The 57671-nt window shown below is 53.9% G+C and carries 47 protein-coding genes and 2 rRNA genes (1 of these 49 running past the window's edge); 29 read left to right on the top strand and 20 right to left on the bottom strand.

Annotated elements, in window-relative coordinates; all coding sequences use genetic code 11:
• The 3 genes from ELY38_RS12515 to ELY38_RS12505 all read right to left on the bottom strand — a co-directional run.
• Positions 1-149 carry the 5' end (the start) of a MetQ/NlpA family ABC transporter substrate-binding protein gene (locus tag ELY38_RS12515; protein WP_127062619.1) on the bottom strand. It extends 643 nt beyond the left edge of the window, so 149 of the gene's 792 nt are visible here — the first part of the coding sequence; its start codon is at positions 147-149; the stop codon falls past the left edge of the window.
• A gap of 104 nt (positions 150-253) precedes the next feature.
• Positions 254-907: a methionine ABC transporter permease gene (locus ELY38_RS12510; protein ID WP_127062618.1), complete on the bottom strand. Its 654-nt coding sequence runs from the start codon at positions 905-907 to the stop codon at positions 254-256.
• The gene (locus tag ELY38_RS12505) at positions 888-1931 is read right to left on the bottom strand and encodes a methionine ABC transporter ATP-binding protein (protein ID WP_127062617.1); all 1044 of its coding nucleotides are present in this window, start codon (positions 1929-1931) and stop codon (positions 888-890) included. Before ELY38_RS12505 ends, ELY38_RS12510 begins: the two co-directional genes overlap by 20 nt.
• 483 nt (positions 1932-2414) lie before the next feature.
• Here ELY38_RS12505 and ELY38_RS12500 point away from each other — a divergent pair, with 483 nt between their 5' ends.
• The 10 genes from ELY38_RS12500 (at position 2415) to moaE (ending at position 10233) form a co-directional block, all read left to right on the top strand.
• On the top strand, positions 2415-3041 hold the full coding sequence (locus ELY38_RS12500) for a riboflavin synthase subunit alpha (protein ID WP_127062616.1): 627 nt from the start codon (positions 2415-2417) through the stop codon (positions 3039-3041).
• 197 nt (positions 3042-3238) lie between these two features.
• Complete coding sequence (locus ELY38_RS12495) at positions 3239-4537, top strand: NCS2 family permease (RefSeq protein ID WP_127062615.1); 1299 nt, start codon at positions 3239-3241, stop codon at positions 4535-4537.
• A 38-nt stretch (positions 4538-4575) separates the two neighbouring features.
• Positions 4576-5121, top strand: a complete 546-nt coding sequence (locus ELY38_RS12490; RefSeq protein WP_127062614.1) for an adenine phosphoribosyltransferase — start codon at positions 4576-4578, stop codon at positions 5119-5121.
• 8 nt (positions 5122-5129) lie between these two features.
• Positions 5130-5618: a xanthine phosphoribosyltransferase gene (gene gpt, locus ELY38_RS12485; protein ID WP_126949868.1), complete on the top strand. Its 489-nt coding sequence runs from the start codon at positions 5130-5132 to the stop codon at positions 5616-5618.
• Entirely contained in the window at positions 5611-6294 is a 684-nt protein-coding gene (gene ung / locus ELY38_RS12480) for a uracil-DNA glycosylase (RefSeq protein WP_185858981.1), read from the top strand. The genes gpt and ung overlap by 8 nt, the downstream gene beginning before the upstream one ends.
• Before the next feature lie 99 nt (positions 6295-6393).
• A complete protein-coding gene (gene upp, locus ELY38_RS12475; protein ID WP_127062613.1) occupies positions 6394-7023 on the top strand; it encodes a uracil phosphoribosyltransferase in 630 nt (209 codons plus the stop codon).
• A 91-nt stretch (positions 7024-7114) separates the two neighbouring features.
• On the top strand, positions 7115-8347 hold the full coding sequence (locus tag ELY38_RS12470) for a uracil-xanthine permease family protein (RefSeq protein WP_127062858.1): 1233 nt from the start codon (positions 7115-7117) through the stop codon (positions 8345-8347).
• Between the two features lie 29 nt (positions 8348-8376).
• Positions 8377-8958: a molybdopterin-guanine dinucleotide biosynthesis protein B gene (mobB, locus tag ELY38_RS12465; protein WP_127062612.1), complete on the top strand. Its 582-nt coding sequence runs from the start codon at positions 8377-8379 to the stop codon at positions 8956-8958.
• 15 nt (positions 8959-8973) lie between these two features.
• Entirely contained in the window at positions 8974-9774 is an 801-nt protein-coding gene (gene moaC, locus ELY38_RS12460) for a cyclic pyranopterin monophosphate synthase MoaC (RefSeq protein ID WP_127062611.1), read from the top strand.
• Positions 9775-9777: 3 nt separating this feature from the next.
• Entirely contained in the window at positions 9778-10233 is a 456-nt protein-coding gene (gene moaE, locus ELY38_RS12455; RefSeq protein WP_127062610.1) for a molybdopterin synthase catalytic subunit MoaE, read from the top strand.
• A 49-nt stretch (positions 10234-10282) separates the two neighbouring features.
• Here moaE and ELY38_RS12450 read toward each other — a convergent pair whose 3' ends face one another.
• The gene (locus ELY38_RS12450) at positions 10283-11863 is read right to left on the bottom strand and encodes a ribonuclease J (RefSeq protein ID WP_127062857.1); all 1581 of its coding nucleotides are present in this window, start codon (positions 11861-11863) and stop codon (positions 10283-10285) included.
• 269 nt (positions 11864-12132) lie between these two features.
• On the opposite strand from ELY38_RS12450, the gene purU reads away from it, so the two are divergent.
• Positions 12133-12987, top strand: a complete 855-nt coding sequence (gene purU, locus ELY38_RS12445; RefSeq protein WP_127062609.1) for a formyltetrahydrofolate deformylase — start codon at positions 12133-12135, stop codon at positions 12985-12987.
• Positions 12988-13127: 140 nt separating this feature from the next.
• Here the strand turns inward: purU and lexA are convergent, their stop codons facing one another.
• A complete protein-coding gene (lexA, locus tag ELY38_RS12440) occupies positions 13128-13805 on the bottom strand; it encodes a transcriptional repressor LexA (protein ID WP_127062608.1) in 678 nt (225 codons plus the stop codon).
• 265 nt (positions 13806-14070) lie between these two features.
• Between lexA and ELY38_RS12435 the strand changes: the two genes are divergently transcribed.
• The 4 genes from ELY38_RS12435 to ELY38_RS12420 all read left to right on the top strand — a co-directional run bounded on the left by ELY38_RS12435 (position 14071) and on the right by ELY38_RS12420 (position 16981).
• Positions 14071-14748: a TetR/AcrR family transcriptional regulator gene (locus tag ELY38_RS12435; protein ID WP_127062607.1), complete on the top strand. Its 678-nt coding sequence runs from the start codon at positions 14071-14073 to the stop codon at positions 14746-14748.
• On the top strand, positions 14726-15253 hold the full coding sequence (locus ELY38_RS12430; RefSeq protein ID WP_127062606.1) for a L,D-transpeptidase: 528 nt from the start codon (positions 14726-14728) through the stop codon (positions 15251-15253). The genes ELY38_RS12435 and ELY38_RS12430 overlap by 23 nt, the downstream gene beginning before the upstream one ends.
• Positions 15254-15328: 75 nt before the next feature.
• On the top strand, positions 15329-16345 hold the full coding sequence (nagZ, locus tag ELY38_RS12425) for a beta-N-acetylhexosaminidase (RefSeq protein WP_127062605.1): 1017 nt from the start codon (positions 15329-15331) through the stop codon (positions 16343-16345).
• A gap of 57 nt (positions 16346-16402) precedes the next feature.
• Positions 16403-16981 carry a hypoxanthine-guanine phosphoribosyltransferase gene (locus ELY38_RS12420; protein WP_127062604.1) on the top strand — a complete coding sequence of 193 codons (579 nt, stop codon included), beginning with the start codon at positions 16403-16405 and terminating at the stop codon, positions 16979-16981.
• Between the two features lie 11 nt (positions 16982-16992).
• On the opposite strand, the gene ppsR is transcribed toward ELY38_RS12420, so the two are convergent.
• On the bottom strand, positions 16993-17826 hold the full coding sequence (gene ppsR / locus ELY38_RS12415) for a posphoenolpyruvate synthetase regulatory kinase/phosphorylase PpsR (protein ID WP_127062603.1): 834 nt from the start codon (positions 17824-17826) through the stop codon (positions 16993-16995).
• A 242-nt stretch (positions 17827-18068) separates the two neighbouring features.
• Here ppsR and ppsA point away from each other — a divergent pair, with 242 nt between their 5' ends.
• Positions 18069-20444 (top strand): phosphoenolpyruvate synthase, encoded by a 2376-nt coding sequence (gene ppsA / locus ELY38_RS12410; protein WP_127062602.1) that lies wholly within the window; start codon positions 18069-18071, stop codon positions 20442-20444.
• Between the two features lie 116 nt (positions 20445-20560).
• Positions 20561-22351 carry a gamma-glutamyltransferase gene (gene ggt, locus ELY38_RS12405; RefSeq protein WP_127062601.1) on the top strand — a complete coding sequence of 597 codons (1791 nt, stop codon included), beginning with the start codon at positions 20561-20563 and terminating at the stop codon, positions 22349-22351.
• Positions 22352-22442: 91 nt separating this feature from the next.
• On the opposite strand, the gene ELY38_RS12400 is transcribed toward ggt, so the two are convergent.
• Positions 22443-24329 carry a glycerophosphodiester phosphodiesterase family protein gene (locus ELY38_RS12400; RefSeq protein WP_127062600.1) on the bottom strand — a complete coding sequence of 629 codons (1887 nt, stop codon included), beginning with the start codon at positions 24327-24329 and terminating at the stop codon, positions 22443-22445.
• A 184-nt stretch (positions 24330-24513) separates the two neighbouring features.
• Positions 24514-27117, bottom strand: coding sequence for a bifunctional aconitate hydratase 2/2-methylisocitrate dehydratase (acnB, locus tag ELY38_RS12395; RefSeq protein ID WP_127062599.1), 2604 nt, complete (start codon positions 27115-27117; stop codon positions 24514-24516).
• Positions 27118-27658: 541 nt separating this feature from the next.
• On the opposite strand from acnB, the gene ELY38_RS12390 reads away from it, so the two are divergent.
• Together ELY38_RS12390 and ELY38_RS12385 are read left to right on the top strand one after the other, a co-directional pair.
• Complete coding sequence (locus tag ELY38_RS12390; RefSeq protein ID WP_127062598.1) at positions 27659-28315, top strand: MiaE family protein; 657 nt, start codon at positions 27659-27661, stop codon at positions 28313-28315.
• Positions 28316-28345: 30 nt separating this feature from the next.
• Positions 28346-32245 carry an ATP-binding protein gene (locus ELY38_RS12385; protein ID WP_127062597.1) on the top strand — a complete coding sequence of 1300 codons (3900 nt, stop codon included), beginning with the start codon at positions 28346-28348 and terminating at the stop codon, positions 32243-32245.
• A 13-nt stretch (positions 32246-32258) separates the two neighbouring features.
• Here the strand turns inward: ELY38_RS12385 and ELY38_RS12380 are convergent, their stop codons facing one another.
• Genes ELY38_RS12380 through queC form a run of 4 tightly spaced genes read right to left on the bottom strand, consistent with a single transcriptional unit; the run spans position 32259 to position 34727 of the window.
• Positions 32259-32543, bottom strand: coding sequence for a YkgJ family cysteine cluster protein (locus tag ELY38_RS12380; protein WP_127062596.1), 285 nt, complete (start codon positions 32541-32543; stop codon positions 32259-32261).
• Positions 32540-33373, bottom strand: coding sequence for a 6-pyruvoyl trahydropterin synthase family protein (locus ELY38_RS12375; RefSeq protein WP_127062595.1), 834 nt, complete (start codon positions 33371-33373; stop codon positions 32540-32542). Before ELY38_RS12375 ends, ELY38_RS12380 begins: the two co-directional genes overlap by 4 nt.
• Positions 33373-34017 carry a 7-carboxy-7-deazaguanine synthase gene (queE, locus tag ELY38_RS12370; protein ID WP_127062594.1) on the bottom strand — a complete coding sequence of 215 codons (645 nt, stop codon included), beginning with the start codon at positions 34015-34017 and terminating at the stop codon, positions 33373-33375. The genes ELY38_RS12375 and queE overlap by 1 nt, the downstream gene beginning before the upstream one ends.
• On the bottom strand, positions 34017-34727 hold the full coding sequence (gene queC, locus ELY38_RS12365) for a 7-cyano-7-deazaguanine synthase QueC (RefSeq protein ID WP_127062593.1): 711 nt from the start codon (positions 34725-34727) through the stop codon (positions 34017-34019). Before queC ends, queE begins: the two co-directional genes overlap by 1 nt.
• 195 nt (positions 34728-34922) lie before the next feature.
• Here queC and ELY38_RS12360 point away from each other — a divergent pair, with 195 nt between their 5' ends.
• Positions 34923-35339 (top strand): SRPBCC family protein, encoded by a 417-nt coding sequence (locus tag ELY38_RS12360; protein ID WP_127062592.1) that lies wholly within the window; start codon positions 34923-34925, stop codon positions 35337-35339.
• Entirely contained in the window at positions 35332-36000 is a 669-nt protein-coding gene (locus tag ELY38_RS12355; protein WP_127062591.1) for a VTT domain-containing protein, read from the top strand. The genes ELY38_RS12360 and ELY38_RS12355 overlap by 8 nt, the downstream gene beginning before the upstream one ends.
• 9 nt (positions 36001-36009) lie before the next feature.
• On the opposite strand, the gene ELY38_RS12350 is transcribed toward ELY38_RS12355, so the two are convergent.
• The 8 genes from ELY38_RS12350 to ELY38_RS12315 all read right to left on the bottom strand — a co-directional run bounded on the left by ELY38_RS12350 (position 36010) and on the right by ELY38_RS12315 (position 44384).
• On the bottom strand, positions 36010-36249 hold the full coding sequence (locus ELY38_RS12350) for a DUF2789 domain-containing protein (protein WP_127062856.1): 240 nt from the start codon (positions 36247-36249) through the stop codon (positions 36010-36012).
• Positions 36250-36317: 68 nt separating this feature from the next.
• The gene (locus ELY38_RS12345; RefSeq protein WP_127062590.1) at positions 36318-37388 is read right to left on the bottom strand and encodes an asparaginase; all 1071 of its coding nucleotides are present in this window, start codon (positions 37386-37388) and stop codon (positions 36318-36320) included.
• A 37-nt stretch (positions 37389-37425) separates the two neighbouring features.
• On the bottom strand, positions 37426-38622 hold the full coding sequence (locus ELY38_RS12340) for an MFS transporter (protein ID WP_127062589.1): 1197 nt from the start codon (positions 38620-38622) through the stop codon (positions 37426-37428).
• A 6-nt stretch (positions 38623-38628) separates the two neighbouring features.
• Positions 38629-39132: a hypothetical protein gene (locus ELY38_RS12335; RefSeq protein ID WP_127062588.1), complete on the bottom strand. Its 504-nt coding sequence runs from the start codon at positions 39130-39132 to the stop codon at positions 38629-38631.
• A 79-nt stretch (positions 39133-39211) separates the two neighbouring features.
• Positions 39212-40459: a DEAD/DEAH box helicase gene (locus ELY38_RS12330; RefSeq protein WP_127062587.1), complete on the bottom strand. Its 1248-nt coding sequence runs from the start codon at positions 40457-40459 to the stop codon at positions 39212-39214.
• Positions 40460-40763: 304 nt separating this feature from the next.
• Entirely contained in the window at positions 40764-41360 is a 597-nt protein-coding gene (locus ELY38_RS12325; RefSeq protein WP_127062586.1) for a PqiC family protein, read from the bottom strand.
• Positions 41361-41373: 13 nt separating this feature from the next.
• Complete coding sequence (gene pqiB, locus ELY38_RS12320; protein WP_127062585.1) at positions 41374-43044, bottom strand: intermembrane transport protein PqiB; 1671 nt, start codon at positions 43042-43044, stop codon at positions 41374-41376.
• Complete coding sequence (locus ELY38_RS12315; protein WP_127062855.1) at positions 43044-44384, bottom strand: paraquat-inducible protein A; 1341 nt, start codon at positions 44382-44384, stop codon at positions 43044-43046. Before ELY38_RS12315 ends, pqiB begins: the two co-directional genes overlap by 1 nt.
• Before the next feature lie 188 nt (positions 44385-44572).
• Here ELY38_RS12315 and ELY38_RS12310 point away from each other — a divergent pair, with 188 nt between their 5' ends.
• The 8 genes from ELY38_RS12310 to ELY38_RS12275 all read left to right on the top strand — a co-directional run bounded on the left by ELY38_RS12310 (position 44573) and on the right by ELY38_RS12275 (position 57642).
• Positions 44573-45550, top strand: coding sequence for a calcium/sodium antiporter (locus tag ELY38_RS12310; RefSeq protein WP_127062584.1), 978 nt, complete (start codon positions 44573-44575; stop codon positions 45548-45550).
• A 204-nt stretch (positions 45551-45754) separates the two neighbouring features.
• On the top strand, positions 45755-47170 hold the full coding sequence (locus tag ELY38_RS12305; protein ID WP_127062583.1) for a cytochrome ubiquinol oxidase subunit I: 1416 nt from the start codon (positions 45755-45757) through the stop codon (positions 47168-47170).
• A gap of 2 nt (positions 47171-47172) precedes the next feature.
• Positions 47173-48174 carry a cytochrome d ubiquinol oxidase subunit II gene (gene cydB / locus ELY38_RS12300; RefSeq protein WP_127062582.1) on the top strand — a complete coding sequence of 334 codons (1002 nt, stop codon included), beginning with the start codon at positions 47173-47175 and terminating at the stop codon, positions 48172-48174.
• Positions 48175-48189: 15 nt separating this feature from the next.
• Complete coding sequence (cydD, locus tag ELY38_RS12295) at positions 48190-49854, top strand: thiol reductant ABC exporter subunit CydD (protein ID WP_127062581.1); 1665 nt, start codon at positions 48190-48192, stop codon at positions 49852-49854.
• Positions 49844-51568, top strand: coding sequence for a thiol reductant ABC exporter subunit CydC (gene cydC, locus ELY38_RS12290; RefSeq protein ID WP_127062580.1), 1725 nt, complete (start codon positions 49844-49846; stop codon positions 51566-51568). Before cydD ends, cydC begins: the two co-directional genes overlap by 11 nt.
• A gap of 30 nt (positions 51569-51598) precedes the next feature.
• Positions 51599-52597, top strand: a complete 999-nt coding sequence (locus ELY38_RS12285; protein WP_127062579.1) for an adenosine deaminase — start codon at positions 51599-51601, stop codon at positions 52595-52597.
• Between the two features lie 329 nt (positions 52598-52926).
• A 16S ribosomal RNA gene (locus ELY38_RS12280) occupies positions 52927-54459 on the top strand.
• A 291-nt stretch (positions 54460-54750) separates the two neighbouring features.
• Positions 54751-57642 (top strand): 23S ribosomal RNA (locus ELY38_RS12275).
• The 16S and 23S rRNA genes sit together here, the layout of an rRNA operon.
• The last annotated feature ends 29 nt before the right edge of the window (positions 57643-57671 follow it).

Genomic DNA, 57671 nt, shown 5'->3' with positions numbered 1-57671 from the left:
TACTCTTCCTTGGCAATGCGTGCAGCTACTTCCATTACCTCGGTTTCAGGACCTGCAACGGTACCCATTTTCAGTGTGCGAGCTTCTGCATTTGCAACGTTAACTGCCAGTGCCAAAGCGGTAAGGCTACCGATAATAAGTTTTTGCATGGAAATCTCCTATTGCGTTATACCACTATGACTTAATAATGATGGAATAAGAAATATAAGTCTAATGCATTTTTGTTATAAAAAAGCATGGGCTCTTGCTATCCCTATTTGCGGTCACTCTTGCGAACCAGGTAGTCGCCGAAGCTTTGAAAGCCTTGCACCATTACTACGAGAATGACGACAGTAATCAGCATAATAGTCGGGTTGAAACGATTATACCCATAGCGGATACCCAGGTCGCCCAGGCCGCCGCCACCCACAGCGCCCGCCATGGCGGAATAGCTAACAAGTGTTACCAGCGTAATGGTCAGGCCTGTAATGATTCCGCCTCTTGCTTCGGGAATAAGGACTTTGCAGATAATTTGCCAGGGCGTCGCACCCATTGACTGGGCGGATTCAATCAGGCCAGGCGATACTTCATTGAGCGCACCCTCTATTAAACGCGCCACAAAGGGAATGGCCGCAATGGTAAGAGGAACAGAGGCGGCGTTGATCCCAATTGAGGTGCCGACCAGCATGCGGGTGAACGGAATGATCGCCACCATCAGGATGATAAAAGGAATCGAGCGACCCACATTGGTAATAACCCCTAGGGCCCGATTAAGCACTGGCTGCGCCAGGATCTGGCGCGGGCGCGTTGCGTATAACATCACGCCAAGCGGAAGTCCCAATAGGGTCGAGATCACACCAGAAATCGCCACCATATAAAGCGTATCCAGCGTAGCCTGTAAAATAAGGTTAAACAGTGCGCTGGACATGGCCAAGTACCTCTACGTTTAGCTGATGTGATTGAAGATAAGCCATGGCTTCCTGGGTCTGGGTCTCAGAGCCCAGCAATTCGGCAATCATTAGCCCCAGGGTGCGATCCTGAATGGATTCCACCTTGGCTTGCAAAATGCTGACGTCTACATTGCACTCTCGCGCCAAACGGGAAATAAGCGGTGTTGAGACGGCATCACCTGAAAACGTCAAGCGCACCACCGGGTGCGTATCCTCGCCCGATGTATCGCTCAACCGCTCGATTAGCTCTTTAGGGGGCGTGAGCTGCAGGAAGTCATTCAGAAATTCACGTCCAAGTGTTGTGGTAGGGGCAGTGAAAAATTCGCCCACTTCGGCATCTTCCACCAGCTTGCCATTGGAAATCAGGCTTACCCGGTGGCAGATGGACTTGACCACTTCCATCTCATGGGTAATCAATAAAATGGTGATGCCCAACTGACGGTTGATATCGCGCAGCAATTCAAGGATCGAGCCCGTAGTTTGTGGATCAAGCGCGGAGGTCGCTTCATCGCATAATAAAACGTTGGGTTTGCTGGCAAGCGCACGGGCGATGGCAACACGCTGCTTTTGTCCCCCTGAAAGCTGGGCGGGATACTGCTTTGCTTTATCGGCCAGGCCAACCATCTCAAGCAGGGGTAAAACGCGGTTTTGAATGGCACTGCGCTTTTCACCCATTAATTCAAGCGGGAGAGCGACGTTGTCAAACACATTACGCGTAGTAAGTAGGTTAAAGTGCTGAAAGATCATGCCAATGCGGTGGCGAGCCTGGTTCAGGGCGCTACGATTCAAGCGCATCATTTCCTGACCATCTACCGTTACGCTGCCCTGGGTGGGGCGCTCAAGCAGGTTTACACAGCGAATCAGTGTTGATTTGCCAGCGCCCGATAGCCCGATAACACCGTGAATAGTGCCTTTGGGCACATGTAAATTAATATCCTTAAGGGCATGAACGGCGCTTTCGCCGCTTCCATAGGTTTTGCTGACGTTACTAAGTTCAATCATGGCGTCTGCCTTAATAGGAGGCCTAAGACGGAGTGCGAGGGAGCAGGCATAAGGGTGAAGAATAAAAAAAGGCCACCCTTACGGGTGGCCATCAACGCTGGACACACCCTTTTAGCTGCACTTCACCAAATCATTGATTTGGTGGACGCCCGCAATCTGGGTACAAATCGGCGTCATTACATGGGCCAAAAGTCTAAAGAGCAGCCTTATTCTTGTCAATTGAAACCGGCGAGTTTACGCCTGCAGTCAATTGAATTAAAGAAGCAGTAAGCGGCTGGTTTGCGCCTCTGGCTTGGGTATTCAGAACGGTCTTATCAGTCGGCTTCCTGTCAGGCGAAGGCGGCTAAGCTGCTGCTAATTTGAACGGCATATAGAAAGACATATCTGAAGGGCGCAACACACAAGGTATAAGCGTAAACTTGCGCCTTTAATAATTCGTGTTTGAATAGGCGCCTTTTAGACCAGCGTATCAGGGGAGGTATTATGTTTACCGGGATCGTGCAGGGTACTGCTAAAGTCGTTGAGGTTCATGAGCTTGAAGAGTTTCGGACCCATGTGGTGGCATTGCCACCTGCCATGCGCGAGGGGCTGGATATAGGAGCTTCTGTCGCTCATAACGGTGTCTGCTTGACCGTGACGACTATTGACGGAGATAACGTCAGCTTCGATTTGATGCGTGAAACGCTGCGGTTAACTAATCTTGGTGCAATTACGCCGGGGGCACGCGTCAATATAGAGCGAGCTGCTCGGTTTGGTGATGAAATTGGTGGGCATTCGATGTCTGGGCACATCATCTGTATGGCCAAGGTGGTTGCTATCGAAGAAGCGCCTAATAATCGCAGGCTGTGGTTTTCCTTACCTGCCACCATTGGTCGCTTTGTTTTTGAAAAAGGGTATATCGGTGTTGATGGTATCAGCCTGACCGTCGGCGATGTGCGCCGCGCTGAAGATGATAGCGACATTGAATTTAGCGTTAACTTGATTCCAGAGACGCTGTCTCGCACCCTTTTAAGCGAGCGTGCACCTGGCGATGACGTCAATATCGAGATTGATCCGCAGACCCAGGTAATTGTTGAAACGGTCGAGCGGGTATTGGCCAAGCGTTTATAAATAGGCGGCTGCCTGTGTGCTGGCCGATGGGTCGGGTCATGGCCTAAAGATTGCTAGCTTAAATACCGGCGGTAGCAATACCGCCTGAACCGGCTGCGCGCTAGGTGCTCGCATCACGCAGTGCCTTTCGGTAATATGTGCGGCTTTTCTCGCTCCAAGGGACGCATTCTGCGTTTGCGCGAAGGATAAAAACATTCATGAAATTTCTGGACAACTATTTCAATCTGACCGAGCTGAACACGAATGTGAAGACGGAGGTCGTCGCCGGGATCACGACATTCCTGACCATGGCCTACATCATTTTCGTGAACCCCAGCATTCTGTCGGAAGCGGGAATGGACTACGGCGCCGTTTTTGTGGCGACGTGCGTCGCGGCTGCGATCGGCTGTTTCGTGATGGGGCTATGGGCGAATTATCCTATCGCGCAGGCGCCGGGGATGGGGCTTAACGCCTTCTTCACCTATGGCGTGGTGCTGGGTATGGGGTACACCTGGGAAGCCGCACTCGGGGCGGTTTTCTTCTCGGGCCTGACGTTTTTCCTGCTGAGTATTTTCAAGATTCGTGAGTGGATCATCAATTCGATTCCGATGTCATTGCGCCTCGGTATCGCTGCGGGTATCGGGCTGTTTCTCGCCATGATTGCCCTCAAGAACTCAGGGATAGTGGTGGCTAACCCGGCCACCTTTGTTTCCATGGGAGATCTTTCCGAGCCTGCGCCTCTTTATGCACTGTTGGGCTTTTTCGTGATTACCGCGCTTGCCTACCTGCGGGTCAAAGGGGCTGTACTGATCGGTATCTTGGGCATCACTGTCATGGCCATGCTGTTGGGTCACAATCAGTACAGCGGTATCATGTCCATGCCACCTTCGGTTGCGCCTACCTTTATGGCCATGGATTTGATGGGCGCACTGGATGTGGCCATGTTAAGCGTCATCTTCGCTTTTCTGTTTGTTGATCTGTTCGATACGTCAGGCACCCTGGTGGGCGTTGCCCATCGCGGCAAGCTGCTTGATAAAGATGGCAAGCTGCCGCGTATCGGGCGCGCCATGATGGCAGACAGTACCGCTTCAATGGCAGGTGCGGCGCTGGGTACCTCAACGACAACTAGCTATATTGAATCAACGGCGGGCATCGCGTCTGGCGGACGTACGGGACTGACAGCCGTTGTCGTCGGCGTTCTGTTTCTGATCAGCCTTTTCTTTGCCCCCCTTGCAGGCTCGATACCTGCTTATGCCACGGCTGGCGCGCTTTTATACGTGGCGGTTCTAATGGCGGGTAGCCTGGCTCATGCCAATTGGGAAGACCCGACCGACGCCGCGCCGGTTTTAATCGCAGCATTGGCCATGCCCCTTACATTCTCAATTGCTGACGGTATTGCCTTAGGGTTTATCAGCTTTGTGGGTATCAAGGCGCTGTCTGGCCGGTTTGGTGATCTAAACCCGGCGGTGGTGATTCTGGCACTGTTGTTTGCAGCAAAGTTCCTATTCCTGGGTTAAGCGCCCAGGCTATTTATTATTAATCTATGAGAGACGCGATGAGCATCTACGGCGACTACATCAAGTCGGTTATTCGCACCGTTCCTGATTGGCCCGAGCAGGGAGTGAACTTTAGAGATATCACTCCGTTATTACAAAATAGTGCCGCCTTTCGAAAGCTGATTGACAGCTTCGTGCACCGCTATCAGGAAATGAACCTGGATGCCATCGCGGCGGTTGATGCTAGAGGCTTTATTATTGGCGCACCGCTTGCCTATGAGCTGGGCTGCAGCTTTGTACCCGTTCGCAAAAAGGGCAAGCTGCCTTTTAAAACCATCAGCGAAACCTATAAGCTTGAGTACGGCCACTCTGAAGTCGAGCTTCATGCTGATGCTTTTCAAGAGGGCGACCGGATTCTGTTGATGGATGACCTGATTGCCACAGGCGGCACCATGCTAGCAGCAGCTAACCTTATCCAGCGCTGTGGTGGGCAGGTGGTAGAAACCGCCACTATCATCGATTTGCCCGAGCTGGGCGGTTCTCAAAAAATTCGCGATGCTGGCTTTAGCGTATTCGCGGTATGTTCTTTTAACGAAGACGAGTAATGCCTCTTATGAGCAGCGAACGCTATCACCAACATTTCACGATTTCCTGGGATCAGCTACATCGTGATGTGCGTCAGCTCTGTCACCAAATGATTGAGCGTGATTTTAAAGGCATTGTAGCGATTACCCGCGGTGGTTTGATTCCGGCAGCTCTGATTGCTCGCGAGCTTAATATCCGCTTGATCGATACCGTGTGCATTAAAAGCTACGATCACATGGATCAAGGCGGCCTGAATATCATGAAGGGTGTTGAGCATGATGGGGAAGGTTGGCTGCTGGTTGATGATCTAGTGGATACTGGCAAGACCGCACGCGCCGTGCGCGAAATGTTGCCAAAAGCCCATTTTGTGACTATTTATGCTAAGCCAGAAGGGCGTCCTCTAGTGGACCAATATCTCACTGAAGTGGCTCAGCAGTGCTGGATCCAATTCCCATGGGATATGGGTATTGCGTATGTTGAGCCACTTGTCGACCAAGTTAAAAGGAATTATGACTAATCCACTGACTAACGACTGGAGCCAATGGCTCGGGAATGAGTTTGACGCCGACTACATGAAGTCGCTAAAACAATTCTTGGCCGAGGAGAAAGCGGCCAAAAAAATCATTTATCCTCATTCTTGCAACTGGTTTCGTGCCTTTGAGCTGACACCGCTGAGGGAAGTGAAAGTCGTTATCTTGGGGCAGGATCCCTACCACGGCTCCAATCAGGCCCATGGGTTAAGCTTTTCCGTTCAGGCGGGGGTGAAAGTTCCCCCGTCGCTTGCCAACATATATAAAGAGTTGGAAAGCGACGTAGGTTTTAAGCCAGTACAGCACGGAAGCCTAGTAAGTTGGGCAGAGCAGGGTGTGCTGTTATTGAATACCGCATTGACCGTCGAGGAAGGCAATGCTGCCTCACATAGGGGGAAAGGCTGGGAGCAGTTCACTGACAAAGCCATCGAAACGGTTAGCCAGCATGCGCCGCCCTGCGTGTTCCTGTTATGGGGGAGCCATGCACGCCAGAAAAAGGCGTTGATTGATCAGCAGCGCCACCTAGTCCTGGAGTCTCCTCATCCTTCGCCGCTGTCAGCGCATCGCGGTTTTTTCGGTAATCATCAGTTTTCCCAGGCGAATCAGTTCCTGAAAGAGCAGGGACGCACGCCTATTGAGTGGCAGCTGCCGGAAAGCGCTTAACCTGATGGTCAGATACAGGTAGAATGGCGCGCAATTTTGTATGCCTGAAAATGGCAGCAAGCATTGCCATCCTGATATCCCCTGCAGTGAGGAAGCCCCATGAGTGTCTACGCCATTAACCATCCGCTTGTTCAACATAAGCTGGGACTAATGCGCGAAGCTGATTTAAGCACCAAGAGCTTTCGCGAACTGGCGGGTGAAGTGGCCAAACTTCTGACCTACGAAGCCACCAAGGGTCTGGAGCTTGAAGATCACGAGATTCAAGGCTGGAATGGCGAGCCGATTGCTACGCGTCGTTTGAAAGGTAAAAAGGTAACGGTCGTGCCTATTCTGCGGGCTGGTTTAGGCATGCTGGAAGGCGTGACGGATTTGATTCCCAGTGCGCGGGTCAGCGTCGTTGGCCTTTACCGCGATGAAGAGACGTTTCAGCCGGTGCCTTATTTTTCGAAATTCGCCAATGATATCGAAGAGCGCATGGCGATCGTGATTGATCCGATGCTGGCCACCGGCGGCTCGATGGTGGCAACGCTTGATATGCTGCGTGAGCGTGGTTGCGAGTCCATGAAAGTGATTGTTCTGGTAGCTGCACCCGAAGGTATTAAACGGGTGCAGGATGCCTATCCGGATGTCGAGATCTATACCGCCTCGATCGATGATCGTCTCGATGAGAATGGGTACATCGTGCCGGGCCTTGGTGACGCCGGTGACAAGATATTCGGGACCCGCTAGGCACCTCATCTGATATTGCCCCTTACGCTTCGGCGTTGGGGGCATTTTTTTGCCTTCTCTATACGAATAACAACCCTTTAGGAGTTATATGATGAATGATGCTGCCAGTCGGTCCGAGTCCTGGTCAAAGGTGCTGCTGACCGGGGCGCAAATGCTGTTTGTGGCGTTTGGTGCGCTAGTGTTAGTGCCGCTGCTCACGGGGCTTGACCCAAGCGTTGCGCTGTTTACGGCCGGTGCAGGTACGCTGGTGTTTCATGCGGTTACCCGAAAGACAGTGCCGGTATTTCTGGCTTCATCTTTTGCCTTTATTGCGCCCATTCAGGGTTCCATTGCAAGCTTTGGCGTGCCGGCCACGATGGGCGGCTTGATGGCTTCGGGCCTTGTCTATGTCGCCATTTCACAGGCGGTGCGCGTGCGTGGTACCGGCTGGCTTAACCGCCTGTTGCCCGCAGTTGTGGTTGGGCCTGTGATCATGGTGATTGGCTTGGCGTTGGCGCCTGTCGCGGTCAGCATGGCAACCGGTGAAACCAGTGATACTATCGGTTATGGCCAGGCGATATTCCTGTCCATGGCCAGCCTTCTGGTGACTTTGGTGTTGGCTGTTTTTGGCCGTGGCTTGCTGCGCCTGATTCCAATTATGGGTGGTATTGTTACCGGATATGCGCTTGCCTTGATCATGGGGGTGGTCGACTTTACCCCGGTGCATGAAGCCGCTTGGCTTGCACTGCCCAGCTTTACCGCGCCAAGTTTTCACTGGGCAGCCATCCTGTTCATGATTCCCGTCGCGATCGCGCCAGCCGTTGAACATATTGGCGATATGGTGGCGATTGGTTCGGTAACGCGTAAGAACTATCTGGAAAAACCTGGCCTACATCGTACGCTGCTAGGCGATGGCCTGGCGACCACAACCGCTGCACTATTTGGTGGGCCACCCAATACCACCTACTCCGAAGTGACCGGCGCGGTAACGCTTACCCGAGCCTTCAATCCCACCTATATGATCGTTGCGGCCGTTATCGCCATCGTGTTGGCGTTTGTAGCCAAGCTCGGTGCGCTGCTGCAAACCATTCCAGGCCCCGTCATGGGCGGCATCATGACGTTGCTGTTTGGCTCCATTGCCGTGGTGGGCATGAATACGTTGGTGCGTGCTGGTCAATCGCTCACAGCACCACGTAACCTGGTCGTGGTATCGCTGATCCTGGTTTTCGGGATCGGTGGGATGCAGTTTGGCGGCGGTCAGTTTACCCTGCAGGGAGTGAGTTTGGCGGCATTGGTAGGTATTGTTTTAAACTGGCTGTTACCGCTTGAAAAAGAGGGCGAGTAAAAATAATTACCCTATTGCCATCGCAATTAATGAATGCGAATGATAGCCAGAAGGAGCGTTTTATTGTGAGCGAGACAGCTACCGCGTTTCCCGTACTGGGTATTGCTGCCTGGAGCGGTACGGGGAAAACAACGCTTTTAACCCAGCTGCTGCCACGCTTGCGCCAGGCGGGGTTGAATGTTGGTGTTATCAAGCACGCCCATCATGAGTTTGATGTGGATCAGCCCGGTAAAGACAGCTATGAGCTGCGCAGTGCAGGTGCTTCCCCTATGTTGGTGGCCTCAGGCAAGCGCTTTGCCCTGATGCAGGAAACACCCGGCCAGTCAGAGCCTGATTTAAACGCGTTACTGGCCATGATGCACTATCATCAGCCCGACCTGGTTATTGTGGAAGGCTTTAAGGCATGGCCTATTCCCAAACTTGCCTTGTATCGTGAAGACGTGGGGGACGCTTCTCTGCTTGAGGATACGATGCTGCAGGCGGCTGCCCTTGAAAGTGATTCCCCCATAGTACTTGCTCCTCATGTGGAAAGGCTCGACCTTAACGATATTGAAGCGATTGCTCGCTGGGTGATTTCGTGGGTAGGCACTCAACCTAATAGCGTGGTTTAAATGAAAAGTGACAACATGCAGCTAACCCACCTCAATACGCGTGGTGAAGCTAATATGGTCGATGTTGGCAATAAACAGGAAACCCGCCGTGAAGCCGTCGCCTCAGGGCGTATTATGATGCAGCCTGAAACGCTCAAGCTGCTAAGCGATGGCAAGCTGCCCAAGGGCGATGTGATTGCCACAGCGCGTATCGCGGGTATTCAGGCTGCCAAGCGCACCCACGAGCTGATCCCACTGTGTCATGCGCTGGCGCTTTCTAAGGTGTCGGTTGAATTTGATATTGATCATGAGGCGGGCTGCGTCAAGGTGACAGCTCTATGTCGTCTAAACGGGCGTACTGGTGTTGAAATGGAAGCACTGACGGCGGTCTCCGTTGCGTGCCTGACACTTTACGATATGTGTAAAGCCGTTGATAAGGATATGCGAATTGAAGCGATTCAGCTTGAGAGTAAGCAGGGCGGCATGCGAGGCGATTATCAACGTGAGCCATCAAGGGCCGTGCCAATTGTGACAGGTGAAGGCGCTACGGGGGAAGTGACGCTGGGTGAGCGCTGCGCGTCACCTTGCGTTCGAGTCAAGTTTCTAGCGGAGTTGCGTGAGCGGGTTGGGACAAGCGACACCGTGCTGGATCTGGAGCAGGTACCCAGCCGGGATATTGCCGGTTTAAAGGCGGCGTTAAGCCAGAAAGACCGGCGTTTTAGCGTACTTTCTGATCAACGAACGCTTTGTGCGATCAATCAGGTAATGGCCAATGATACCGCACGTATTACCGATGAAGACGAAGTGGCCTTTTTCCCGCCCGTGACAGGAGGCTGAACCATGAACATTCAGGTGCGTATTCAGTCAGCGCCGTTTTCTTTGGTGGACGGCTATGAACAGACGTTGGCACAACGAACGGATATTGGTGCGGTTGTAAGCTTTACAGGGCTGGTGCGTGACTTCAATGAAACGCCTGATGTCACGGGCTTGACCCTTGAGCACTACCCGGGCATGACTGAGCGTACCTTAGGGCGTATTGGTGAAGAGGCCTGGCAGCGTTGGTCGTTACAGGCGATTTATATTGTTCATCGGGTAGGATACCTGACACCCGGAGACCCGATTGTTCGTGTACTGGTCGCTAGCGCCCATCGTCGTGAGGCGTTTGAAGCCTGTGACTTCATCATGGATTTTTTAAAAACCCAGGCGCCTTTCTGGAAAAAAGAGCACTCCTCCGATGGCGAGTACTGGGTAAAAGAGCGTGCAACCGATATGCAGGATGCCGCGCGGTGGGCTTAGTGCTTGCCGCTTAACCAGTTGGAGGACCTGACCGGTTGGCTGATTGTGATCAGGCGGTGGGTGCTTCGGCTGCCATGATCTGTAAATGCACCTCGGGCATATGCTGCATATGTTCTGCCAGCCAGTGAATCAAGCGCGGCTGAAGTGCAAGGCGTAAATCCGCTAAGGTTTCGGCCTCGATTTCTTCCAACTGATCATCCAGCCACTCGCTGAAGCTGTCTTCGTCCAATGGACTCGCGCTATTGCTATCCAGCATCAGGCGGCCGATACGCCACCAGCCTGTCTCGCTGGCAGTGACGGGGAGTGCAAGGTATAAGCTGCCCCGGCGCACTGTCGTCTTGGTGTTATCTAGCCCTGGATGTGCCACCACGCTGTTCTGATTGATAATGCAGGGCGGCTGAGGGTAGCGAGCTTCACAGGTTAGCCCCTGACCATCCAGCACCAGCATGTCGCCATTTACGGGAGCCAGCGGGGCATTAATATTCAAAGCCTGGGCAATTTCCTGATGCGCCTGTTGATGACGAGCTTCGCCATGCACGGGGATAAGGTGCTTAGGTCTTACCCACTGGTAAAACTTGTTTAATTCTTCCTGGGCAGGGTGGCCGGTCGCATGCAGTTCTGGGTGATTGGTTTCATCAAAAATGCTCACTCCAAGCTGGGTAAAGCGTTTTTTGAGCTGCTCAATAGGGCGCTCATTGCCGGGGATGGCCTTGGCAGAAAAAATAACGTTGTCGCCGGGCTCCAGTTCGATAAACGGGTGCCTGCCCTGAGCAAGACGTTGAAGTGCCGCGCGAGGCTCTCCTTGGCTGCCGGTGGCAATGATGACAACTTCATCGGGCGGTAAATAGCCAAGATCGTGCGGGGGCACTAGGGCTGGCAAGTCATCCAGATAGCCAAGACCTCGGGCAATACTGACCATGCGTTCCATGGAGCGGCCCATTAGGCTAATGCGCCGGCCGCACTGGTGAGCCGCCTGCCCAATCGCCAGGATTCGCGCCAGATTACTGGCAAAACAGGAAACGACAACGCGTCCCTTGCACTGACTCAGTGTTTTGGAAAGCGCCCGGGCAACATCGCCCTCGCTGCCTGAGTGGCCTGGCAGCGGCGCATTGGTTGAGTCGCCAACCAGCAGGTCAACCGGCGCTAGTGCTTGAAAATGGCTGGCGTTGACAGGGGCGCCAATCATTGGCTCGGGGTCCAGTTTCCAATCGCCTGTATGCAGAACCCGGTATTCGCCAATCAGCATCATGAGTGAGCAGCTTTCAGGAATCGAATGGGTGAGAGGCAGGTAGCGCACAGTAAAAGGGGCGCTTTCTCTGGCTTCACCCGGCTCGACAACCTTGATGGCGGCACTGCTTAATTGATGTTCGGCAAACTTCAGGCGTAATAAGCCAGCGGCTAGTGGCGTGGCATATATGGGGCAATTCCACTTGGGCCAAAGCCAAGCGACTGCACCTATATGGTCTTCATGACCATGAGTGATAAACAGTGCTTGTGGCGTAATGTCGAGCGCATCAGCTGTCTCCAGGTTGGGCACTTGAAGAGGCGAGTTGGGCAGATCCTGGCGAATCATCATGCCGCAGTCGACAGCGATCCAATGATCGTTGTATCCATACAGCGTTAGATTCATACCAATTTCACCGCACCCACCCAGCGGCAGCAGGCGCAAGGGAGGACGGCGACGGGGACGAAGTTGAACGCGTGGTGGATGCATCAGTTATGAAAAGCCTAAAAAGTAATGCCTCAACTATACGGAAGGCAGGAGCTTCGAACAATGATCACAACGTTTGATAACGATGCTTCACGAAAGCGCTTCCGGTACACTAGCCGTTCTATTTTACGACGGCGTCATCAGTCAGTTTTTTGCTGTGCCGTTGCACTATGTCAAGAGTACCTTTCATGTCTCATTATTACCGTTTAGTCGTTTCCTGCCCGGACCAGGTGGGGATTGTGGCGCGTGTTTCCAGTTTTATTGCCCAGCAGGGCGGCTCGATCACTGAAGCCAGCCAGCACTCTGACCTGCAGACGGGCCGCTTTTTCATGCGTTATGAAATCTTGGCGGACTCGCTTGGCATGTCAGCAGAGGCGCTGCGCACTGCCTTTGAACCCATCGCTCAGGAGTTCACCATGCAATGGGCGCTGGTGGATACTCAGCAGCGCCGTCGGGTTGTACTGATGGTGTCTCGTGAATCTCATTGCCTGGTGGATCTGCTTTATCGCTGGCAAGCCGGGGAGCTTGATTGTGATATTGTCAGTGTTATTTCCAACCATGAGGATATGCGCTCAATTGCTGAGTGGTACGGCATCCCATATCACCATGTACCCGTTGACCCGGATAACAAGCAGGCATCGTTTGCTGCGGTTCAGGAGCACATTGATATGGCACGCGCTGATTGCGTCGTGCTGGCCCGCTATATGCAGATCCTGCCCCCGGCGTTATGCCAGCGCTACGCCGGGCAGGTAATCAATATCCATCACAGCTTTTTGCCCTCGTTTGCCGGTGCCAAGCCTTATCATCAGGCGTTTGAGCGTGGCGTGAAGCTGATAGGTGCAACCTGTCATTACGTTACTGAAGAACTAGATGCCGGGCCGATTATTGAGCAGGATATCCATCGGGTGAGCCACTGCCATACGCCAGCCGATCTGGTGCGTTTCGGCCGCGATGTAGAAAAGGCGGTACTGGCGCGTGGATTGCGTTGGCACTTGGAGGATCGCGTGCTGATTCACGGCAACAAGACAGTGGTGTTCAGCTAGTTAGTTAACGTGACCGGTTTGCGAGGTTTAAAACCTTGGCAGACTTAATCCATCAAGCGGGCAGCACTCAAAGTAGCTGCCCGCTTGATGCATTTGACACTGCGCTAGGCTGACTCTTTTGAAAATATGTAGCCTTTCTGCTAGCCAAGCGCTTGGCCGCTGCCCCCGCGAATAACGCCCACGCCCACGCCTTCGATATCCAGCGATTGGGTGCGCAGGTCGATTTCAATTGGTGCAAAATCAGGGTTTTCGGCAATCAGTGTCACATGATGGCCCTGTCGCTTGAAGCGTTTAACGGTCACTTCATCTTCCAGGCGGGCTACCACGATCTGACCATCGCGAACGCGCTCGGTACGGTGCACGGCCAACAGGTCGCCCTCTAGAATACCCACATCCTTCATGGATAATCCGCGCACGCGTAGCAGGTAGTCTGCCTTGGGCGTGAAATACTCCGCAGGCAATGGGCAGTAGCGGTCAATATGTTCAGCTGCAAGAATAGGGTTACCTGCCGCGACTTCACCAATGACCGGTAATCCGACAGGCGGCAGGTCGCTGCTCTGGAGGGTAGTGGGGGCGGGAGCTTCGCTTACTTCATGGGCTTCCTGATTGGGTAAGCGAATCCCTCGGGATGTGTTGCGGATAATGCGAATAACGCCTTTGCGTTCCAGCGCGCGCAAATGCTCTTCAGCAGCATTAGGCGAACGGAATCCAAGAGCCTTGGCAATCTCAGCACGGGTGGGCGGGTAGCCGAGCTCACCCATGGTCTTTACGATAAAATCAAAAACATTCTGTTGACGTGCTGTAAGTGGCCGCGACATACCAAACTCCATAAATGATGAAAAGACAGCCGGTATCTGCCTGCTTGATCAGTATGTGTTTAAGTATACAGTATGTTCCTCTGTCCAGTACATTGATAAAAAAGCAAGCTATTAAGGTAATACCAGTGGGTTACGTGACGTTTACGTTATCCGAACCAGCCTTTGGGGTGTTTTAAAGTCTGTTCCCGTATCGATGATTGAGCCCGATAGTGTTATGGCATACTATTTTGCCTTGTTTTAAACACTCGTTTCTCCGGAGGCCGTAATGGCACAATCTGATACGGTGTCACGCATTCTGGATACCGCCGAAGTGCTGTTTGCAGAGCGTGGTTTTGCCGAAACGTCACTGCGCAACATCACTAGTAAGGCGCGAGTAAATCTGGCCGCTGTGAACTATCATTTCGGTTCGAAGAAGGCGCTTATTCAGGCAGTTTTTTCACGCTATCTGGACCCCTTTACCCAGCGCTTTCACAGCGCCCTGGATGAGCTTGAAAGCCGCTATGCGGACAGCACCATTCCGCTTGAAGAGTTGCTTGAAACCATGGCGACCACGGTGCTGGCCGTGCCAGCTGAACGCAATAGCCTGAAGATATTCATGCGCCTGCTTGGTTTGGCCTATAGCCAAGCTCAGGGGCATTTGCGGCGGCATATTCAGGAACACTATGGTGATGTATTCACCCGCTTTACTGAGCTAGTACGCAAGGCTACACCGGATTTGCCCGATGCCGAACGCTTCTGGCGGCTGCACTTCATGCTGGGTACGGTTATTTTTACCTTATCGGGCTTGGACGCCTTGCGTGATATAGCTTCCAAGGACTATCAGGAGCAGGTGACCGTGCGTGATCTGGTACGGCGCCTGCGGCCAGTCGTCGTTGCCGCCATGAACGCCCCTTTACCGCCTGACATCAATGAGGAGCACCATGCGAACGCCCACGTTAGCTGAGTTACCGCCCTCTCAGGATGGATGGGCCGAGATCGACACTGGGCAGCAAAAGCTGCGCTGGTGGCAGGGGCGAGAAGTGCTTTTTGAGTGTGATATATCATCCGGCGAGGCGGGCGTTGGTCAGCAGGAAGGAAGCGGTCAGACTCCCCATGGCTGGCATTACGTTCGAGCAGCCATCGGCGCTGGCCTGCCTGAAAATGCGGTGTTTCGCGGCCGCCGTTGGACCGGCGAAGTCTTTTCTGAAGCGCTGGGCAGTGCTCATCCGGAACGTGACTGGATACTGACGCGCATTTTATGGCTTTGTGGGCTGGAAAAAGGCGTCAATCGTGGCGGTCAGGTTGATTCCCAGCGACGCTACATCTATTTGCACGGCACGCCACCCGATCAACCCATGGGCAAGCCAGCCTCCCATGGCTGTATTCGTATGCGTAATCAGGATCTTCTGCGTCTTTTTGAGTGCGCCCTGCCGGGAACCCCGGTATGGCTGCATGGCAGTGGCAGTTAGTCTTGGCAAACAAGGTTTTTTGACTCTCTGCGTTGATCGTCTAAAATCGTCGGCCCTTTTGTTGGATTCTGAATAATGACGCAACCTATTGGCCCGGTCATGCTCGACCTGGAAGGACCGCGATTGACCGCCGCTGAAAAGCGCCTCCTGCTTGAACCCGCTGTGGGCGGGGTTATCCTGTTTGCCCGCAATGTGGAAGACGCCTATCAGGTGCGAAAGCTTTGCAGTGATATACGGCGCGTGCGCGGCGATCTGCTGCTGGCGGTCGACCAGGAAGGTGGTCGCGTGCAGCGTATTAAAAAGGGTCTTACCCGATTGCCGGCCCTGGCGCGAATCGGTGAGCGCTTTGCTCAGGATCAGGATGAAGGGCTTACCCTGGCAACCGATGCTGGCTGGCTGCTAGGCATGGAGATGGCCGCGTGTGGGCTGGATATCAGCTTTGCACCGGTACTTGATGTGGAAAGCGGTATTTCCAGTGTGATTGGGGATCGCAGCCTTAGCACTGACCCGCTGCATGTGGCCCGGTTAGGCGCAGCCTTCATTGATGGGTTGCACCAGGCGGGCATGGCTGCCATTGGCAAGCATTTCCCTGGCCACGGCGGTGTTGCCGCTGACTCTCATGTGGCGCTGCCGGTGGATGAGCGCTCCATGGAAGAGATCAAACAGCGCGATCTGGTTCCTTTCAGCCAGCTAGCCCCCCAGCTTGATGGGGTCATGCCCGCGCATGTGATTTATCCGGCGTTTGATACCCGGCCAGCCGGATTTTCGCCTAGCTGGCTTGGCATGCTGCGCGAATCGTTAGGCTTCAAGGGCTGTATTTTTTCTGATGATTTAAGCATGGCAGGCGCGCATGAAGCGGGCGGCCCTAGCGCACGTGCGACAGCGGCCCTAACAGCGGGCTGCGATATGCTCTTGGTGTGCAATGACCGAGCCGCTGCGCTTGAGGTGATCGAGGCTTGTCAGGGAATCACCAACAAGCGTCCCGCGAAACTTCGTTACGGGCGCGCCCGACCTGATCTGGATGCTCTTACCGCGCTGGGCCGCTGGCGGCGTGCCCACGCTAGGCTGGAAGCCCTAACCGACCACGCTTGATCCTGCCTGAACCCTTTCTATTTTTGTAACACCACTACGGTGTTTGGGAGTAACCCCATGTCCAAATTGGATAAAGAAGCCCTTGAGTCATTGGACTCCATGCGTCAGTTGATGGATAACGCTGACTGCCTGATTTCCCAGGAGCAGGTTGAGCGTGCCCTTGACCGAATGGCAGAAGCCATTACCAAAGATCTGGGTGACAAGCTGCCGGTTTTCTACTGCGTTATGAACGGGGGGTTGATCACTACCGGGCATCTTTTGACCCGCTTGGGCTTTCCGTTGGAGGTGGATTACCTGCACGCCACCCGGTATCGCAACGAGCTGCGCGGCGGCGAGCTATTCTGGCGGGTGTCGCCTGAAATCCCTATGGCTGGGCGCCATGTGGTGATTGTGGACGATATTCTGGATGAAGGGTCTACACTGGCCGCGATTCTTGCTTACTGCAAAGAAGCTCAGGCGGCCAGCGTGACGACGGCGGTGCTGGTGGATAAGCAGCATGACCGTAAAGCGGTGCCGGGCCTGAAGGCTGATTACTGCAGCCTGGAAGTGGCGGACCGCTATGTATTCGGGTTCGGCATGGATTACAAAGGCTACTGGCGCAATGCGCCAGGTATCTTTGCGCCAAAAGGCATGTAGCGAAAGTGGACCTAGCGAGGTGAAAAGCGCCTCGCCAGGCCAGTTTCCGCAATCATTCGGGTCGATATTTCTTCGATAGAGAAGCGCGTCGTATCGATAAACGGAATATGCAGGATGCGGTACAGTGCCTCAGCCTGCTCTACTTCCTGCAGGCACTGGTCCATTGAGCTATAGCGGCTGTTAGGGCGACGCTCGTTGCGAATGGCTGATAGCCGCCGGGCATCAATGGTTAGGCCAAACAGCTTGCGACGGTGCGGCACCAGTGCCTTGGGCAGCTTTAACGTGCCGTCTTCATCAAGGTCATCTTCGGTTAATGGGTAGTTGGCTGCCCGGATACCAAACTGCAGTGCCAGATATAACGAGGTGGGCGTTTTGCCGCAGCGCGATACGCCTACCAGAATGATATCGGCTTTATCGTATTGATGGGTGCGGGCGCCATCGTCGTTATCCAGCGCAAAATGTACCGAATGAATGCGGTCCATATACACATCATCACTACCAATCGAGTGTGTTCTTCCGACGCTATAGGATGAGCGTGTGCCGAGTTCCTGCTCCAGGGGCTCAAGAAAGGTCGAAAAGATATCCACCTTGAAGCCTGGCGCCTTGCGTATCTCATCGCGAATCTGCTGATCGACAATCGTGTCGATGATAATCGGCTGTTGCCCATCATGCCCGGCGGTCGATTCGATGATCCTGGCAAGTGCCTGAGCTTTTTCAAGCGTATCGATATAGGGCTTGGTTAGCATGTTGATTTCGACACCGCTGAACTGCGCCAGAAGGCTGCGCCCCAGGCTTTCAGCGGTAATGCCGGTGCCATCGGAAATAAAAAAAGCTGTTCGTTTCATAACCAGACCCACAGATAGTAGTAGATGCACTATTGTGATCTGACCATTCGCCAAGCACAACTCACTAGGCATACTGCCTTAAGCGACTACATAATCGGGTCATAAACGCGTTATGTTGTAAAAATCCTCCACCCTCTTCGCTATTAGACCAATGGCGAATATAGTGTCACGGTGCTAGGGTGACACGATCAACGATTAGCAGTTTAAGAAGCTGCATCAACATCTTAACGCGAGGGGGTTTCGTGGAAGAGTACATTCTGTGGTTTGATCAGTTGGGCATGGCGGATGTTGAGCGTGTAGGTGGCAAAAATGCCTCACTTGGCGAAATGATTTCCAACCTGTCCGACGCCGGAGTCACCGTTCCCGGTGGGTTTGCTACCACGGCTCATGCTTACCGTGAGTTCCTCTCCCATGAAGGACTAAACGAGCGCATCAATAGTACGCTGGCACGTCTGGATGTAGACGACGTGAATGCGCTGGCCGAAGCGGGCCGTAATATCCGTCAGTGGGTGATCGATACTCCGTTGCCCCCCAACTTCGAAAGTGCGCTGCGTAAGGCTTACGAGCAGTTGCAGGCCAAGCACCCTCAGTTAAAGGCGGCGGTTCGCAGCTCGGCAACGGCTGAAGACCTTCCCGACGCTTCCTTTGCAGGCCAGCAGGAAACTTTCCTGAACATCGAAGGTTTCGACAATATCAAACGCGCGGTCCACGAGGTGTTCGCCTCACTTTTTAATGATCGCGCCATTTCCTACCGCGTTCACCGTGGCTATGCCCACGAAAATGTCGCGCTTTCGGCCGGCGTTCAAAAAATGGTGCGCTCGGAAACCGGGGCCTCAGGTGTCATGTTTACTCTGGATACCGAGTCAGGCTATCGCGACGCCGTATTTGTTACCGCGTCGTGGGGCCTGGGTGAGACGGTGGTACAGGGGGCCGTCAACCCTGATGAGTTTTATGTGCATAAATCCACGCTGGCGGCAGGGCGGCCTGCGGTTCTGCGTCGCAACTTGGGCTCCAAGCTGATCAAGATGGTTTATGGTCAGGATGCGAGCGCCGGCAAGTCAGTTGAGACGGTAGATGTACCCCTCAACGAGCGCGCACGCTTCTGTATTAACGATCAGCAGGTCATGGATCTGGCCCGTCAGGCGGTCACTATCGAGCAGCACTACGAGCGTCCTATGGATATCGAGTGGGCGCTGGATGGTGACGACGGCAAGCTTTATATCGTTCAGGCTCGTCCTGAAACCGTGGTCTCCCAGCAGGAAGGCGGCAAGCTTGAACGTTTTCAGCTGCGTGAGAAGGGGCGTACCCTGATTACCGGGCGGGCCATCGGTCAGCGGATTGGTCGTGGCACGGTAAAAGTGGTCATGAGCCCCGAGGAGATGGATAAGATTCATGACGGTGACATTCTGGTGACCGACATGACCGATCCTGACTGGGAACCGATCATGAAGCGGGCTTCCGCAATTGTAACTAACCGTGGTGGTCGTACCTGCCATGCGGCGATTATTGCCCGTGAGCTGGGCATACCCGCAGTAGTGGGCTGTGGTGATGCTACCCAGCAGTTGAGAGAAGGTACTGACGTCACCGTGTCCTGCGCTGAGGGCGATACGGGGCACGTCTATGAAGGCCTTCTGGATTTTGACTGCAAAGTGTCAAGTGTTGACGCTATGCCTGAGATTCCGTTCAAGATCATGATGAACGTGGGTAACCCTGACCGCGCGTTCGGGTTTGCCAGCTTGCCCAATGCAGGCGTTGGGCTTGCGCGGCTTGAGTTCATCATCAATCGCATGATTGGCGTGCACCCCAAGGCGCTGCTGGACTACGCCACGCTGCCGGCCGACTTGCAGCAGATTATTGACCTGCGCACGGCCGGTTACGCCGATCCGGTCAGTTTTTACGTCGATAAGCTGGTTGAGGGTATTTCAACGCTGGCAGCGGCATTTTATCCCCAGAAGGTCATCGTGCGGCTATCTGACTTCAAGTCCAATGAGTACGAAAACCTGATTGGCGGGAAGCTCTACGAGCCAGGTGAAGAGAATCCCATGCTGGGTTTCCGAGGCGCTTCGCGGTATATCTCGGATGCTTTCCGGCCTTGCTTTGAGCTTGAGTGTCGCGCCTTGAAATACGTGCGTGAAGAGATGGGGCTCGATAATGTTGAGATCATGGTACCGTTCGTACGTACCACGGATGAAGCCAAGCAGGTCGTCGATCTGTTGGCAGAGAATGGCTTGAAGCGCGGTGGCGAGAGCGGGCTGCGAGTGATCATGATGTGCGAGCTGCCAGCTAACGCGCTATTGGCTGACGAGTTCCTTGAGCACTTTGACGGCTTCTCGATCGGTTCTAACGACTTGACCCAGCTAACCCTGGGGCTTGATCGCGACTCGGGCATTGTGGCGCACCTATTTGATGAGCGTAATACTGCGGTGAAAAAGCTGCTGGCGATGGCTATTCAGTCCTGTAAAGCGCAAGGCAAGTACGTAGGCATTTGCGGTCAAGGCCCCTCCGATCATCCTGAGCTGGCTAGATGGCTGATGGAGCAGGGAATTGATTCTGTATCCTTGAATCCGGATGCGGTGCTCGAAACCTGGTTCATGCTCGCAGGCGAAACCATTAGCTAACGCTATCAGTTGATTGGTAATTTCGTGCCCGGCCATTGTGCCGGGCACTGGCGTTTTATAGGCTACGCTGTTGTGGCTACGGCCTTGATTTTCCTATCACACAAGAGGATGTTGTGATGTTCCCAGTAAAGGCAAGTTTGACGCTGTCAGGATTGCTGTTGGTGCCGCTTTATAGTTTTGGGTTCAGCTATGAAGCGCCTTCCATAACGCCGGAAGTTGGCTCGGGATACGAAGAAAAACCGGGTTGGGCAACCGAATCGTTTGCCGTTGCAGCGGCTAATCCTCTGGCGACTGATGCGGGCTATCAGGTGCTTAAAGCGGGTGGTAACGCCGTTGACGCGGCGATTGCTGTCCAAATGGTACTAACGCTGGTGGAACCGCAATCCAGCGGTATTGGCGGTGGTGCCTTTTTAATGCATTACGACGGTAAACGCGTGCAGGCCTATGATGGCCGTGAAACGGCACCTGCGGCAGCAACGGGCGAGCTATTTATGGAAAATGGCGAGCCGCTACCGTTTATGGATGCCGTTGCCAGCGGCCTTTCAGTTGGTGTGCCGGGTACTGTGCGTATGTTAGAGCAGGCGCATCAGGAGCATGGTCAGTTAGCCTGGGCGGAGTTATTTGTACCGGCGATTACGCTTGCCGAGGAAGGTTTTGCAGTAAGCCAACGTTTGCACACAAGTATTGCCAGTGACGAAGCGCTAGCCAATGATCCGCTAGCGGGGCAGTTCTACTATAACGAAAATGGCGAGCCGCTGGCGGTAGGCGATACGCTCAAGAACCCGGCACTGGCTGAAGTATTGCGTCGTATTGCTGAGCAGGGTAGTGCGGCCTTTTATGAGGGCGCGCTGGCCGAGGATCTGGTCAACCGAGTGCAAAGCCATGCGGTACGTCCAGGCAATATGACCATTGAAGATGTAACGGGTTACCAAGCTGTTGAGCGAGAGCCAATGTGCACGCCATGGCAGCAGTGGGAAGTATGTGGTTTCCCGCCGCCGTCATCAGGGCATATCACCGTAATGCAGATACTTGGCATGCTGGATCAGCAGCCTCTGCTGGAAGCGCCGCTGGATAACGGCGTATCAAGCAGTGGCTGGCTGCATCAGTTCCTTGAAGCCTCACGCTTGGCCTTTGCCGATCGTGGGCGCTATATTGGCGATCCGGATTTTGTAGATGCACCGGGCGGTGATTGGGCGTTAATGCTGGCGCCTGATTATCTTGCCACGCGTAGCGAGCTGATCAGCGATACCAGCCTTGGCGATAGCGCTGAGCCGGGTAATCCAGGTGAACTGAATGTTACCTGGGCATCGCAGCCAGACCAACCTGAGTACGGTACCAGCCATATCAGCATTATTGATGGGGAAGGGAATGCGATTGCCATGACGACCTCCATTGAACAGGCGTTCGGTTCACGCATCATGGCTGATGGAGGGACAGGCTTACCGGGTGGGTATCAACTTAATAACGAGCTAACCGATTTCTCCTTTATCCCTGAGATTGATGGTGAGCCCGTTGCCAATCGCGTGGAGCCGGGCAAACGCCCTCGTTCAAGCATGAGCCCAACGCTGGTCTTTGACCGTGAGAGTGGCAACCTGGTGGCAAGCCTTGGCTCACCCGGCGGCGCTGCGATCATTCATTACACGGCGCGTACTCTGATTGCCATGCGTGATTGGGGCATGAGTGCCCAAGAGGCACTCAATCTGCCTCATGCCATTACCACAGGCGGTGATGTTTATTTGGAAGAAGGGCGTTTTCCTGAGGCCACCAAGCAAGCCCTGGAAAATTACGGCCATACGGTTAGCGAGCGCGAGCTGACAAGCGGTCTTCAGGCTATCCACAAGTTGGAAGATGGTACGCTGTTTGGTGGGGCTGACCCGCGTCGCGAAGGCGTGGTAATGGGCGACTAAGCCGTTTCGAGAAAGCCTTTACGATGTGGCTAATGATGTGACAAGCGCTGTATCAAGCTACTTGATACAGCGCTTTGCTTTTGCATATGACTTACTGACGTAGCCAGTTACGCAGCTTAACCAGCAGTAGCTCCCCGTCGCTTAACGCATGTCGCTCTTCAATAAGTGCACGCAGGCGATCAGGGTAGTCCGTAATGATTGCATCTACCCCAAGATCAATCAGCGTCGACATGCGCGCCCGGTCGTTAACCGTCCAGGCATGTACCTCATAGCCGTAAAGTGCGGCCAGGCGAATCTCCTCTTCACTGATACGATTATGGCGCAGCCCCAATGCGTCAAACCCACGGCGATCCAACGTGCCGGGTAAAATAAGCTGGGCAAGCAGCGTAACGCGAAGCTCAGGTGCGTGGCTCTTGATATAGCCAACCAGTGCTGGCGACATGGTCGCCACCCGCATATCCATTAGCGCATTGGGGAAGCCGCACGCCCCATGAGCCGTTATGGCATCCGGGCTGGCAGCCCAGCATGCGTAGCGGATATCCGTCTCTTTACGTAGCTGGTCAATGACGGCATCGGCCAACGCCTGCTCTGCCCCCGGCGATGCCTTCATGTCGATCATCAGACCGGCATGGCCGCGCACGCGCGTTAATACTTCATCCAGACCTGCGATAGGTTCGCCCTGAAAAGCATCACCAAACCAGCTGCCTATATCGTACTGGGCGAGTTCTTCTCGCGTCAGTTCATCGAACTCACGGTTATCCCCGGTGAGCCTTGCCAGCGTACGGTCATGGTAAATCATCACCTGGTGATCAGCGGACAGTCGAACGTCAAGCTCCACATAGTCAGCCTTGTCTAGCAGAGCTTGTTCCACGGCGGAAAGGGTATTTTCCGGCGCGACCATTGAGCTGCCGCGGTGGGCGATTACCTTGACATTATCACGCAGCTCGAAGCTATTCAGAATCCACCAGGCTTGCAGTCCAGCAAGTAGCAATACGCTAAGCTCAACGGCCCAGGCAAATCGTCCCGATGTTATTGTTGCTGATGGAGGCGCCGGGCGCATTTCTTGATGAGCCAGCTGAAGATATAGGCAGGCTGACAGCAGTGCATTCGCCACAATGCCAATAAACGTAATAGCCAGTGTTAACAGCAGATAACCGGTCAGGTAGGCGAACATGGCGGGGACTAGCAGGGCATTATGCTCCGGCAACCACCAAAGCAGGGGAGTAACCAGGCTATCAAACGTCAGCGTAGCGATAATTGGCAGGGAGATAACCAGCAACAACACAATAACCACGGCCGCGCCGATAGAGCGATGCCAGCCCCTTGTTAAGTGCACGCTACGCTTTAATGCATGAATTGGGCTGCGGTTCTCAAGAGCCACCAAAGGGAGAGCCAATAGCCAGCGTAGATAAAGCTTTGCGGCCAGGGCCATCCAGGCGAGCACCAGCGGCAAGGCGCAGGCGATAAAGTACCAAAGTACGGGAGGTTTGACGCGCTGCAGGTAGTAAGTATCCAGACCACCTAGCCACGTACTGTAAAGCCAGGCTAGGGCAGCCATGAAAGGGGCCAGCAACAGCAGATGTGTGCCTACTTGTAACACTACCAATCCGGCAAGCGCTGGTAGACGGCGAGCGCTTAGCCAAAGAGCCTCAAAGGCAAGCCGATAGTGGTTGTTTTTGGGCCGCACGGCGACCAGCAGCATGCCGGCCTGCTGCCAGTAGATAATCAGGAATGTGAAGCCTAAAACCACCAGCATGCCAATAAGCCCGAGCGGGCTGAACAGCAAGCTGATCAGTTCATCATTGGTAACGACTGTTCGCCTAAGCTGAGCAAGCAGGCCTCGCGTTGCCCATCCGATCAGAGGCAGTAACAGAGCGGAAGCAAGCAGGGTAAAGAACAGGTGGTAAGCAATCAAAGGGCGCAGATGATCGCGAAGGGTTCTAAGCAAGGCGGAGCCAAGCTGTGCCAATGGCTGCATTGTCTTTTAAATCATGAGGATGAGTTAATAGCGTGGCAGTATCCTTGAGTCTTCGCAAGTCATGCCATTGGGGTAACGATAAAAACGCCCCACGACTATAAAAGTGTGGGGCGTTCGGTCATCGACTCAGAAGCAATGAACGTTCATCTCTTCTGCGATGGTGCGAGCATCGGCGATGGGGTGGTTACGCTTCTTGAGCAACCGGAATCACGTTTGAGGCAATCTTCTGATACTCCTCAATTTCGTGGAAGTTCATATAACGATAGATCTCTCCAGCCATGGCGTCAAATTCACTCATATAACGCTGATACTCTTCGACGCTTGGCAGGCGACCTTCAACTGCCGCAACGGCGGCTAGTTCCGCTGAGGCGAGGTACACGTTGGCACCATCACCCAAGCGGTTCGGGAAGTTACGTGTAGACGTGGACACAACGGTGCTTTTTGCAGCAACGCGCGCCTGGTTACCCATACACAGTGAACATCCCGGCATTTCCATACGGGCACCGGCACGGCCATAGATGCCGTAGTAACCTTCTTCGGTCAATTGGTGCTGATCCATTTTGGTCGGCGGTGCCAGCCACAGGCGAGTTTTCAAGCTGCCTGCAGGCTGCTTTTCAAGAAGTTTACCCGCTGCACGGAAGTGACCAATGTTGGTCATGCACGAGCCGATAAACACTTCGTCAATCTTCTCGCCAGCCACATCAGATAGCAGACGCGCATCATCCGGATCGTTAGGTGCGCAAAGTACAGGCTCTTTGATCTCGGACAGATCGATTTCGATCACTTCGGCGTATTCGGCATCGGCATCGGCACGCATCAGGCTCGGGTTGGCAAGCCATGCTTCCATGCCTTCGATACGACGACTGATAGTCCGCTCATCACCGTAGCCGTTGGCAATCATCCACTTCAGCAGCGTGATGTTGGACTTTAGGTACTCAGTTACGCTCTCTTCAGACAGCGTAATGGTGCAGCCCGCGGCAGAGCGCTCGGCGGAGGCATCGGAAAGCTCGAACGCCTGCTCAACGGTCAATTCTTCAAGACCTTCGATTTCCAGTACCCGGCCAGAGAAAGCATTCTTCTTGTTGGCCTTGTCTACGGTCAATAGGCCTTGCTTGATACCGTAAAGCGGGATGGCGTGAACCAAGTCGCGTAAGGTAACGCCAGGCTGACGCTTACCTTTAAAGCGAACCAGAACGGACTCCGGCATATCCAGCGGCATGACGCCCGTGGCAGCGGCAAAGGCCACCAGGCCAGAGCCCGCCGGGAACGAGATGCCCAGCGGGAAGCGGGTGTGTGAATCGCCACCGGTACCTACCGTGTCAGGCAGCAGCATACGGTTCAGCCAGCTGTGGATGATACCGTCGCCAGGACGCAGCGATACACCACCGCGGTTCATGATGAAGTCAGGTAGCGTATGGTGAGTATCCACGTCAACCGGCTTCGGATAGGCGGCGGTATGGCAGAACGACTGCATGACCAGGTCCGCCTGGAAGCCCAGGCAGGCTAGGTCTTTGAGCTCGTCGCGGGTCATCGGCCCGGTAGTGTCTTGAGAACCAACGGTGGTCATCTTGGGCTCGCAGTACATGCCCGGACGAACGCCGTCCATGCCACAGGCCTTGCCGACCATCTTCTGTGCCAGGGTAAAGCCTTTGCCCGTGTCTTTGGGCTGGTCAGGAAGACGGAATACGTCAGAAGGCTCAAGGCCCAGAGATTCGCGCGCCTTTCCGGTCAGGCCACGGCCAATGATCAGGGGGATACGGCCGCCAGCACGTACTTCATCCAGAATCAGCTGTGTCTTGAGCTCAAACGTCGTCAGCACTTCGTCAGAGCCGTGCTTGCACACCTTGCCTTCATAGGGGTAGATGTCGATAACATCGCCCATTTCCAGCTTGGAAACGTCCATTTCAACAGGCAGGGCGCCGGAGTCTTCCATGGTGTTGAAGAAAATGGGGGCAATCTTGCCACCAAAGCAGAAACCGCCCGCGCGCTTGTTTGGTACAAACGGCATATCGTCGCCAAAGAACCACAGTACCGAGTTGGTGGCTGATTTGCGCGAAGAGCCTGTGCCTACTACGTCGCCTACGTAGGCAACCGGGAAGCCCTTGGCTTTAACTTCTTCGATCTGCTTGAGAGGGCCGGTGGTGCCAGGTACTTCAGGCAAAATCCCGTCGCGCTCGTTTTTGAGCATCGCGTTGGCATGCAGCGGGATGTCTGGACGTGACCAGGCATCAGGTGCAGGTGAGAGATCATCCGTGTTGGTTTCCCCTGGGACCTTAAAGACGGTCAGGGTGATTTTTTCTTCCAAGGCTGGCTTGGAGAGGAACCATTCCGCTTCAGCCCAGGATTGAATAACGTCTTTGGCAACGCTGTTGCCATTCTTGGCGCGCTCCTCAACATCGTGGAAAGCGTCAAACATCAGCAGGGTATGCTTGAGCTGCTCGCCAGCTTCACGGGCAAGCTCTTCGTTATCCAGAAGCTCTACCATGGAGACGATGTTATAACCGCCCTGCATGGTGCCTAAAAGCTTGACCGCATGAATCTTGTCGATAAGCGGTGAAGTGGCTTCGCCCTTGGCGATGGCGGTAAGAAAGCCTGCTTTAACATAAGCGGCTTCATCAACACCCGGCGGAACCCGGTTGGTAATCAGATCAAGAACGAACTCTTCTTCACCGGCCGGTGGGTTTTTTAGCAGCTCAATCAAGGCGGCAACTTGCTCGGCGGTTAAAGGCTTGGCTGGTACGCCTTCAGCGGCGCGTTCCTCGACATGTTGGCGATATGCTTCAAGCACGTTGGGGCCCTCTCATCTGCTTTATGGTGGCGAACACACATTTTCACGGTGTTGGAGCGTGCGCTCGGCCACGTGACATACGCTTGACAAACAGCGTCTGGTTGGATGGCACGGATTCTACGGGAAACTGTCGACAATGTTAAGAAGAAGGCGTAAGCCCAAGCTTGTACTTTATGCTGAGGGGGAAAAAGACGCAGTGAAGAGGACGGCTTTTCACTGATTTTATTAGTGATTTAATAAGGACTGTTTTAAACACTTCTGACAGTAAGCAGCCTGTACCTGCAGGACTATAGGTGTGATAAATGTTACATCGCGTTACTATAGGCTGAGGTTTATAACGTCCACTTTAGAAAAATACGTGGGCTTAATTACAAGCTCGGTTTATTTTCCCCTATTAGCGCTGCACTATGTAAACAGAGGCAACATGAGTTGTAGCCGTTGGATCACACGTCCTGGTTGATCGGTATGCCTGGAAGGATAGGTAGAGCGCCAGTGGCGCTTGGATATGTACAATAGTGGGATAAGCGCTCGGAAGAATGTTATGTCTATACCATTAGCTGAACTGAAAATGGCGGGTCATGGGCTTAAGGCTGATGACCTACTGCCAGAGAGTTTAAACGCGTTTCTGGCCTGCGAAACGCCAGAAAATTGGCTTCGTTGGGCAATGGATAATCCTGAAATTCTGTTGATTGACCATGCGCAGTGTGAAAAGAAGGCCGCATCAACGGCCATGAGCCTGCTTTATCGTTATGTAGATCAGCCGCTTTTGCTTAGCAAGATGTCACAACTTGCGCGCGAAGAACTGCTCCACTTTGAGCAGGTTGTCGGACTGATGGAAAAACGGGGCGTTGCCTATCGCCATTTGACAGCTTCGCGCTATGCCGAGGGTTTGCGGCGTCATTTGCGTAGCAATGATCCTGAGCGCTTGATTGACGTACTTATCATTGGTGGCTTGATTGAAGCGCGCAGCTGTGAGCGCTTTGCGCGATTGATTCCTTATCTGGATGAGGAACTTGCCAAGTTTTATCGCACGTTAGTGAAGTCTGAAGGGCGTCATTTTGAAGACTATCTACTGCTTGCGCGTCAGCAAACCAAGGATTCAATCGATGAAAGAATCGCTTTTTTTGTGGCCCGTGAAGCAGAGCTGATAACCTCACCCGATACGGCTTTTCGTTTCCATAGCGGTGTGCCTGCTTAATATGCCGCTAGCCTAGGCAGGATATGTATCATGCGTGATGCTCGTGAGTCTGATCAGCTAATCCTCTTTGGCCATTTTTCCCTCTCTCAGGGCGATGATGTGCTGACCCACTTTAGCTATGACAAGGTCAAAGCGCTGCTGGTGTACCTGCTACTTCATCGCCAGCCGGTTAATCGTGCGGCATTGGCCGAGCTGCTGTGGCCCGATCAGGGTCTTTCATCAGGCAGAACCAACTTGCGCCATGCATTGCACTGCTTACGTCACTCCCTGGGTGTCAGTGCCGATCAGGTACTGAATGTTTCGCGCCAGACGATCGCCTTTCAGCTTCCGCCTACCTGGCAGGTCGATTTGCACGAGTTGCAGCAACTGCTCGAAGGACCAAGGGATCTCACCACCCTTGAGGCGGTATTAGCCTGCTATCAAGGGGATCTGGTTGAGGAGCTTCAGTTGGCTAGCTGCAGCGAGTTTCAGCGCTGGCTGGTACAGGTGCGTAACGAATGGCGCCAGCGCGTGATCCGCTTTGCCGAACAGGTATTGGAAACTCACGATGATGTGTCTGATGCGATGCTGGAGGGACTGGTAAGCCGTTTCTCAGGCTACGCGCCTTTTCACGAGCGGCTGGTGCGCCAGCTTGCCGAGCAAAATCAGATAGCGGCAGCACACGAGCAGTACAACGGTTATTTGCAGTTACTGGCGCTTTCAGGGCAGCAGCCTGAGCCCAGCTTTTTACAACTGGCCAGCTACTGGTCCGATGGTTCCCACGACCCGCGGGCGATGAGCCCCCAAGGGGCTTTTTCACGTGTACTGGCCGCCGACAGCAAGCCACTGCGCGATGAAGAGATTGAGCTTCGCCAGCTGTCTGTCATGGCGATTCGACTACGCCTCAAGGGCGACTGGCAGGAGCGGGCCGCCACACGCCACTGCTTGTCGCTGCAGCTTGAACTGTTGCGGTGGTTGGAGCAGCAGTGTCATCACCTGGGCGGATTTTGGCTACCAGGTGCCACGGGCGGCCTGGGTCTTGCCTGCTTTGGTACCCACGGGCCTGCTCACCAGCTGGCAGAGCTTGTTGCCCTTTACGAGCACTGCCAGCAGGCGCTACCCCAGGAGTCGACGCGCCACTGGGAAGGTGAGGGCGAGCCTCCCATTTTTGAACTGGCGGCCGGCCTGAACAGTGGTCGGGTGGTATATCTGGCAGAGCGCCAATTGGCAGATCCGCTTGGCCAGGTCACCCAAGTAGCGCTTGAGCTGATGAGTGCGGCAGAAGGCAGCGAGCTGGTAATTTCCCAAGAGGCCAGCCAGCACATGCCGCCTGCGCTCGACCTGCAGCCGCGCCTGGTGTCCCGGTTGGTGGCAAGTGATGGGCGCGTGCGCCTGCGCGCCCTGGTGCTGGGCCATAATGAAGGTGGCCGAGATGCGTTGCCACCCAGTCTGGTGGGCCGCGAAACCTCACTGCGTACATTACGTGATGCGTTGGCCCGCGCAGGTATCGGGCTTCGTCAGAGCGTGCTGGTACGGGGCGCGTCGGGAATGGGCAAGTCGGCGCTAATGGTCGGGTTTCGTCAGCTTGAGCTAAGCCGTGATGCCGTCATTTGCTGGCAGCCGACCACGCGCTTATCCGTGCTTGAGCCTTATGGTATTGCGCGCAATTTGGTGGCCTGGTATCTCGATGCCCCGCCCACGCTTGAGAGTCTACATATCCTTCAGGCAACGCTTGAACAAAAACCGCTGGAGCAGGGGCGCCAGCATTTGCTGGAAGAAGCGCTCGGCGTTCGCGATGTTCAGGAAATCACCCAGCTTGCGCAGAACGGTGAAGCCGTTGAGCTAGTTGTTCAACTGCTGCATCGGTTAATTGATCATCAAACCAAAGAGCGCACGCTGGCGCTGATGATTGACGATTTACAGTGGATTGATGAGCCCTCCTTCAAGGTGCTGTCCGGGCTTCAGGCGCGCTTGCCCATTAATACCGCCTTCATGCTGATTGCTAGCCACCACGGCCGTGAACCGCTGCCCGTAAAGCTCCATTGGGATCAGCAAATAAATCTGGACAGGCTGGACGTCCAGCAGTCATCACGCCTGCTTTCCCAGCTGTCGCGCCGCTATCGTATCCATTTGAGTCCCAGGCTGCGCAATCAGATTATCGAGCGTTGCGATGGTGTGCCTCTATATATGCAGGAGATCTGCCGGCGTCTGGATATGGACCGCCGTGAAGGGCGTAGCGTCCAGTTCAATGAGCTGCCCAAAGGGTTGCTCGGCTTGTTGGCCAGCCGTATCGATCAGTTGGAAGCTGACCGAGTAATTGCCCATGTGGCGGCCGTGCTGGGCAAGCGCTTTCGACTGGATTTTCTGCTCGAATGCAGCGGTTGGGAACCTGTCAGGCTTGCGCAGGCTATCGAGCATATGCGTCAGCTTGAGATTATTGAGCCCGTCAGTAAAGAGGCTGGCGAGCAGGAATATCAGTTTATCCATCAGCTTCTTCAGGAAGCGGCCTACCTCTCCTGTCCACGGGATGTCCGCGTCAAGTTGCACCAGCAGGTGGTAACACTGATCGAAGAGCGTTTCCCGGTGTGGATCAGCCGCCACCCTGGCGACTTTGCCATGCACCTGCGCAGAAGTGGCCATTATGCCCGAGGGGCGCGTTATTTCGAGCTGTCTGCACGTGAGGCGCTTAAGGTGAGCGCCAATCGTACCGCGCTACGCATGGCGGATGCCGGGCTTGCCAGCTTGCGCCATGTTGAACATGAAATAGAGCGCGAAGTCAGCCTGCTGACGGTACGCGGGCAGGCCGCCTTTGCCCTTGAAGGGCATGGTTCGCCCACCGCCCATGAAAGTTTTGTTCGTGCTCGGGAGCTGTTACGTGAGTCGGGTAGCGATAACCTGGACGACCCGGAAGAGCTGGAACAGGTGTTTCTGGTCAAGTGGGGGCTATGGGTAGGGCGTAGCCAGCGCTATGCCCATGCCGATGCCTTTGCGCTGGCCTCGACCCTTGCCGATATTGCCGAGCGCCTGGAAGACCCTCGCTATCGGCGACTGGCTGACTATGCCCGCGCCCAGTGCGAATACTGGGCAGGACGTATCCAGCAGGCCCACGATCACCTGGATGAAATTGATCCGCTAAACGCGCAGATGATGATTGAGTGGCTGCCATTTTCGGATCATCCCCAGGTCACAGCCGCCTGCTTTCAAGGGTGGGCGCTCTGTTTGCGTGGCGACTACCAGCGCGCAGAGCGCCAGGTATCGGCAGCGCTACGCCTTGCTGAAAAAATTGGCCATCCCGGTACCTTGGCAATGGCGTTTATGTTTGCAGCGGCGCTTTATCGCCAGTTGGGTCATATTCATCTGGCGGCTCGGCAGGCTGAGCGGGCAATCGCCATCAGTGGCACCCCTGATCTGCAACTATGGCAGGTATCTGCCCAAGGGGTAATAGGCTGGCAGCGCGCCTTGGCAGGAGACCCCAATGGGCTTGTCCAGATACGCGAAAGCCTGGAACAAATGGCTGAATTAAAAGGATGTGATCGCTATCAGCGGCCTTCACTGTGGTATGTCGATGCCTGCATGGCGCTTGGGGAACTTGAGGCAGCGGAAGATTATCTTGATCAGTACCTGATTATTGCCCAAGAAAGGACCACGCTCTTCTTGCCTGAGCTTGCCACGCTACTGGCCAAGGTCCGCCACCAGCTTGGTCATCCGGCCAGTGAGGTTAGGGCGCTTGCGAAGATGGCGATTGACCAGACGCGCGAGCAGGGTAATCGTCATCATGAACTGGCGGCGTTGGAGCTTTGGCTTACCCATATTGAGCCGGGCGACCTTCAGGCAAAGGATGCGTTTCGGCATTTGTTGGGTGACGTCAGCCATAGCGATGCGCCGGTATTGGTGCGTTGGGTGAGTCTGCTGGACCGTCGCCTGGCCCAGCCGGTTGGAGTGGATGGCTAGTGTTATAGCAACTCTAGCCTGTTTCCGCTTCAAGATAGCTTAGCGTGGCGAGCGCCTGATCGCGGTGCTCGCCACAAACGCTGATATCAAAGTGAAAATTACCGCAAACCGCAGGCCGTCTTGAATCACCAAAAAGCCTGCACAGATTGTGCTCATCCAGCTGAATACAGCGAACCCCGGCAGGCTTGCCGTTCGGCATGCCGGGTATCGCGGAACTGATGGATGGCGCTATACAGCAGGCCCCGCAACCCGCCCGGCAGCCTTCCGCTTGCTTGATGATGATCGTGGGCTCATTCATGGTGCAAATTCTGCAAATGCTCCCTTGTTGATACCTTCAAATGCCTGTACGCGGGTTACCTGGCCGCTTTCATTGGCGATGCCGCGAGCCAGCCATAGAGCGATATTTTCAACTGTGGTGGGGCCTGGTAATACGGCGCAACGGCTGGTCGGTAAGGTGATCGTGAAGTTGCCTTGAGCAGCTTGGTAGCGACAGGTAAGCACTTCGTTACCCTGAGCGGCAATATCTGCCTGCTCAAGTAGGTAGCGATTATCCAGCCAGCTTGCCCAGTGTTTTTCCAGCGCCGGTTGACGTTCGCCAGACTGCCATATCGCTAAACGCGAGCGGTGCCCATGGGCAATACGCTGACAGTTGCCCAGGTGGCGTTTCAAGCCGTGAGTATAACCATAGGCCGCGCCCTCGATGACTTCATCGCTCAAGGTGAGCGTCACGCGGTCGACATTGGCAGGCCGCTGGTCAGTCAACTCGGCGCTTAAGTACTCAGCTACTTGTTCAAGCGTGATGGTCCTCCAAGGGAGCAGGCTGAATGCTTCGGCTGGACCACGCACTTCCATGGGATAAGGCGACGTTGTACGAACGCACACACCCTCGGCGCATTCAGTAACACTGATGTTTGGCGCTTGAGTGGGTACCAAAAGCGTATGATCAAGGCCACTATCCAGGGTGCGTTTGATCCATGGCTTGACTTCGCCAAAATCGAATAACATGCCGTCTTCACCCAGTTCGCCTTCTAAATGCGCGTCGACCTGCCAGCTACAGCCAACCAGGCCGCGTTCTACACACCATAAAGAAACGTCGATATGGGTTAACTGATTCACAAATAAAGCCATTAGTTAAACCCTGCAATTTTATGCATTTGAAGTGAAAGGCGCCATTGCGGATTGGCCATGCAGTAGTCAGTTGCCTGGACAATGGTATCGGTTTGCAGCGCCAGCGGGCTCACATCCATGGGCTGTAAAAAGAAGTGGTCAAACGCAAGGTCAGCAAACTGCTCAGGAGGCGCATCTACCTGCGGGTATACAAGCTTTAACTCATTACCGCGGGTTATCGCCAGAGGGTTGCGACCCTTGGGGCTGACGCATAGCCAATCAATGCCCGGAGGGGGGAGCAGGGTGCCGTTGGTCTCAACTGCCACTTCATACCCAAGATCATGCAACGTGGCAATCAAATGGCTATCCAGCTGCAGCAGCGGCTCTCCGCCAGTAAAGACAACATAAGGTACGGCTTTTTCAGCGCCTTGCGGCCAAAGCGCATGAATGTGAGCGGCGAGTTCAGCGGCACTAGTGAAGCGGCCGCCGTTAATCCCGTCGGTGCCGATAAAATCCGTATCACAGAAGGTACATTTTGCCTGGGCACGATCTGCTTCACGCCCCGACCACAGGTTGCAGCCGCTGAAGCGGCAAAAAACACTGGCGCGTCCGGCTTGGGCACCTTCGCCCTGTAGTGTGTAAAACGCTTCTTTAACATGATACATCAGTAATCTGCCTGGCCGGTGTGAGAAGCATAGGCGAGCGGGTCGCTGGTATTGTTGGCGGCAAAGGCATCCAGGCGCTCGCGGCAACTGCTGCACGTGCCACAGGCAAGCTCGCGCCCTTCATAGCAGGTCCAGGTGTGTCTGTAATCAAGCCCCATTGACAGGCCATCGCGCAGAATTTCCGCCTTGGTGGCTTTCAGATAGGGCGCGTGCAGCGTTACGGGCTCGAAATTGGCGATGCCTGCGACCTGGTTCATGGCCTCGACAAACTCAGGCCGGCAGTCAGGATAAAGCACATGGTCACCGCCGTGGGCGCCATAATCTACCCGGCCTGCACCGATATTGACGGCCTTGGCGATTGCCAGCGATAGCAGAATCATATTGCGATTGGGCACAACGGTTGAACGCAAATTGTCATCTGCGTAGTCGTCGCTAGGCATGACTTTTTCAGGGTCGGTGAGCGCTGAGTTATCAATCAAGCCGTGAATGGCACGGATATCGACGACCTGATGAGGTATCGCTAGTTGCTTGCAAACCTGCGTGGCGACATCTAGTTCGCGAGCATGGCGCTGACCGTAATTGAAGGACAGGGCATGTACATTTAAGCCTTCACGAATGGCACGGTGAAGCACTGTGTAAGAATCCATACCGCCTGAGTAGATGACAACCGTCGTCGGTGATACGGGAAGGGTAGAAGAAGTGTTAGACATGCTCGATACTCTTTAATCGGAGAATTTTTTGTGCGCGAGTGCTGCACAAAATGCCGGGGTCCGGTCCGGGAGGGCGGAAGTTTACGCAATGAGAACGCATCTGACCAGCCGTAGTCCTATGGATTGCTGTTTCTCGTTTGATATTTAGCCGGTGCTACATGCTAAGCTCATAGTTTTGAGCGCTTAGAGGGAATCATGGCCATCATAGAACACACTGAAATCGTCAATGCACCGCCTGAACGCGTGTTTGAACTGTTGCGCCGAGTAGAAGATTTTGCCGATTACTCGGATCTAATACGCTCTATTGATTCATTGGGTAACGATCGTTATCGCTGGAACGTGCGCGCCGTGGGAATGGACTGGACGTTTGAGGTAGCGGTCACCGAAATCCAGCCACCTCATGTGCTCGCCTGGGAATCACTGGATGGCGTCAAAAACCAAGGGCGCTATGTATTGCGTGAAGTGCCAGAGGGCACCGAAGTCTCGCTGACCCTCAGCTATGAAATTCGTAATCGGTTAATGGAAAAAGCCGTCAATAAAGCCGCAAAGCCGCTAGTTGGTAAAGTCAGCCGACAGATTCTTGAGCGTGTTAAGGCGCGACTGAATGAGTAATCGTTCACTTCGCTTTTGGAAGTGGTTGGGAAGTATTGCCTGTATCGCCTTGCTGGTTTTTTTATGGCAATGGCATTCCCCGGATTTAATGGCTATCAAGCAACGGGTGTCTCAGTTCACCTATCATCCGGCGGTTATTGCTGGGGTTGTGCTGGTGATGGCGCTTACTGTAACGATCGGTTTACCCGGTAGTATTGGTTTATGGCTAATAGCCCCCTTTTATCCGCCGCTAATGGCCACTCTCCTGTTAACGCTTGGCAGTGTGGCCGGTGCGTTCGGGGGATATCAGCTGGCAGCGCGTACCGGCGCAAGATGGAAGCCGAAAGGCTTAACCCTTCGCGTGATGCAAACGCTTCAAGCGAGAAGTGACCTGCTAACTCAGTGTGCATTTCGTGTCTTGCCAGGTTTCCCCCACGCAGTGATCAATTTTGCAGCGGGGTTGAGCCGCATATCTCTAGCGATATTTTTATTGGCGGCGGCGCTGGGGCTATCAATCAAATGGGGTGTCTATAGCAGTGCGATATACGGGGCGCTTGAAGCCATTGAAGAGGAGGATGCGCTGCAGGTTGAAGTGCTATTGCCGCTCGTAGCGCTAACCCTACTTCTGCTGCTGGGGGCCTGGTTCAAGCGCCGCTCTGAGGCGACGCCCAAAAAAAGCTAAAACCGGGGCTTAATTATCTTGATGCATAGCTACATCCAGATGGTCAACCAGCTCCGCCCAGTCAGCGTCTTCTTCAATCGCTTCGCGTAAGAATTCAGCTTGACCTTCATTCCAGCAGGGGGCCTCTGCAAGGGCCATATCTTCCGGCAGCGGACGGTGACGCTTGATGAACTGTTCAATCGAATCTGAATCGGATGGCAGGCCCAGCTGCTCAAAAAGATCACTGAAAAAATGTACTGGTTTTTCCATAAAAATACGCTCCATCAATTGGTTATCGTTGTTAACCATAGCGTAGATTATAGATTTCGCCAAAGTGTCTAGCGTTCGCCCACCAGGGCTGTTAGAAAACGCTGCCGCTGTATGTCCAGCCCAGCTGGCTGGGCCAGAAGATGCACCAGCTTGGTGTAAGCGGCTTCTGGTGTCATGGCATCGCCTGAAAGAACTCCGGTGTCAGCTAACCCTTGTCCGGCCGCATAGGCGCCCATGTGAATACTGCCTTCGGGGCAGAGGCTTATGGCTGCCAACAGCTTTCCTTCACCGCTTGCTTCGGCAAGTACATGCAGCAGGGCAGGATCGTCCGGCAGGTTGCCTGCCCCCCAAAGCTGTAATACAGCGCCTTTAACGCGAGAATCGCCTAGCCATGCGGCCAGTTGCCATGCGGCCATACCCGGCCAAAGTGCGATGCGAACCACTTGGCCTTGATATATGCCCTGGTAATCGGGCAATTCAAAGCGCGGTGCTCCGCGCTGCTGAATACCCAAACCCTGGCTTGGGTAATAGACGAAGTCATTACCTACGCGTTCGCCCAATAACGGGTAGCCGGGCGTGGCAAACGCCGCTAATGCTTCACTGTGCTGCTTTATCGAGCGCACGCCGCGCATCAATCGATTGGCAAAATAAATGGTGACTTCTTGAAGCCCGGTCTGAGCGGCAAACCGTAACGCGCCATGAAGATTGTCCAGACCATCACTGCCAGGCGCTTCCAGTGGCAGCATGGCGCCGGTTAATACAACCGGCCGGTCCAGGCCCTGTAGCTGATAGGCAAGGCTTGATGCCGTCCAGCTTAGCGTATCGGTGCCATGGATGACCACAAAGCCCCGATAGTCGGTTAAGCGGGTGGCAATATCGCGGGCCAGTTGTTGCCAGTTAAGCGGAGTGGCCGCGCTGGAGTCAATCAGGGAGGTATAGCTGATAACATCATAGGCGGGCAGCGACTGCTGCTGGTCAACGGGTAGTTGACCCAAGGCAGCCGCCATGCGTTGTGCAAAATTCCCGCCTGGCGCCAGCCCGCTGGTTGCTTGCTGCATACCAATCGTGCCGCCGGTATAAATAACCAGCAGGCGTTCATGCCTAGAGGTAGGGTTGGCTAAAGGTGAGAATGTACTCATCGCATATTTTCCTAACGCACCTGGAGATAGGCCCAGGCTAATGATGATGAATCTTTAGTATGCCGCCCTGGTCGTCCAATTGACGCTTGCGTCCAACCAGAAGGGCAAAGCCACAGCAGATACTTACCAAGAAAATCAGTAGCCAGGCGATATGGTCGGCATGAATGCCCGCTTGAAGCAATAGCCCAACGCCAAAAGGACCAAGAGCTGCAATCACGTAGCCGCCTCCCTGAACCAGGCCGGATAGTTGGCCGGCGAGACGCGAGTTCGAGGTTCGCAATACTAAAAGACTAAGTGCCAAGCTAAAGCTTCCACCCTGACCCAGGCCTAGAAAAACGGCGCCGGGCCATTTCCAGGTTAAAGGCGCAATCAGCAGCATCCAGAGCCCCAGCGCCGTGCTGGACAGTACCAGCAGTAAAGCGGGGCGCTGATCATGACCCAGGCGAGCAAGCCAGGGCGCGCCCAAAGCTGAGGCCAGCTGGCACATGATGGAAATTGCCATGGTCCATCCCGCACTGGCTTCATTGTAACCACGATCAATCAGCAGGGTAGGCAGCCAGCCAAACACGATGTACGCCATGGAGGACTGGATGCCCATAAATAGCATGACTTGCCACGTTAGCGGTTTGCTCAATAGCCGTAGAAAATCAGACGGGGCGTGAACGGTTCCTTGGGTATGGGTGTTGGGCATTTGAAAATGCCAAACCGCAAGCGCAAGCAGGGCGAGCAGCGACCAGCTCATCAAACTTGCCTGCCAGCTTCCTAACCACAGAGTAAGGGGTACGCTAAGCCCAGCGCCCAGTGCGCCGCCCAGGCAGAGCGCCATGGTGTAAAGGCCGGTCAGCAAGTCGGCACTTTCAGGCAGTTCACGCTTGACCAAGGCGGGTAGCAGGGTACCGCTAATGCCGATAGCGCTGCCTGCCATGGCGGAGCCAAGAAACAGCACGCCAGGGAGTGGTAGGCCGCGGAGTATCAAACCCGCTGCCAGCAGTAACAGGGCGGCACTTAGCGCACGCTCACTGCCCAGGCGCTGCGCCAACAGAGGAGCAAGAGGGGCGCTTAAGCCTAAAAAAAGAACCGGAAGCGTAGTAAGAATGCCCGCTGCTGCGGCCGAAAGACCGGCAGCTTCCTGCAAACGGGCGAGCAGAGGGGCGACCGATGAAAGGGCAGGGCGCAAATTCAGCCCCACCACCACCATCAGTAAAATAAAGGTAAGCGAGCGACGGGATATCATGATGCTTTACTTGAGGTAAGGACGTAAATCACCGCGCACTGCATCAAGTAACGTGATGAAGTGATAGTCTTTAGGCGATTCCAGGCTGTCAACCCGGACGCTGGTGCGCATTCCCTTGTTGATATCCAGCTTGTCGAATATTTCCAGCGTCACTTTCTGGGCGGGTTTGTCGCCCGGGGCCAGAATGCCGTCTTCCAAGGTGAAGGTTTCAATCAGCGTAGCACGAACGCGCGTACTGTTATCTTCGCTAAGTACGCGCCTAATAAACAGCCAGCCTTCGCATGGCAGTACCTGTTCGTTATCACGTTCACGCAAGAACAGGGTGCGGTAACAGGCGCCTTCGTTAGAGGCCTTTTCGGCCATGCTACGGTAGGCCTGCACCACCTGTTTCGAAGAAGCCCGGGCATCTTCTAAGCGTTGCGAAATGCCTTGGTGCTCACGGCTAAGCTGTTCTTGGCGCTGAAAGATAAGCCACTGACGGTATTCAGCAATATACTGAGACGAGGACATGATCGCTCCCTGATAATGTTTTATTCAATACATGAGAATATGCGAGGGGGGTAACCATCGCATATTCCTTGCCAGCGGGCTAGCGGCGTGCGCGGCGGCGACGTTCACCGCTGGGTTTTGCAGCTTCACTACTGGGTTTACGGCGAGCCTGCGGCTGACGACGGCCGTTCTCAATGGGCTCTGGTTTGGCATTGGGGTCGGGCTCAAAGCCTGGTTCAATATGCTTGGGAAGATTCTGCTTGATCAGGCGCTCAATATTGCCCAGCAGGCCGTGCTCGTCCACACACACCAAGGAAACCGCTTCGCCGTTGCTGCCCGCACGACCGGTACGCCCGATGCGGTGTACGTAATCTTCGGCCACGTTAGGCAGGTCAAAGTTGACGACATGGGGAAGCTCACTGATATCGAGCCCACGTGCAGCGATATCGGTCGCTACCAGCACTTGCAGGTCGCCACTTTTGAACGCGCCTAAAGCACGGGTACGTGCACCCTGGCTTTTATTGCCATGAATGGCCATGGCCGGAATGTCCTGCTTGGACAACTGCTCGGCAAGCCGGTTGGCGCCATGCTTGGTACGGGTAAATACCAATACCTGAAACCAGCCATGACGCTGGATCAGGTGAGCCAGAAGTTCGCGCTTTTTATCTCGATCGACGCGGTAAACAGCTTGTTCGATCTTCTCTGCTGTCGTGTTGCGGGGTGCTACTTCAATCAGGGCCGGGTTGTTGAGTAACTGCTGAGCCAGCGCCTGAATTTCATTCGAGAAAGTGGCTGAGAACAGCAGATTTTGACGCTGTTTGGGTACCAGACGCAACACGCGTTTAATATCGTGAATAAAGCCCATGTCCAGCATGCGATCGGCTTCATCAAGGACCAGAATTTCAACGCCTGAAAGGTCGACATGACCCTGCTGCTGTAAATCCAGCAGACGACCTGGCGTGGCAATAAGAACGTCCAGGCCGGCTTTAAGCGCATCAACCTGAGGCTGTTGGCCAACGCCGCCAAAAATGATGTGTGAACGTAGTGCCAGGTGCTGACCATAGGCAGCCACACTTTCACCTACCTGAGCGGCAAGCTCACGTGTAGGTGTCAGGACCAGAGCGCGAACCTGGCGTTTTCCTGGGCGCTTGCCGCCGGAAAGGCGCTGCAGCATGGGAAGCGTAAAGCCTGCTGTTTTACCTGTGCCTGTCTGGGCGCTTGCAAGCAGGTCACGGCCTTCCAGAACAACAGGAATGGCCTTTAATTGAATAGGGGTCGGCTGGGTATAGCCTTGCGCAGTAATGGCACGTAATAAATCGTCGTGCAAACCAAGTTCAGAAAAGCTCATGCGTTCTCCGCAATTGCCTAATAGGGCAACCGCTTTATTAAAGCATTGCATTAGGCGTAATTTTTACAAAAGGCGAGGATGATTATCGTCGCGCCGCGAAGTTTGCCAGATAATTCGCTAGGCCGCGATGATCGTTGATTAGCCACGTATGACCATGCATTTATGTGGTCAGTATGGAAGAGACGGGCATTGGGCAATGGGGACAACGTAATATCGGCATTCAAGATATGCCCGCAGTGTAACATGAAGATGTTACCAAGCGGGCATTCTCGTCAGGATTGATTGCGTGAGTACTCAAGCTCAATCAACGTTCAGTAAAATAACGGCCTTGGTTTATCTGGTCAGCAATTTGTTTGGCAACCTTGTCCCAGCTGGCGCTTAGCGCACGTACCAGGGCGGGATAGCCATCATCATCCAGCGCTGTTTGGGCAGAAAAGCTTTCCATTACCAGAAGTTCATCATCAGCACTGCGTAGCTGCCATTGCCCGCTTGCAACCGCCATGCCGTCATGTCGCCCCTGAAACTGGTCAACATCAAGGCGCAGAGTGAGCGCTTGCGGCACGCTGCCGTCGTCTCGTACAACGCGAATGGAGGGCAGCGCTTGAGATAGCTGCGTACGCAATTTACGGGCTAGCTGACGGCCAACGTTTTCCGCCCATTGATGTTCACGTGCCTCGTTAAGCGTGATGTCGTCCAACTGCATAACGATGCCGTCAACATCCAGATAGTGAGCAAGGCGTGGTGCACGCACTTGCAGCGTACCTTGAGGGCTACTGGGCGTATTGATCAGCTGGCTTTCCGGCAGCTTGTAACGTGCGGGTGGCGTCACGCTGCTTGCACAGGCTGTCAGTGCAAGGCATAAGGTGATTAGCGATAAACACTTCAAACGAAATAGGCGCATAGCGTTATCCTTCTTAGCGCGGTGCACGTGGTATGGGATCTTGAGTATCCAGGTTATCGAACAGCAGCGCCCGTGGATTTTCATTCAGGGTACGGGTTAACGGCTGCAGGTCTCGCATCAACCGGTCCAGACGTTCAATGGCTGAGGTTAAATCCTGGTATGCCGGTGAGGAAGGCGAAACACCCTGCAAGGTACCGCGCAGCTCTTCAAGCGTGGCGTTGAGATTACCGCCGACGGCCTGGGTTTCAGGGTTACTGAGTAACTGGTTAAGTGAAGTGCTTACCTCTCGTACTTCATTCAACATGCTTTCCGAAGCTTGCAGGTTGCGGTCCAGGCCAGCCAACAAGGGCTCTACTTCAAGGGCATTCAATTTATCCAGCAGATCGGTTACCTGCGCTTGGATCTGGGCAAATCCCCCTGCTACGGTCGGGAATACCGTGCGATCAGAGAACGTTTCGGCTATATACGGTGTGTCTGAATCACGCTGGAAATTAAGATCCACGAATAATGCCCCGGTCAGCAGGTTGGCGTTTTTAAGCGAAGCGCGAAGCCCAAGGGCAAACATACGATTGAAACGTGCCTCCCACTCATCCAAGTCAATATCGCGATTTTCAATTCCCATGCGCTGGGGCTCGATGCGAATCAGCACCGGGATGGCAAAACGGGCGCGGGAATCAGGTTGGGCGGCAGTAAAATTCCAAGGAACAGCGGCAACGGTGCCCATGCGCACACCACGAAATTCAACCGGCGCGCCGCGTGACAGACCACGCACTGTGTCATCTACCAGTAGTACGTACTCCAGATACCGGTTAAATGTACCTTCACGAGCGTCGTCTTCGTCGGTATAAAGATTGAACTGAGCACCTGGTTCAACCGGGCGACCCATAGGTAAATCTTCCGGCACGCCAAAGGTGACGCCGCCGCCCAGCAAGGCTTCAAACGACTCCACGTTCACTCGAAAGCCATTGGCATCCAGGCGGAAATCGACAGCACTGGACGTCCAAAAGCGGGTGCTGTCTGTTACCAGTTGGGCGTAAGGCTCTTCAATAAATACCTGGTGATGCATCGTACGCGATTCAGGGTCAAAACTGGTCTCTTCCACGCGACCCACGGTATAGCCTTGGTAGGAGACCGGATCGCCAACGCGCAGGGAGTTGCCCAGCTGACTGATTAGATTTATGTTGAGCCCGGCCATGCCCGACGTGGCGACCGGCGGAACATCGCTGACTGGAAACTCGCGTCGTTGCTCTTCTGAGTTTCCGGGTTCCAGCTGTATATAAGCGCCTGATAACACGGTGCCCAGGCCACTAATGCCTTCGCGGCCGATGCGCGGCTTGACCACCCAGAAGCGGCTATCTTCACGTAGCATGGAGTCCGCCTGAGGTTGAATGCGCGCTGTAATGACGGCATGGCTCAAGTCATCGGAAAGCTGTACGCTTTGCACACGTCCGATCTCAACGTTACGGCTGCGAATTAATGTATTGCCCGCTTCGATGCCTTCGGCGTTGTTCATGGTTAAGGTAATCAAGGTGCCCCGACTGGTGTAATTATCGTATACCAGCCATAAGCCAATGATGATGGCCACTATAGGCACAATCCAGATGGGCGAAAGGCGCGTTTGACGTGAAGGCTTGGCCTTGTTGAGATCAGGCTCTTCATTGAAGATTGGGGATTCGTTACCCATTAATGGCTCCCTGGATGGCTATGATCTGATGGGGAGGCAGCTGCTTTAGATGCGTCCCATATCAAGCGGGGGTCAAATGTCATGGCGGCCAGCATGGTTAAAACCACCACTGAACCAAACGCCAGTGCTGCTGGCCCTGGAGTGATGGACATCAGTGAACCGGCGCGAATCAAGGCGACCAGAATGGCGACCACAAAAACATCCACCATTGACCAACGGCCGATAAATTCGGTAATTCGATAAAGCTTGGTGCGACTGATGTTGTTGGACCTATCGCTGCGCTGTACGGCAATACATAGCCAGGAAAGCGCCAATAGCTTACCTACGGGAACGATAACGCTGGCAACGAAGATAACGGCGGCCACCGGCCAAGAGCCCATTTGTATTAGCTCGGCCACTCCGCCAATAATCGTGGACGAACCGCTATGGCCAAGGCTTGTCGTGGTCATGATGGGATAAACATTTGCCGGTATGTACATTATCGTGGCCGCGCCTAATAGTGCCCAGGTGCGCTGAAGGCTATTTGGTAGCCGGGGGTGGAGCTTTTCATGACAGCGGGTGCAGCGAGACTTCTGGCCAGGGGGCAGTGCGTTGATTAGCCCACAGGTAGGGCAGCCCGTTAAGCGCTGGCTGGCAGCCGTGGCGCCTGTTTGTGTGTTCTCTGGCGCCCGGGGCTCGCCTTCTAACGAAAACCACATCCAGTCGGCGTCAATGGATTGAGTAGTCATTAACAATAGAACGGCAAATACACAAAACCCCCAAAACGAAACGCCCAGCTCAATTTCCGCCATGCCCGCTATTTTGATCAAACTGACCAACGCACCGATGATAAATACATCCGCCATCATCCAAGGCGTTAAATGAGCCAGCGAGCGAGCGATATCGCGACTAAAATACAGCGGCTTACCGCGTAAAAGGCCCAGTTGCAGCCAGATCACGCTAAGTAGATAAACGGCGGGCAGCACGGCAATCGTCATGATAACGATGATGCCGACAATAGGTTGGTGAAAAGCAATGAGAGTGGTGGCCGTTTGGGAAAGCTCGATACGGTTGCCCACGCCGCTTACACTGAAGCTGACAAACGGGAATGACACAGCTACTAGCAAGGCGATGAGTGCCGCAATTGCAAGTGCCATGCTGCGTTGGGCAGGGTAACGATGACGTTTTGCCAGAACATGTCCGCAGCGTGGGCAGCTGGCTTTCTCTCCAGAGCCAAGTGGCGGCAGGGCTGAAATCCAGTCACACTCGTGGCAGGCGCGTAAACGCCTGCGCTGAACACGGGCTTCAGGAGGTAAGCTATCCACCAGCGGCGTATTGACCAGTAGTGCAGGACGTTTCATTAAACGGTAGTGGGGCAAATGCGACACTCTCACTTCGAATTTAAAGTAAAACTAATACGGTGCTGTCTACTTGACTGTCAATTATTTGATACTTCAACACTAGTCTATATCAGCGCTTGACCAGAGCATTCTCTTAGTCAAGGATGCAGCCGCGATAGTGCCTAATATTCTGTTAATAAGGAAATGAAATGTTACTTCCCGTGGTAGGTGTCGTGATAGGGCTGGTACTGCTGATTTGGAGTGCGGAAAAGTTCGTGGACGGTGCCGCTGCAACGTCACGCTGGCTGGGCTTGTCTCCTTTACTGATCGGCATGCTGGTCATCGGTTTTGGTACCTCTGCTCCTGAAATGATGGTGTCAGTGCTGGCGGCGCTACAAGGCAATCCGGGCCTGGCGGTGGGCAATGCCTATGGTTCCAATATTGCCAATATTGGCCTTGTGCTGGGTTTTGTAGCGCTGATTGCTCCTTTGGCCGTGCACTCCAGCGTGATTCGTAAAGAGATGCCGATACTGGTACTGGTAACGCTGATCACGGGTGTCATGCTGTGGGATGGCTGGGTGACGCGTTGGGAAGCGGCCATTTTGCTAGTCGTACTGGCCGTGTTTATTACCGTAAGTATTATTCGCTCAAAAAAACAGTCAACTGATGACCCCTTGATTAACGATGTGGCTGACTCGCTGGACAGCAAGCCAATGTCACGTGGCAAAGCCATCATGTGGACGCTTATTGGTTTGGTACTGCTGATTGTCAGCTCACGCCTGTTGGTGTGGGGCGCCGTGGAAATCGCCCAGCACTTTGGTGTGAGCGATCTGATTATCGGGCTGACCGTTGTCGCGGTAGGTACCTCCTTGCCAGAACTGGCATCGTCTATTAGCGCGCTTCGTCGCAAAGAGCACGATATGGTGCTGGGTAACGTGGTGGGTTCTAACCTGTTCAATAGCCTGGCAGTGGTAGGGCTTGCTGGGGTTATTGCACCCATTGAGGCTGGCCGTGAAGTCTTGGTGCGTGATTGGAGCATCATGACCTGCATGACACTTCTAATGATTCTGTTCGCGTTTTCCTGGCGCGGTCGGCCTCGTCGCATTAACCGTTTAGAGGGTGGCGTGTTATTTACCCTGTTTATTGCTTATACCGGCTATATGGTCAGTATTGTTGTTTTATCTTGATAAATTGCGATGTTATTTGACGTGCGTCAATGAGACACGTTTTGAGAAAAGTGGAGCAATGTATAGTGAGTATCAAGGCAGTAAGATGGCAACATAAGTAAAGAATAAGCTTAGGGCTTATAACTAAAATGCGGTGCCTATGAGGCGCGACTAAGCTTGTAATAACCATGAACAGGATATTAATTCAGGTCTTAGGAGCGTGTAATGGAACTCGATCCCTTGGTGCTGTCGCGAATTCAATTCGCGTTCGTCGTCTCTTTCCATGCAATCTTCCCGGTGTTTACCATCGGGTTGGCCTCTTACATAGCCTTGCTACAAGGGCTATTTTTCAAAACGCAAAACCCTGCCTGGGATCGTTTGGCGCTGTTTTGGACGAAAGTGTTTGCGGTGGTCTTCGGGATGGGGGTTGTGTCGGGGGTCGTCATGTCCTTTCAGTTCGGGACTAACTGGAGCAACTTCTCCTTAGCAGCCTCTAACTTTATAGGCCCAGTGCTAAGTTATGAAGTGGTCACGGCGTTCTTTCTTGAAGCAGCCTTTCTGGGCATATTACTTTTTGGTCGTGGAAAAGTCCCTCAAGGCATCCATTTAATGGCAGCGACGATAGTGGCGATCGGTACGTTTATTTCAGCTTTCTGGATATTGTCAGCAAACAGCTGGATGCATACACCGGCAGGTGTTGAGCTTATTGATAACCGCTTCCACGTGACTTCCTGGCGCGAGGCAATCTTTAATCCCTCTTTCCCTTATCGCTTCTCCCACATGGCCATCGCTTCCTTTATTACCGGTGGGTTTGTGGTGGCTGGGGTGAGCTCTTGGTTTTTACTACGTGGCCGCGACCCGGAAGCCAATCGGCGGGCGCTTTCAATGTGTTTGTGGCTACTACTGTTTCTGACGCCTCTCCAGGCGGTGGTAGGTGACTTTCATGGCGTAAATACTCTTGAGTACCAGCCTACCAAAGTGGCTGCAATAGAAGGACATTGGGAGACAGCTACCAACGTACCATTACTACTATTTGCTTTACCTGATCAAGAGGCCCAGGAGAACCGGTTTGCAGTTGGAATTCCAAACCTTGCAAGCCTGATTCTTACCCACTCGATTGATGGTGAAATTCCGGGCATTAGCGAAGCGCCCCCTGAAGAGCAGCCACCGGTCATGATTGTCTTCTGGGCATTCCGGGTGATGGTGGGGATTGGTCTATTGATGATTGCCACTGCCTTCACTGGCTTGATACTGCGCCGTAAAGGTCGCATCTACGAGAGCCGGTTATTTCTTAAAACACTAGTTGGCATGATTTCATTGCCGTTTATTGCGGTGCTAGCCGGTTGGATTGTGACCGAGTCGGGGCGGGCGCCATGGCTGGTATACGGCATTATGTCCCACGCTGATGGTATTACCCCTTCGCTGACTGGGTGGATGGCGTTGTTCACTTTGATTGGTTATGTATTGGTTTATGCTGTTATCTTTTACGCCGGTGTCTATTACCTAACCCGGGTTGTTCGTAACGGTATGCTGCCTGAGCATGAGCATGCGTCAGTTGATAGGGATGCCGATCGTCCTAAGCGGCCTCTTTCTGCTGCCCATACCCCTTTTGATGATGACGTCGATCCGGTGAGGAGCTAATCATGGAAACGTTTGATCTATCGATTATTTGGGCTGTCATTATCGGGTTCAGCGTTATTATGTATGTGCTGATGGATGGTTTTGACTTAGGCTTAGGTATTCTTTTTCCTTTTGCGCCCGATGAAGATGCTCGCGATGTCATGATGAACTCTGTGGCGCCGGTATGGGACGGTAACGAAACATGGCTAGTCTTAGGTGGGGCAGGCTTGTTGGCGGCTTTTCCGTTAGTTTACTCGATTTTCTTACCAGCACTGTATATCGGCGTTTTCTTAATGTTGGCCGGGCTTATTTTTCGGGGCGTTGCATTTGAACTTCGATTTAAGTCACGTCGTAACCGCCACTGGTGGAACCGGGCGTTTTCCTGGGGCTCTGCGATCGCTGCTTTTGCACAAGGTGTTGTGGTCGGTGCTTATATTCACGGCTTTCAAACCGAAGATTTTGTTTATACTGGTGGTGCCTTTGATTGGTTAACCCCATTTACGGTGGTGACGGGGTTAGGGCTAATGGCGGGTTATGCGCTTTTGGGCTCTACATGGCTGATTCTTAAGTCAGAAGGTCATATTCAGGATTGGGCTTATAAAATCACTCCCATGTTGCTGGGCATTGTGCTCGTGGTCTTCGCGATCGTCAGTATCTGGACGCCTTTTGTGAATCAGTTCGTCTGGGAGCGCTGGTTCGGTAATCTTCGCTTGATCTGGATTTTTCCTGCGATGGCGCTTTTCTTTGCCTTCCTGGTCTTCCGGTCGGTGAAGCAGCGCCGTGAGAGCTATCCCTTTCTCGCCACAATCGGCATCTACGTATTTACTTATCTGGGCTTGATTGTAAGTCAATGGCCCATGATTGTCCCGCCCAACTACACGTTGTGGGATGCGGCGTCAGCGCCTGAGTCGCAGCTTTTCCTACTGATCGGTGTGCTGTTTGTTATCCCTGTGATCCTTGTTTATACCGCATGGACCTACTGGGTGTTTCGCGGCAAGGTGCGTGTAGGGGAGGGGTATCATTAAGTCAGGGACAGCAAGATGACGGAGCAGTCGTTAACCGCTCGCTCCTGGTTAAAAACGCTAGCAACTTTAGAGCGGCGAAGATTATATCTCGCCGCTTTTCTTGGCGTTTTGGCAGGTGTGCAGACAGTTATCATCGTAGTGGGCGTGGCGTGGCTGGTAGAGCAACTGGTTGTTTTTCATCAAACGCCTCATCAGTTGGTTAGCGTGTTGGCCCTGCTGGCGCTTTGTGTCATAGGGCGTGGCATATGTCAGTGGGGGCAGGAGATTATTAGCCTGGAAGCAAGCTTGCGCATACGCCGCTATGCGCGTCGCCAAATGCTAGATAAGTTCTGGGCGCTCGGCCCAGTATGGCTCGCTTATCACCAAAGCGGCGCCTTGGCGACCCAGGCCGTTGAGAATATCGAAGCGCTCGACGGCTACTTTTCGCGTTTTTATACGCAGCTACGGATTGTTTCACTTTTGCCGCTGCTGATTCTATGCGTGGTGCTCAAACTTGATTATCTGGTGGCGATCTTTTTATTGATTTCCGCACCGATCATTCCTCTCTTTATGGCACTGGTAGGTATGGGGGCGGAGCGCGTCAATCGCGATCAGTTTGCAGCGGTAGCTCGGCTTTCTGCACATTTTCTTGATCGTGTTCGTGGGATGGCGACACTCCAGCTTTTTGGAAGAACACAAAGTGCCCACAAAGACGTGTGGTGGGCGACCGATGACTATCGGCAATTAAGTATGCGCACCTTGCGCCTGGCGTTTTTATCCTCTGCCGTACTGGAGTTTTTTGCCTCGGTGGCGATTGCCGTCGTGGCAATGTACGTCGGTTTTGGCCTGCTTGGGTATATTGACTATGGGCCTGCGGCTTCATTAACGCTTTTCTCAGGGTTGGCGGTCTTGCTACTGGCGCCTGAGTTTTTTCAGCCTTTAAGAACCCTTTCCCAGCATTATCATGATCGCGCCACAGCGCTCGGGGCGGCGGAAAGTCTGGTGACAATTCTTAATGAATCAAGCATACAAAGGCACGCGGTTATTGAGCCTTCAAATGAAAGCATTATCGCTGTATTGAAAGATGTCTCTGTCGAGTATGCAACCCGCGGCCAAGTGCTGGGGCCTGTGAATTTAACAGTGCAGAAGGGCGATATAATTGCCATTAGCGGCCCTTCAGGAAGCGGTAAATCGACGCTTCTAGCGCTCCTGGCCGGTTTTTTAAGCCCTTCTAATGGAGTGCTTGAGCTAATGTCACCGCGTTACGCTTGGCTAGACCAGCAGCCAGCTCTGCTGCATGGAAGCTTGGCAGATAACTTGCGCTTGGCTAACCCGGAGGCCGATACAGCAGCAATGCAGTGGGCGCTTGATCAGGCAGGGCTGGAGGCGTTGCTTTCCCAATTGCCTGATGGCATGGAAACGCTAATCGGCGAGCGCGGGATAGGCTTGTCGGGTGGTCAGGCCCAGCGCTTGGCTTTGGCGCGTATTTATTTGAGTGAGGCCAATTTTATTTTGTTGGATGAGCCTACCGCCAGCCTGGATAGAGACACTGAAAAAGTGGTTGTCCGGGCAATGCTTGAATGGGCGGCCCAGGGGCGCACATTGATCATGGCAACTCATCATCCTGCGGCTATCAGCGCAGCGAAGAGGCATCTTGATCTGCGGGCAGGCAGGTTAGAAGAGGTGCGCCATGAAGCATGAAGCGCGCTCTTCAGTAAAAATGTTTTCTCAGACCCTTGATGCGTTGTCGCCGTGGATAGCTCTGATGGTGAAACGGCGCCGACGTTTTTTAGTAGGTGCGCTGCTGATTTGGCTGACACTTGCCGCGGGCCTTTCACTGCTAGGACTTTCCGGCTGGTTTATCACGGCGTGTGCCTTGGCTGGTATCGCCTTGCTTCTGGGTATACCGTCAAGGCTTGATGTATATGTACCGGGGGGCGGAATACGTTTTTTTGCCCTTTTACGTACGGTCGCTCGCTATATAGAGCGCCTTTATAACCATGATACGGTGCTTCGTCTTTTGGCTGATTTGCGGTATCGAGTCTTTGGTCAGCTGATGCAGCTGGATGAAGCCGAGCTACGTCGACATCGTGCCAGTGACTGGCTGGGGCGCTTAACTGCTGATATTGATGCACTAGATAACCTGTATCTCCGCTTGTTGATGCCTCCAGTTGTTAGCTTGCTCGTTATTGTGGGGGTTAGCCTCTTCATCGCGATCTGGCTGCCTGGGATCGCGCTGGTGTCAGGGGGCATACTGTTTATTCTCTGGATAGGGCTTACCTATGGAGTGGGCCGTTTGGGATTTGCGGCTAGCCATCGGCAGGTAGCCGATCAGGAAGTCTTGCGGCGTTTCGTGGTTGATCAATTGCAAGCGTCGGCTGAACTTATCGCTTATCGCAGTGCTGCCTGGCATCGACTGCAAGTTGAGTCGCATGAAGAAGCGGCACTGAATAATCAACGCCGGTTAGGCAAATGCGTAGCACTAGGTAATAGCCTTATCAGTGTAGTCGCCGGGCTTTTGTTGTTAGGAGTGGTATGGGGGGGCGGTCTTTTAGTGGCCGAAGGTACGCTGGCCGGGCCAATTCTGGTTATGGCGTTGCTCACTCTGCTGGGTGTTAACGAGGTGTTTGTGCAGCTTCCCGGTGCGTTTGCACGCGTGGGGGGGAGTGTTGCTGCAGCCGAGCGGTTAAATGGGCTTGGGTCAGCAGCACCCTTGCTGAAGGAGCAAGCATTGCCACCGCAAGAACTCGATATTGTGGTGCAGGCGGTAACGCATCGCTATTCTTCAAGTATGATGCCTGCCCTTGAAAACGTCACTTTTCAGTTGGCTGCTGGCGAGAAGGCCATTATTACGGGCCACTCGGGTGCAGGTAAAAGCACGCTCGCAGCGCTTTTAACCGGGCGGCTTGTGGCCTCTCAGGGCGAGGTGAATGTAGGCGGCTGTTTGCCTGCCGCCGTATCCGAAAAGCAGCGCTCGCAACGCATTGTATTGCTGACCCAGCAAGTGGATTTGTTTGATGCTTCGCTGGAAGACAACTTGCGGCTTGGCAACCCGGATGCAAGCGAGGAAGCACTTTGGGAGGTGCTTGAAGCAGTAGCACTCGATACGTGGGTGAAATCTTTACCACACAAGCTGGAAACGCCGGTCGGTGAGCGGGGGCAGCAGCTTTCCGGAGGTCAGGTCAGGCGAGTTGCGCTAGCCAGGCTTCTCTTGATGGATCCATCGGTGGTTATCCTGGATGAGCCATTTGCAGCTATTGATCAAGCGACGGTTAACACGGTAGCTAATACGCTTTCGCACTGGCTTGAAGGGCGCACCACGATTTTTTTTATGCACCATGGTTCAAGTTTGTTAACACAGCAGGTAAAACATCACTGGCACTTAAGTGCTGGAAAGCTAGGGCCAGGGAATTAATGCGCTAACACTGAGCGCTAAGGATAAGTTATGCAGGATTTTTTACGTAGTCTCCCCAAGGTTGAGCTTCATCTACATATTGAGGGCTCTCTGGAGCCCGAGCTCATGTTTGAGCTGGCAGAGCGCAATGGTATTGAATTGCCCTACCTATCGGTTGACGAAGCCAAGGCAGCTTATCAGTTTAAGGATCTACAGGGGTTCTTGAATCTCTATTACCAAGGCATGAGCGTTCTTTGTCTTGAGCAGGACTTTTATGACCTGGCCATGGACTATTTCAAGCGCGCAAGCAGGGAAGGCGTTGTACATATCGATATGCATTTTGACCCTCAGGCGCATCTGCAGCGCGGCGTTTCATTGGATGTGGTCATGTCTGGGTTGCTGCGTGCTAAGCAAGAGGCTGAGCAATCATTAGATTTAAGCGTCGGAATGATCATGGCCTTTTTACGCGACCGGCCTGCCGAAGAAGCGCTTCAGGTGTTAGAGCAGGCTGCGCCTTACTGGGATAAGCTTGATGCAATTGGCTTGGATAGTGCCGAGCGCGATCACCCGCCGTCAAAATTTGTTGCACTCTTTGAGCGTGCCAAAGAGCTGGGCTTGGCGCGGGTAGCTCATGCGGGGGAAGAGGGGCCTGCTTCTTATATTATTGAGGCATTGGACTTACTTGATGTATGTCGTATAGACCATGGTATTCGCTGTCTGGAAAGTGACGACGTGGTAGAGCGTCTTTATCAGCAGCAAACGGTGCTGACCGTATGCCCGCTTTCCAACGTAAGTTTGAAAGTTGTTGATGAGCTAGCCAGCCATCCGCTGCCTGCACTTCTGGATAAAGGGCTTAATGTGACGATTAGCTCTGACGACCCCGCTTACTTTGGCGGTGGGCTTTTGGACAATCATATCGCCTGTGCTCAAGCATTTGGTTGGGATGAAGAAGCTTTCCAGGCACTTAACCGTAATGCTATGAAAGAGGCGTTTACCTCCGAACCAAGGCGTCAGGAGTTGTTGGCGCGCCTTGATGCAATTGAATGCTGAATTTGCTGACTACTAGTGGTCAGGTGCTAGGCGTTTTGCAAGGCTGCGCTAGTGCTTAAAAGTAATGGTAGAAAGTTGTTGACCCATCAAAAAAATTGGGTAGAATACGCCCCACATCGAACGGGCAGCGCCCTCCGATAGCTCTTTAACAATTTGATCAGGTAATTCATGTGGGCGTTTGCCGATGAGGGTGACAAGTCACCAAATATCAAGGCAGACGACTCATCAGATACTCTTCGGAGTATCAAGACTGAATTCGTTTGAACCTTGAGCCAAGTTTGATCCGCTTTTGTTGCCTTCGGGTGACGAGTAAGGATCACAATGATTTTAAACTGAAGAGTTTGATCATGGCTCAGATTGAACGCTGGCGGCAGGCTTAACACATGCAAGTCGAGCGGTAACAGGTCTAGCTTGCTAGACGCTGACGAGCGGCGGACGGGTGAGTAATGCATAGGAATCTGCCCGATAGTGGGGGATAACCTGGGGAAACCCAGGCTAATACCGCATACGTCCTACGGGAGAAAGGGGGCTCCGGCTCCCGCTATCGGATGAGCCTATGTCGGATTAGCTAGTTGGTGGGGTAATGGCCCACCAAGGCGACGATCCGTAGCTGGTCTGAGAGGATGATCAGCCACATCGGGACTGAGACACGGCCCGAACTCCTACGGGAGGCAGCAGTGGGGAATATTGGACAATGGGGGCAACCCTGATCCAGCCATGCCGCGTGTGTGAAGAAGGCCTTAGGGTTGTAAAGCACTTTCAGCGAGGAAGAACGCCTGGCGGTTAATACCCGCCAGGAAAGACATCACTCGCAGAAGAAGCACCGGCTAACTCCGTGCCAGCAGCCGCGGTAATACGGAGGGTGCAAGCGTTAATCGGAATTACTGGGCGTAAAGCGCGCGTAGGTGGCTTGATAAGCCGGTTGTGAAAGCCCCGGGCTCAACCTGGGAACGGCATCCGGAACTGTCAAGCTAGAGTACAGGAGAGGAAGGTAGAATTCCCGGTGTAGCGGTGAAATGCGTAGAGATCGGGAGGAATACCAGTGGCGAAGGCGGCCTTCTGGACTGATACTGACACTGAGGTGCGAAAGCGTGGGTAGCAAACAGGATTAGATACCCTGGTAGTCCACGCCGTAAACGATGTCGACCAGCCGTTGGGTGCCTAGCGCACTTTGTGGCGAAGTTAACGCGATAAGTCGACCGCCTGGGGAGTACGGCCGCAAGGTTAAAACTCAAATGAATTGACGGGGGCCCGCACAAGCGGTGGAGCATGTGGTTTAATTCGATGCAACGCGAAGAACCTTACCTACCCTTGACATCTACAGAACCTGGAAGAGATTCCGGGGTGCCTTCGGGAACTGTAAGACAGGTGCTGCATGGCTGTCGTCAGCTCGTGTTGTGAAATGTTGGGTTAAGTCCCGTAACGAGCGCAACCCTTGTCCTTATTTGCCAGCACGTAATGGTGGGAACTCTAAGGAGACTGCCGGTGACAAACCGGAGGAAGGTGGGGACGACGTCAAGTCATCATGGCCCTTACGGGTAGGGCTACACACGTGCTACAATGGCCGGTACAAAGGGTTGCGAACTCGCGAGAGTAAGCCAATCCCAGAAAGCCGGTCTCAGTCCGGATCGGAGTCTGCAACTCGACTCCGTGAAGTCGGAATCGCTAGTAATCGTGAATCAGAATGTCACGGTGAATACGTTCCCGGGCCTTGTACACACCGCCCGTCACACCATGGGAGTGGACTGCACCAGAAGTGGTTAGCCTAACGCAAGAGGGCGATCACCACGGTGTGGTTCATGACTGGGGTGAAGTCGTAACAAGGTAGCCGTAGGGGAACCTGCGGCTGGATCACCTCCTTAAACGATGCGTCCCCCTCGCGGCAAGCGCTCACAATGAATTACCTGATCAGAATGCTGTTGATGGGCAGTGATAAGCCAGACGCCTTTGGCGTTGTCTTATCACTGCGTATAGCAGTCGCTCTTTAACAATGTATATCATGCTGACAATATCGAATGACGATATGAAGACAACCACCGTTACCGGTTGCTGTTTTTATAACCTCATCTCGATATGCAATTGTTTTGTGATACGTCTCAAGCGTATCCGGCAATCGTTGTCATTGCGAGATTCCAGACTCCTTCGGGTTATAGGGTCAAGCAATGAAGCGCACACGGTGGATGCCTAGGCAGCCAGAGGCGATGAAAGACGTGGTAGCCTGCGATAAGGTTCGGTGAGGTGGCAACAACCTGTGACCCGGACATCTCTGAATGGGGAAACCCACTGACCATAAGGTCAGTATCATGCACTGAATACATAGGTGTATGAGGCGAACCAGGGGAACTGAAACATCTAAGTACCCTGAGGAAAAGAAATCAACCGAGATTCCCCTAGTAGCGGCGAGCGAACGGGGACCAGCCCTTAAGCATGTGACTGATTAGACGAACGCGTTGGGAAGCGCGGCCGTAGCGGGTGATAGCCCCGTAGTCGAAAATCTGATCATGTGAAATCGAGTAGGTCGGGGCACGAGAAACCTTGACTGAAGACGGGGGGACCATCCTCCAAGGCTAAATACTCCTGGCTGACCGATAGTGAACCAGTACCGTGAGGGAAAGGCGAAAAGAACCCCGGAGAGGGGAGTGAAATAGATCCTGAAACCGTGTGCGTACAAGCAGTAGGAGCAGACTTGTTCTGTGACTGCGTACCTTTTGTATAATGGGTCAGCGACTTATATTCAGTGGCGAGGTTAACCGTTTAGGGGAGCCGTAGGGAAACCGAGTCTTAACTGGGCGACACAGTCGCTGGATATAGACCCGAAACCGAGCGATCTATCCATGAGCAGGGTGAAGGTTGAGTAACATCAACTGGAGGCCCGAACCAGGATCTGTTGAAAAAGATTTGGATGACTTGTGGATCGGAGTGAAAGGCTAATCAAGCTCGGAGATAGCTGGTTCTCCTCGAAAGCTATTTAGGTAGCGCCTCACGTATTACCGCCGGGGGTAGAGCACTGTTTCGGCTAGGGGGTCATCCCGACTTACCAACCCGAGGCAAACTCCGAATACCGGTGAGTATCAGCGTGGGAGACACACGGCGGGTGCTAACGTCCGTCGTGAAAAGGGAAACAACCCAGACCGTCAGCTAAGGTCCCCAAATCCTGGTTAAGTGGGAAACGATGTGGGAAGGCTCAGACAGCTAGGAGGTTGGCTTAGAAGCAGCCATCCTTTAAAGAAAGCGTAATAGCTCACTAGTCGAGTCGGCCTGCGCGGAAGATGTAACGGGGCTAAACCAGGTACCGAAGCTACGGGTTCATCCTATGGATGAGCGGTAGAGGAGCGTCGTGTAAGCCGATGAAGGTGGATTGAGAAGCCTGCTGGAGGTATCACGAGTGCGAATGCTGACATGAGTAACGATAAAGGGAGTGAAAAACTCCCTCGCCGGAAGACCAAGGTTTTCTGTTCGATGCTAATCAGAGCAGAGTGAGTCGGCCCCTAAGGCGAGGCGGAAACGCGTAGTCGATGGGAAACGGGCTAATATTCCCGTACCGGACATAATTGCGATGGGGGGACGGAGAAGGCTAGGTGAGCCAGGCGTTGGTTGTCCTGGTGAAAGTCAGTAGGCTTGAATCTTAGGTAAATCCGGGATTCTTCAAGGCCGAGAGACGAGACGAAGACACCACGGTGTCGAAGTCATTGATGCCACGCTTCCAGGAAAAGCCTCTAAGCTTCAGATTATGTGCGACCGTACCCCAAACCGACACAGGTGGTCAGGGTGAGAATCCCAAGGCGCTTGAGAGAACTCGGGTGAAGGAACTAGGCAAAATGGTGCCGTAACTTCGGGAGAAGGCACGCCGGCGTAGGGTGATGGAACTTGCTTCCTAAGCCCGAACCGGTCGAAGATACCAGGTGGCTGCAACTGTTTAGTAAAAACACAGCACTCTGCTAACGCGCAAGCGGACGTATAGGGTGTGACGCCTGCCCGGTGCCGGAAGGTTAAGTGATGGTGTTAGGCCTCGGCCGAAGCTCTTGATCGAAGCCCCGGTAAACGGCGGCCGTAACTATAACGGTCCTAAGGTAGCGAAATTCCTTGTCGGGTAAGTTCCGACCTGCACGAATGGCGTAATGATGGCCACGCTGTCTCCACCCGAGACTCAGTGAAATTGAAATCGCCGTGAAGATGCGGTGTACCCGCGGCTAGACGGAAAGACCCCGTGAACCTTTACTATAGCTTCACACTGGACGCTGATGTTGCCTGTGTAGGATAGCTGGGAGGCTTTGAACTTCGGACGCCAGTTCGAAGGGAGCCAACCTTGAAATACCAGCCTGGCATCATTGGCGTTCTCACTCAGGTCCGTTATCCGGATCGAGGACAGTGTGTGGTGGGTAGTTTGACTGGGGCGGTCTCCTCCCAAAGAGTAACGGAGGAGCACGAAGGTACCCTCAGCACGGTCGGACATCGTGCAGTGAGTGCAAGAGCATAAGGGTGCTTGACTGCGAGACAGACACGTCGAGCAGGTGCGAAAGCAGGTTCTAGTGATCCGGTGGTTCTGTATGGAAGGGCCATCGCTCAACGGATAAAAGGTACTCCGGGGATAACAGGCTGATACCGCCCAAGAGTTCACATCGACGGCGGTGTTTGGCACCTCGATGTCGGCTCATCACATCCTGGGGCTGAAGTCGGTCCCAAGGGTATGGCTGTTCGCCATTTAAAGTGGTACGCGAGCTGGGTTTAGAACGTCGTGAGACAGTTCGGTCCCTATCTGCCGTGGGCGTTGGATGTTTGAGAAGAGCTGCTCCTAGTACGAGAGGACCGGAGTGGACGACCCTCTGGTGTTCCGGTTGTCACGCCAGTGGCATTGCCGGGTAGCTATGGTCGGACGGGATAACCGCTGAAAGCATCTAAGCGGGAAGCCCCCTTCAAGATGAGACATCCCTGAGGCCTAGAGCCTCCTGAAGGGCCCAGCGAGACCAGCTGGTTGATAGGCACGGTGTGGACGCACTGCAAGGTGTTGAGCTAACGTGTACTAATGGCCCGTGAGGCTTGACCCTATAACACCCAAGGGGTCTGGTCGCAGTGA

The organism is Vreelandella nanhaiensis, assembly GCF_003990185.1.
In the GTDB taxonomy this organism is placed as follows: domain Bacteria; phylum Pseudomonadota; class Gammaproteobacteria; order Pseudomonadales; family Halomonadaceae; genus Vreelandella; species Vreelandella nanhaiensis.
This window is presented reverse-complemented; position numbering and strand designations above follow the sequence as displayed.

Coding starts and splice junctions, on each gene's coding strand:
- ELY38_RS12510 (WP_127062618.1), bottom strand. CDS start 907: ATGTCCAGCGCACTGTTTAACCTTATTTTACAGGCTACGCTGGATACG.
- ELY38_RS12505 (WP_127062617.1), bottom strand. CDS start 1,931: ATGATTGAACTTAGTAACGTCAGCAAAACCTATGGAAGCGGCGAAAGC.
- ELY38_RS12500 (WP_127062616.1), top strand. CDS start 2,415: ATGTTTACCGGGATCGTGCAGGGTACTGCTAAAGTCGTTGAGGTTCAT.
- ELY38_RS12495 (WP_127062615.1), top strand. CDS start 3,239: ATGAAATTTCTGGACAACTATTTCAATCTGACCGAGCTGAACACGAAT.
- ELY38_RS12490 (WP_127062614.1), top strand. CDS start 4,576: ATGAGCATCTACGGCGACTACATCAAGTCGGTTATTCGCACCGTTCCT.
- gpt (WP_126949868.1), top strand. CDS start 5,130: ATGAGCAGCGAACGCTATCACCAACATTTCACGATTTCCTGGGATCAG.
- ung (WP_185858981.1), top strand. CDS start 5,611: ATGACTAATCCACTGACTAACGACTGGAGCCAATGGCTCGGGAATGAG.
- upp (WP_127062613.1), top strand. CDS start 6,394: ATGAGTGTCTACGCCATTAACCATCCGCTTGTTCAACATAAGCTGGGA.
- ELY38_RS12470 (WP_127062858.1), top strand. CDS start 7,115: ATGAATGATGCTGCCAGTCGGTCCGAGTCCTGGTCAAAGGTGCTGCTG.
- mobB (WP_127062612.1), top strand. CDS start 8,377: ATGAATGCGAATGATAGCCAGAAGGAGCGTTTTATTGTGAGCGAGACA.
- moaC (WP_127062611.1), top strand. CDS start 8,974: ATGCAGCTAACCCACCTCAATACGCGTGGTGAAGCTAATATGGTCGAT.
- moaE (WP_127062610.1), top strand. CDS start 9,778: ATGAACATTCAGGTGCGTATTCAGTCAGCGCCGTTTTCTTTGGTGGAC.
- ELY38_RS12450 (WP_127062857.1), bottom strand. CDS start 11,863: ATGAATCTAACGCTGTATGGATACAACGATCATTGGATCGCTGTCGAC.
- purU (WP_127062609.1), top strand. CDS start 12,133: ATGTCTCATTATTACCGTTTAGTCGTTTCCTGCCCGGACCAGGTGGGG.
- lexA (WP_127062608.1), bottom strand. CDS start 13,805: ATGTCGCGGCCACTTACAGCACGTCAACAGAATGTTTTTGATTTTATC.
- ELY38_RS12435 (WP_127062607.1), top strand. CDS start 14,071: ATGGCACAATCTGATACGGTGTCACGCATTCTGGATACCGCCGAAGTG.
- ELY38_RS12430 (WP_127062606.1), top strand. CDS start 14,726: ATGCGAACGCCCACGTTAGCTGAGTTACCGCCCTCTCAGGATGGATGG.
- nagZ (WP_127062605.1), top strand. CDS start 15,329: ATGACGCAACCTATTGGCCCGGTCATGCTCGACCTGGAAGGACCGCGA.
- ELY38_RS12420 (WP_127062604.1), top strand. CDS start 16,403: ATGTCCAAATTGGATAAAGAAGCCCTTGAGTCATTGGACTCCATGCGT.
- ppsR (WP_127062603.1), bottom strand. CDS start 17,826: ATGAAACGAACAGCTTTTTTTATTTCCGATGGCACCGGCATTACCGCT.
- ggt (WP_127062601.1), top strand. CDS start 20,561: ATGTTCCCAGTAAAGGCAAGTTTGACGCTGTCAGGATTGCTGTTGGTG.
- ELY38_RS12400 (WP_127062600.1), bottom strand. CDS start 24,329: ATGCAGCCATTGGCACAGCTTGGCTCCGCCTTGCTTAGAACCCTTCGC.
- ELY38_RS12390 (WP_127062598.1), top strand. CDS start 27,659: ATGTCTATACCATTAGCTGAACTGAAAATGGCGGGTCATGGGCTTAAG.
- ELY38_RS12385 (WP_127062597.1), top strand. CDS start 28,346: ATGCGTGATGCTCGTGAGTCTGATCAGCTAATCCTCTTTGGCCATTTT.
- ELY38_RS12380 (WP_127062596.1), bottom strand. CDS start 32,543: ATGAATGAGCCCACGATCATCATCAAGCAAGCGGAAGGCTGCCGGGCG.
- ELY38_RS12375 (WP_127062595.1), bottom strand. CDS start 33,373: ATGGCTTTATTTGTGAATCAGTTAACCCATATCGACGTTTCTTTATGG.
- queE (WP_127062594.1), bottom strand. CDS start 34,017: ATGTATCATGTTAAAGAAGCGTTTTACACACTACAGGGCGAAGGTGCC.
- queC (WP_127062593.1), bottom strand. CDS start 34,727: ATGTCTAACACTTCTTCTACCCTTCCCGTATCACCGACGACGGTTGTC.
- ELY38_RS12360 (WP_127062592.1), top strand. CDS start 34,923: ATGGCCATCATAGAACACACTGAAATCGTCAATGCACCGCCTGAACGC.
- ELY38_RS12355 (WP_127062591.1), top strand. CDS start 35,332: ATGAGTAATCGTTCACTTCGCTTTTGGAAGTGGTTGGGAAGTATTGCC.
- ELY38_RS12350 (WP_127062856.1), bottom strand. CDS start 36,249: ATGGAAAAACCAGTACATTTTTTCAGTGATCTTTTTGAGCAGCTGGGC.
- ELY38_RS12345 (WP_127062590.1), bottom strand. CDS start 37,388: ATGAGTACATTCTCACCTTTAGCCAACCCTACCTCTAGGCATGAACGC.
- ELY38_RS12340 (WP_127062589.1), bottom strand. CDS start 38,622: ATGATATCCCGTCGCTCGCTTACCTTTATTTTACTGATGGTGGTGGTG.
- ELY38_RS12335 (WP_127062588.1), bottom strand. CDS start 39,132: ATGTCCTCGTCTCAGTATATTGCTGAATACCGTCAGTGGCTTATCTTT.
- ELY38_RS12330 (WP_127062587.1), bottom strand. CDS start 40,459: ATGAGCTTTTCTGAACTTGGTTTGCACGACGATTTATTACGTGCCATT.
- ELY38_RS12325 (WP_127062586.1), bottom strand. CDS start 41,360: ATGCGCCTATTTCGTTTGAAGTGTTTATCGCTAATCACCTTATGCCTT.
- pqiB (WP_127062585.1), bottom strand. CDS start 43,044: ATGGGTAACGAATCCCCAATCTTCAATGAAGAGCCTGATCTCAACAAG.
- ELY38_RS12315 (WP_127062855.1), bottom strand. CDS start 44,384: ATGAAACGTCCTGCACTACTGGTCAATACGCCGCTGGTGGATAGCTTA.
- ELY38_RS12310 (WP_127062584.1), top strand. CDS start 44,573: ATGTTACTTCCCGTGGTAGGTGTCGTGATAGGGCTGGTACTGCTGATT.
- ELY38_RS12305 (WP_127062583.1), top strand. CDS start 45,755: ATGGAACTCGATCCCTTGGTGCTGTCGCGAATTCAATTCGCGTTCGTC.
- cydB (WP_127062582.1), top strand. CDS start 47,173: ATGGAAACGTTTGATCTATCGATTATTTGGGCTGTCATTATCGGGTTC.
- cydD (WP_127062581.1), top strand. CDS start 48,190: ATGACGGAGCAGTCGTTAACCGCTCGCTCCTGGTTAAAAACGCTAGCA.
- cydC (WP_127062580.1), top strand. CDS start 49,844: ATGAAGCATGAAGCGCGCTCTTCAGTAAAAATGTTTTCTCAGACCCTT.
- ELY38_RS12285 (WP_127062579.1), top strand. CDS start 51,599: ATGCAGGATTTTTTACGTAGTCTCCCCAAGGTTGAGCTTCATCTACAT.